Here is a 57,157-nt window from a genome sequence, read left to right as displayed (position 1 = left end):
TGGCCTCGGAATGACAGGCGCAGTGATTATCCTTTCATCGCCGCGCGGACGTCCCTGTCTTCGAGGGTTTGGTCGAGCGTCATGCGAGTTCGTTCGATGATGCCGTCGATGTCCGCATCCGTGCAGCAGAGCGGGGGCGCAAGACCCAGCACGCCCTGGGCAAAGGCGCGGATGACGAGACCGTTGTCCCATGCGCGGTCGAATATGCGGCGCGCGGCGTCAGCTTCCGCCGGCAGGGGCGTCTTGCGCTCCTTGTCCGTGACGAGCTCGATTGCGGCCAGCATGCCGCGACCACGGACATCGCCGACAAGTGGATGATCGGCAAGCGCGCGAAGGCCTTCCATCAGGCGGTGCCCCGCCTTTCGGCCGTTTGCCAACAAGCCATTTTCGTAAAGATCCAGGCACGCGAGCCCGACCGCTGCACTGACGGGATGCGCGGAATAGGTGTAGCCGTGGCCGACGGCCGTCTTGCCGGCTCCGTCCGCAATCGTGTTGTAGACGCGGTCGGACATGAAAACGGCTCCCATCGGCACATAGCCCGACGTCAGACCCTTTGCGGTGGTCATGAAATCCGGCACGACGTCGTCTTCTTCGCAGGCGAAAAATGGGCCGACACGACCAAAGCCAGTGATGACCTCATCGACTACGAACAAAATATCGTTCTCCTTGCAAACGGCGTGCATGGCTTTCAACCAAGATGGCGGTGGCACGAGGACACCCCCTGATCCCTGAATTGGCTCGACGTAAAAAGCCGCAATGCGATCTGCGCCAAGTTCGGCGATCTTGGCTCGCAAGGCCGCGACCGACGCAGCAATGATAGCCTGAGGATGGGAACCGACAGGATTACGATAGGTATAGTGCGACGGAATTTTGTGCTGCCAGCTATAAGGTACCCCAAAGCCCGCATGAAAGGCGGGGATCGCGGTCAAGCCGGACCCTGCCGTCGACGATCCGTGGTAGCCATGCTCGACGGAAATGAACTGATCCTTCTGCGGCGTACCCTTGGCATGATAATAGTACCGAATAAATCGGATTGTGCTGTCGACGGCATCGGAGCCACCTAGCGTGAAGTAAACATGGTTCAGATCGCCAGGCGCCAATTCGGCCAACCTGGCGGCCAGCCGGATGGCCGGATCGGAGCCCAACCCGAAATAGCCCGTCGCGTAAGGCAGCTCGCGCAACTGCTTCGTGGCAGCTTCAACGATGCTCTCTTGTCCGTACCCGACGTTGACACACCACAGACCAGCAAACCCGTCGAGCAATTGATGTCCCGATGCATCGGTCAGGGTCGCGCCCTTCGCTGATCTTAACACCCGCACACCCAAGGCCTCGTGACCGCGATAGGATGAGACCGGGTGAACCAGATGTGCGCGGTCCAGCTCGATCAGCGAATTGCTCAACATTTCGGCCTCCATATCAACCCGAAACGCAAAGTAGGATATCGACGACAGCAGTTCCTCCCAAGCTGCGCCTGAGCCAAAGGAGTTTTGACTTTCGTTTTTGATCGACGCCGCATCTTATACCGCGGCGGCGTCCGCCGCGTGGCGGTGCTGTTCAACTCGAAAGGTTGCTTGGCGCAACTCTCTGCCAAGGCTTCGAGCCGATACGACACAATCTGCTTCCGGCTCCAGCGAAAGCGGCGCTTTATCTTACGCGATGCTCATTATGATGCTTGTCGTACTGGCACGCGGTGCCGAGAGGATTGGAGGATACCACGACATGACCGAGTTCCGACCGAAATATATCACTTTCGATTGCTACGGCACGCTGACGAATTTCGACATGGCCGGTGCGGCAAGGCGAGTCTACGGCTCCCAGCTTTCTGCCACGACGATGGCAAGTTTCATCAAGGATTTCGCCGCCTATCGCCTGGACGAAGTTCTTGGCGCGTGGAAGCCATACTTCGAGGTCGTGCATAATTCGGTAGAGCGCGCGTGCAAGCGCAACGGTGTCGTATTTCGGCCGGAGGATGCCCAGCGCATCAATCAAGAGATCCACACTTGGGGTCCACACCCCGACGTCCCGGCGGGTCTGGCCAAAGTTGCCAGGGAGATTCCGCTGGTCATCCTGTCGAATTCCATGAAGAACCTCATCATGTCGAACGTCGAGAAGCTCGGCGCGCCCTTCCACACGGTCATCACGGCCGAGGAAACCGGCGCCTACAAGCCGCACATGAAAGGCTTTGAATACATGCTGGACAAGCTTGGCTGCGGTCCGGAAGATATCACCCACGTCTCATCCTCCTTCCGCTACGACCTGATGACAGCCTACGACCTGGGCATCAAGAGCAAGGTGTGGGTGAACCGCGGTCATGAGCCCGCGAATCCCTTCTATGAATACAGTGAGGTCGCTGACATCGGCGGGCTCGCCGCCGCAGTCGGCTTGGAGCCCCTTCGAAGAAGTGCGTGAAGGCATATCCTTTTCGGGCTCTTTCGCGGCACGTAGACCTTCGAAAATTTCAGTAGAGACTGTTGCGTGATGAATAAAGGGGGCGGTTCAACCGCTCCCTTTTTCTGTGTTCGAACTACTCATCCGACAGAATTGTGTTACTTCGCTGTCGAGGCATCATGGTGTTGTCGCGCGGATGCGGTCCGCCGCAAAATCGGAGAACCCTTCGATTCCTCTCCTGAAACCAGGAATCGCCCCCTTATTCCAATCCGCCGACATGAAGCGTTTTGATCTCAAGATATTCATCTATCCCGAGCTGGGATCCTTCGCGCCCCAGCCCGGACTGCTTTACACCGCCGAACGGCGCGACCTCGGTCGAGATCAGGCCGGTGTTCAGGCCCACCATGCCGAATTCCAGCGCCTCGGCAACGCGCCACGAGCGCTTGAGGTTTTCAGTGTAGAAGTAGGCGGCAAGGCCGAAGGGCGTGCCGTTCGCGATCGCGATCGCTTCGTCCTCCGTCTCGAAGCGGAAAAGCGGCGCGACTGGTCCGAACGTCTCTTCTGAGGCCAAGAGCATGTCAGTCGTTGCCTCACCGAGCACGACGGGGCGCGCATACTGCCGACCTTCCGGCATACGTTCGCTCTGCGAGATGATCTTCGCGCCTTTGTCCAGGGCGTCTGTGACGTGCCGCTTGATCTTTTCTATCGCCGCGCCATTGATCATTGGTCCGATTTCGACACCTTCTTCGGTGCCGGCACCGACCTTCATTTTTGCGACCCGGCTGGCGAGCCTTTTCGCAAAGGCATCGTAAACGCCGGATTGCACCAGAATGCGATTGGAGCAAACGCAGGTCTGTCCGCCATTACGAAACTTCGACGCAATCGCGCCCTCGACGGCCCGGTCAACATCGGCATCATCAAAGACGATGAACGGCGCGTTGCCGCCGAGCTCGAGGCTGAGCTTCTTGATGTTGGCGGCGGCGCCCTTCATCAGCAATGCGCCGACGCGAGTCGACCCGGTAAACGAGATCTTACGGACAGTTTCATTGGTCATCAGTTCTTGGCCGATTTCCGCGGGCATGCCCGTCACGATATTAATGACGCCCGCCGGGATCCCTGCCCGCTGCGCCAGAACGCCGATCGCGAGCGCCGAAAATGGCGTAAATTCAGATGGCTTAATGACCACGGTGCAGCCCGCAGCAAGCGCAGGTGCCACCTTGCGCGTGATCATGGCGTTAGGAAAGTTCCAGGGGGTGATGATCCCGCAGACGCCTACCGGCTCTTTCAGCACCAGAATGCGGCGATCGGCAGTGGGTGAAGGGATGGTCGATCCGTTGATCCGGCGTGTCTCTTCCGCAAACCATTTTACGAAGGATGCCCCATAGCGGATTTCTCCGAGCGATTCAGCAAGCGGCTTGCCCTGTTCCAGAGTCAGCAAGAGCGCCAGATCCTGCTCATGCTGCCGCATCAGCTCATACCAACGCTCCAAAAGTGCCGCGCGTTTTGCATGAGTAGTCTTCTTCCAAGCTTTGAACGCATCAGCCGCAGCGTTGATTGCAGCCGCAGTCTCGTTACGCCCCATATCGGGGATGGTACCAAGGACGTTCTGGCTGGCAGGATCAATGACATTGACAGTGGCTTTCGCGCTCGCATCTCGCCAATTGCCGCCGATCAGCCCTTGCTGGCGAAACAGATCCTTGTCCTTCAATGCAATCATCTACATGTTCCTTTGCCTTCGGGCCCTACTCCGCCATTCCTGCTTGCCAACCGAGCAGGTCTGCACGACGAGAACGCTCTTGGATTTGCGACAGGCGAGCAAAGCCGGCTCATTTGAGCAGTAAAGGCCGCACACCGCATTTTTTCATCGAGAATTGCCTGACGGCGCTGAAGCCGGTCAGGCGCGACTTTGAAAGTCGATTGTTCTGCCAAGCCAGATTTCGACCGCTCTGAGCATTGCGCTCAGTCATAAGCGCTGACGTAGATCTTTCGCACGGTCTCGATCGTGCGCCAGACGCCGACAAAGCCCGGTTTCATCACGAAGCTGTCGCCGCCGCGGTAAGTCCTGGTCTCACCACCCTTTTCCTCAATTTCGATGAGACCCGAGATGATGTGGCAGAACTCGTAAGTGGTGCCTTTGATGGAATGGGTCTCGCCGGGCGTTGCTTCCCAGACGCCGGTCAGCACCTTCTCGGCTTTGGAGGCGTCCTGCGCCCAGGTCTTGAAGGATGGATTGCCCGAAATGAGTCGTTCCGGAGCAGGCAAGGTGTTCTTTGGTGCGAAGTCCGGATTGGTATCGATAGTAATCAGAAGTGACATGGCATTATCCCTGGTTAATAGCCGAGTGTTCGATCAACAAGCCCGATCGGATTTTTTCCCGCGCGGTGGCGCCTGATGTTTTCTACGACGGATTGTGCCGCCGTATGCGGTTGCGTCACGGATGCGATGTGCGGCGTTATCATGACCTTCGGATGTGCCCAGAGCGCATGGCCTTCCGGCAGCGGCTCGGGGTCAGTGACATCGAGCATAGCTGCTGCAAGGCGGCCGCCGTCGAGCGCCTCGATGAGTGCGGCCTGATCGAGCTGCGGGCCGCGGCCGACATGCAGCAGTCGCGCTCCCATCGGCAAAAGCGAGAAGAGTTTTGCGTTCAGGAGGCCGCGGGTTTGCTCCGTCAGGGGCAGAAGACAGACGAGAATATCCGTTCCACTCAGGAAACTGCCCAGCTGATCGTCGCCATGAAAGCAGGTGACGCCCCCGACCACCTTTTTGCTGCGGCTCCATGCGGCAAGGGAAAATCCAAAGGGCTTGAGGCGATCGATTGCCGCTTGCGCCATCATCCCAACGCCCAGGAAACCCACGCGACGTTCGGTCGCCTGTGGAGTGACAATATCTTGCCACTCGCCCCTTCTCTGCTGCTCCCGATATGCGAGCATCTCGCGATGGAGCGCCAGCACGCCAAGCACGACGTATTCCTGCATCATGCGTATGATGCCATCCTCGACCATACGCACCAGCATCACATGATCGGGTATGATCTCGGGCACGAACTGGTCGACTCCGGCACCGATCGAAAAGAGCACCTCCAAATTGCGATAACGCGAGACGTCGTCCGGCACGTTCCAGGTCAGCAGATACCGCACCTTTTCCGGGTCGATGCTTTTCCTACCCTGGTAGAATTCCAGATCGGGGAACTCGCGCGCAAATATCTGGCGGAAAATTTCGCCCCGAGCGGCATCGGAATTGAAAAGAAACCCCATCGAGGGACCCTTCGTGTCACGCGGCGAGATGCTCGATGACTTGTTGGCGCGCAGCGAGCTCGCCGGACATCTACAGCCTAGCGGCAAGCAGAAGCTTTCTCTGCCGAATATCGGTGCGCTATATGCCGAACATTTCGAACACTTGCACCAAAACAGGTGAAACCTGCTGGCTTTCCGTGCAATGCTGCGGCAAACACGTCTGCTGTCGCAACTGGGCAGCAGGTTCATAAAGCACGACAAGCCATAGACGTTGGCATTCCGCGAAGGAATGAACTGAGATGGGACGATCCGTACGCCTGAAGTCCTTCGAATTGGTCGCGCGCGACATTCGAGACGTTGATGTGAAGCTGCTCCACGCGCTCTCGATTGCCGTCGGCTGGCCGCATCGGCCAAAGGACTGGGATTTCCTGCGCCGCGCCGGTCAGGGCATCGTCGCTGTTGACGGCATCGGGCGCGTTTTCGGAAGTGCGATGTGGTTCCCCCACGGACGCGAATTCGCCACCATCGGCCTGGTACTCACATCGCCGCGCACCCAAGCACAAGGTACCGGCCGATGGCTGATGGAACAGGTGTTCGAACGGTGCGAGGATCGGAATCTTGCCCTGAACTCGACCGATGCTGCCTATCATCTTTATCTGTCGCTGGGCTTCACCAAGGAAGCGGTCGTGTATCAGTGGCAGGGAGAGATCGTATCACCCCTTCCACCGACATCAGTTCTGGATGGCGAATTGAGGTCGGCGTCGGCCGAAACTCTCAATGAGATTGCGGCGCTGGATGAGCGCGCATTCGGCACGAGCCGCCGGGAGCTGCTTGCTCTGCTTTCGGAAGGTGCGTCAATCTGTGTACTGCGCCGCGACGGCAAGACCGTCGGCTACTCCATGAAGCGCGAATTCGGGCGTGGTCACGTGATCGGTCCCATTGTCGCCAGCAATGATTATGACGCGATCCATCTCACGGCCGTGCATCTTAAGGATCTCACCGGCCGTTTCGCCCGCGTCGATACCCGGGAGCAGACGGGCCTGTTTGCTGACTATCTTCAGCAGAGCCGCCTCGCGATCAGCGAGACGGTCACAACCATGTCCAAGGGGCGGCGATTCCTCAACCGAAAGGAAAACGAGCCGTGGGTCTACGGATTGGCCGCTCACGCGTTGAGCTGAGCTGTGAAGCGAATTGTTAGTGGCGCCTGTCCCACGAATATAAATGATAACGACCACTTATTCGGCAACTTCGATTCCGGAGTGTCGGAAAAATTTTCGCGGCGAATTTCGATATTCCGAGCAACAAAACTAAACCGCTGAATGTTGCGACTATTCCCTACGTGGCCGCTCCCTCCCCATTCAAGCTACGGCCCGAAACGGTTTCCGCCCATGCGTTGTTCCGCGATGCCGGCAGCCGCTCAAGTGGCAGAACTCTGGATGCTACCCATGCAGAGGTATTTGATTTCCAGATAGTCCTCGATGCCGTATTTCGAACCCTCACGGCCGTTGCCGCTCTCCTTGACGCCGCCGAACGGTGCAACCTCGGTCGAGATCAGGCCTTCGTTGATACCGACGATGCCGTACTCGAGCGCTTCGGCAACGCGCCAGACCCGTCCGATATCGCGGCCGTAGAAATAGGCCGCAAGTCCGAACTCGGTATCGTTCGCAAGGCGGATCGCTTCCTCTTCAGTCTTGAAGCGGAATACGGGCGCGACCGGGCCAAAAGTTTCCTCCCGGAAGATCAACATGTCCGGCGTGGCGTCCGCCAATACCGTCGGTTCAAAGAACGTGCGGCCAAGCGCATGGCGCTTCCCACCGATGGCGACGCGCGCTCCCTTGGAAACCGCATCGGAAACATGCTCTTCGACTTTCTCCACGGCGGCGATGTCGATCAGCGGACCAATCGCGACGCCGGGCTCGAACCCGTCACCGATCTTGAACGCACTAACCGCCTCAGCCAGACGCGAGACAAACAAATCGTAGATCTTGTCCTGCGCAAGGAAGCGATTGACGCAAACACAGGTCTGGCCGGCATTGCGGTATTTCGAAGCCATCGCGCCCTTGACCGCGGCATCGATGTCCGCATCGTCGAAGACGATGAACGGCGCGTTGCCGCCGAGCTCCATCGATGTCCGCTTCACCGTCGACGCGCTCTGCGCCATCAGCTTCTTGCCGATTTCGGTCGAACCCGTGAATGTCACCTTGCGTACGATCGGATTGGAGGTCATTTCGCCGCCGATCGCCGACGCCGAACCCGTGATGACGGACAGCACACCTTGAGGGACGCCTGCCCGCTCCGCCAGCAGCGCAAGCGCCAGCGCGGACAGTGGTGTCTGGCTTGCCGGCTTGACGACCATGGTGCAACCCGCCGCCAGGGCCGGGCCCGCCTTGCGCGTGATCATCGCGGCCGGAAAATTCCACGGGGTGATTGCGGCACAAACGCCGATCGGCTGCTTTAGCACGATGATGCGTCGGTCGGCCGTGAACCCCGGGATCGTATCGCCATAGACGCGTTTTGCTTCCTCGCCGAACCACTCGACGAAGCTTGCGGCATAGGCGATCTCGCCCTTGGCTTCAGCGAGCGGCTTGCCCTGCTCCGCCGTCATGATCGCACCGAGATCGTCCTGGTTCGCCATCATCAGATCGAACCAGCGTCGCAGGATCACGGCGCGCTCTTTCGCGGTACGGGCTCGCCACGCCGGTAGCGCAGCGTTGGCGAATTCGATCGCCCGCCGGGTCTCGGCCATCCCCATGTTGGGGACATGTCCGACCACGGCGCCGGTCGAGGGATTATCGACCGTGATGGTGGCGCCGTTATCGGCGGCTACCCACGCACCTGCCACCGGACAGGCATCGCGCAACAGGGTCGGATCTTTGAGCGTGAGTTTCGAAGCCATGATGAAGACAGCCAGGTTGGAATTAACACGTTATGATGCAGTTCGGCATGAAGCATTCAGCGCTAAGTGGAGTCGTGGCCGCTCAGAAACTGCGTCACGACCTCGATCTGTTCGTCAGCGATCAGGGCCGGCGCATGCCCGCAGTCCGCGACGGTGTGAACGCGGACATTGCGATTGCGCCGCATCATGTCCATGAGGACGCCTTCGGAAAGCAAATCCGATTGCTGCCCGCGTATGACCAGAATGGGGACATCGATCGCATCCCAGTATTTCCAGAGATCGACGCTGTAGTGCCAAGGGTTTCGAAAGGCCTGAGCGATGTTCGCATCGCACAGCGGCTTGAAGCAGCGCCCCTCCACGCTCCAGGCCACGCTATGCGTTGTCAGATGCCGCCAGTGCACATCCTCCAATCGCCCGAAAGGCGCCAGAACCCGCCGGTAGTAGCCTTCGGCCTGTTCGATCGTCTCAAACGATTTGGGCGCCTCGTTGAGATTGGCACCGAGACGAAGCAATCCGGTCCAGGGCAGATAGGGTCCGATGTCGTTGATGACGATGCGACGGATCGGACTGCCCGGAAGGGCGGCCAGCGCCATCCCGATCAAGCCGCCCAGCGACGTTCCAACCCAATCGATCTCCGTTGCACCAAGAGCTGCCATCAACACGGTCATGTCGCTGCAATATTGCGGCAAGGCATAGTCGCTGCTGTCGTGCAGCCGTTCGCTTTGTCCGCGGCCCGGCAAGTCCGGGCAGACCACCTGCCGCCCTGCCATTGCGAGAACTGCGGCGAGGTGATCGAAGTCCCGGCCGTTTCTGGTCAAGCCATGGACGCAGAGCACCGGCCGCACCGCGGGCGCGGGCCCCCAATCCGTGAATGCGATACGATGGAAGCCGCGCCGGGTCAGCCCGCGCACCGATCCGGTGCGGTCGGGCGCCCTCTGCCGTCCTTCAGGCCAGTCCGTGGGGCGCAACTCGGTGGATTTCAGCCCCATCGGTCTATTCGACAAACCGGTGGGCGTCGGCCGAGGTTTCGAAGACATGTGGCGCGACGTCGCGGCGGGCCAACGCGTCGCCGAGCTTCAGGCGCATGAATGCGCTGGTGGTGTAGCGCGAGGCATGATCGTAGCAGGTCCGCTCGACCTCGGCGGCCATTGAAAACCATTTCTCCGCCATATCGGGAGCGATGTAAGACGAATCGTAGTTGACGACTGCGGAAAACCGGCGTCCGACACGATGGAAGAGTTCGAGGATCGACGCCCGGATGACCTCGACGTCGGCATCTCTATGGACCCGATAGCCGTCAAGTCCGAGAAACAGCGTGTTGCGATCGGCATCGTACGACAGCCGCTCCGCCAGCGGCCGATTGAGCAGCCGGTCGTCGAGCTGCATCAGCGCTTCGCTGAACAGCGAAACGTCCATGGATTTCGGCGCGCGGACGATGGGCCGAAAGCCCATGAGCGCGAGAATGTCGCGCTGCATATCGATACCCGGCGCGATCTCGATCAGTTCGAGGCCTTCGGGAGTGAGGCGGAACACGCATCGCTCCGTCACATAGAGAACGGGCTGCCTGTTGGTTGCGGCAAGCTGGCCCGAAAACGTGATCTGATCCACCTTGTCGATGAATTTCGAGGACTTGCCTTCGCTGAGGATCTTGAGCTGACCATCCACGACCGACGTCTTGAGCCCACCGGTGGTGAAGGTGCCTGCGAAGATCAGCCGGCGCGCATTCTGGGATATGTTGATGAAGCCGCCGGCGCCGGCCAGACGGCCATTGAACAGGCTGACGTTGACGTCGCCGCGGCCATTGACCTGAGCCATGCCGAGACAGGCCAGATCGAGCCCGCCGCCGTCGTAGAAATCGAACATCTGGTTCTGGTCGATGATCGATTCTGCATTGATCGAAGCACCGAAATCGAGGCCGCCTTGCGGAATGCCGCCGATGATGCCGGGCTCGGCAGTCAGCGTCACAAAGTCGAACAGCTTTTCTTCGGCGGCAACCGAGGCGACTCCCTCCGGCATGCCGATGCCGAGATTGACCACGCCGCCCATCGGCAATTCCAGGGCGCAGCGGCGCGCAATGATCTTGCGGTTATCCAGCGCCATCGGAACATTGCGATCGGCCGGCGCGCGCAATTCGCCCGAAAATGCTCCGTTGTAACCAGTGGCATAGGTCTGGACATGGTTTTCGGGCTGCGCAACGACGACGCAGTCGATCAAGACGCTCGGAATTTTGACGTGACGCGGATTGAGCGAGCCGGAGGCGGCGATGCGCTCCACCTGCGCGATGACGAATCCCTTGCAGTTTTTGGCGGCCGTTGCCAGCGCCAGATTGTCGAGGGTCAACGCCTCTTTTTCCATCGAGATGTTGCCGTTGTGGTCGGCGGTGGTACCTCTGATGATCGCAACGTTGATGGGAAATGCCTTGTAGAACAGCCATTGTTCGCCGTCGATTTCGATCATCCGCACCAGCTCTTCGGTGGTGCGCGCATTCAGCTTTCCGCCACCATTGGCCGGATCGACGAAGGTGCCGAGCCCGACCTTGGAGAGAAGCCCGGCCTTGCGCCCCGCAATTTCGCGAAACAGATGCGATACGCATCCGAGCGGCAAGTTATAGGCCTCAACGTGATTGTCGACCGCCATCCGGGCGAGCTTCGGAACCAGGCCGAAATGTCCGCCGACCAGGCGTTTGATCAGGCCGGGATGCGCCAGGCGGTTGAGGCCGCGATCGGCGCCGTCTCCCGGCGCCGCCGCGAACACCAGCGAAAGGTCCCGCGGCTCTCCGGTCTGGACGAAGCGCCGCTCCAGCGCCTTGATGATTTCATCGGGCGTTCCCACGCCGACGAAGCCGGACGAGGCGACGGTGTCACCGGAACGGATGATGGCAACCGCCTCGGCGGCGTCGACGATCTTGTTGCGCATCAGGATTCACTTCCGGGATTGGCGTCGCGGGCGACCAGCCAGTCGGCGATGCTCTGGCTCAGCTTGCCCTGCGATTTGCTGGAGACGAACAGGCCGACATGGCCGCCGGGCAGCGGGATTTCGGTATAATCCGTGCTGCCTATCTTCGCTCCGAGCGCGCGCGAGCAGTCCGGCGGAATGATGTGGTCGTCCAGCGCAAAAACATTCAGCACGGGAGCCGTGATCGACTTCAGATCGACCCGGCGGCCGGACAGCTCAAAGCTGCCCTCCACCAGGCGGTTCTCCTGGTAGAGATCCTTCAGCCACTGCTTCGCCGCTCCGCCAGGATGATGCGGACGGTCCGCGAGCCACTTTTCCATGCGCAGGAAATTCATGAACTTGGCGTCGTCATCGACGATGTCGATGAGATCGACATTGTATTTCGTCAGTGAGCGCATCGGCGTCATCATCGAGAACACCGAGCTCATGAACTCGCCCGGCAGCACGCCGTAAGTATCGACCAGCTTGTCGATGTCATCAGGATCGAGGCTGCGGGTCCAAAGGTTGAGGAAGCCGTGGTGAGCGGCCTTGTCCTTGACATCGGCATGGAAGTCGATCGGAGTGATGGTGATGACGAGATTTTTCACCTTTTCCGGACGCAGAGCGGCGTAGCACGTCGTAAAGACGCCGCCTTCGCAGATGCCGAGCAGCGTGATCTTGTCATGGCCGGTTTCCTGCGCGATGCGGTCGACTGCGGCATCGATGTAGTCATCGACGTAATCATCAATTTTCAACCATCGCTCGGTTCGGCCCGGCTGGCCCCAGTCGATCAGCCAGAGATCGAGCCCTTTTGAGAGAAGGCTGCGCACCAGCGAGCGGTCAGGCTGTAAATCAGCCATGGTATACCGCCCGATCAGGCCGTAGGCCAAAAGGACGGGCGTCTTCGCCGTCGCTTCTGCCATCGGCTCATAATGGAACAGCTCGACCTTGTCGCGGCGCATCACGAGATGCTTCGGTGTCGTGCCGATGGCGACGTCTTCATCCCGCGTATTGGCGATCAACTGTGTCGCCTTGAACATCTTCTCGGCGTTGGCCGCCATGTCACGGGCGAAGCGCGAGGTTTGGTTCTCCTGATCGCTCATCGTGCGGCTTCGCTCTTCTGGTCGCGGATCTGGCGGGCGAGCGTACGGACTTCTCGGCGAAGTTCGGTCAATTGCTGCGTCACGTCGTCGAAATCCTTGCGGGTCGGCAGCCCCAACATGGCTGACGCGGCCTCAGCGACATCATCCTGCCGACTCCGCAATTTGAGTCCCGCCTGGAGTAGCTCTTTCTGAGCTTGCAAAAACCCGTCGGTGCGCTGATTGCGGATCAGTTCCTCGTTGGAGATTTCGCTCCATTTGGCGAACGCCTCGCGCCACTCCGGATGCGGGGAGCCATCGCTGCCGGTGGCGGACATCGTCTCGTAAAACCGCTTCGACGCTTCAGGCCATGGAGCGGCAGCAACCGCATTGTAGCTCGCAAGCCGCTGGCGCATCTCGATCCAGGCCCCAAAGGCCAACGCCATTTTCCGGTCGATGTCCCAGACGTCGGCCAGCCGCGGCCCCTGCGCCATCCGCTCGATCGCCGCCGACAGTTCGTTGCCGTCGCCAAAACCACCCGGCTTTTCCGACAGACGCGCCAGCATGAACGGTGCCATCGACCCCGACCACGCCTCGACCATGCGGTTCGAGGATTCGGCCATCGTCTGCCACAGCTTCGCCCATTCGAGGCCGGGATCGGAATCAGCGGAAGCCGATTTGTCCTTCTCGCTCATGCTGCTCACTCTTTGTGCCGCTCAGGCCGCCGCGCGGTTGCCGAACGCCTCGGTGTAGATCGCCAGCGCATCGTCGAAGCTGAGTTCGCGCGGGTTGTTGACGAGAAGCCGCGTCTGCTTCATCGCATCCTCGGCGAGCTTCTTCAGGTCGCCCCTCGCAATGCCGACATCGGCCAGCGAGGCCGGCACGTTGCAATCCCGGCAGATCGCTGCGATCGCATCGACGAACAGCCGTGCCCGCTGGCTGACACTCATTCCTTCCGACTTGGGATCGACGATCGGCGCCAGTTCGGCGTAGAGGCCTTCTGCCTCCGGCAAATTGAATCGCAGCACCTGGGTCAGCACCAAGGCATTCGACAGGCCATGCGGCACGTGGAACAGCGCGCCGATCGGATAGGCCAGCGCGTGCACGGCGGCGACCGGGGAATTGGCGAACGCCATGCCGGCCAGCATCGAACCCAGCAGCATTTGCGACCGCGCTTCGAGATTAGATCCGTCCGCACAGACCGTCCGGACATTCGCCGACAGCAGGGCGAGAGCCTGCCGTGCCAACTGGTCCGACATCGGATTCTTCCGGTGCTTGCTGGTATAGGCTTCGATCGCATGGACCATGGCGTCGATGCCGGTCGCCGCGGTGACATGCGCGGGCAGGCCGAGCGTCAGCTCCGGATCAAGGATCGCCCAATCCGGAAGCAGGCGGGGCGCAACGACTCCCTTTTTCTCAGTCGTCGGCGTGGTGACGATCGCGATCGGGGTCACCTCCGAGCCCGTTCCGGCCGTTGTCGGCACCAGCAGCAGCGGAAGGCGTTCGCCCTTGGCAAGGCCGACGCCGTAGATATCGTCGAGGCGATCAGGCGTCTTGGCCAGATAGGCCACCAACTTCGCGGTATCGAGCGCGCTGCCGCCGCCGATTGAGGCAACCAGCTCGATGTCCTTGTCACGGCAAAGTGCGACCGCCCGCTCGATGATATACGACGGTGGATCCGCCTCCACATCCTCGAATATTGTCAGTTCGCAGCCGCCGGCAACCAGGCCAGCCTCGGCGTTTCTGGTCAGGCCGGCATTGCGTACGCCCTTATCCGTAACCAGCAGAACACGTTTTGCCCCGTATCCAGCGACCAACTCCGCCAGCTTTTTCGATGCGCCTGCCTCGAACAGGATGTTGGGGGGTGCCTGGAAGGTAAACGCTTTCATCTGACGTCACTCCTGATCTGATCGGACGTTACTGCCGCAAGCGCCGCGGCGAGCTGTTCGGTCACGGCGTCAATCGGCTGCAAACCGTCGACGACGTTGAGCAGTCCCTGCGACCGGTAGTATTCCGTGACCGGCGCGGTTTGCTCGCGATAAACGCCGAGCCGGGTCTTGAAGACCTCGGGATTATCGTCGCGGCGCACCGGCTCGCCTCGGCTTGCCGCATCGTCGGCGCGCCCTTTGATGCGGTCGAGCAGCGCATCTTCGTCGACCTCGAGCTCAAGCACCGCATCGAGCTTGATGCCCCGGGTGGCGAGTTCCTGATCGAGCGCTTCGGCCTGCGCGACCGTGCGCGGGAAGCCGTCAAGGATAAAGCCGCTTACCGCATCGGAATGGTCGATACGATTAGCGATCACCGATACCACGACGTCGTCGGGCACAAGCTCACCCCGATCCATGATGTGCTTGACGCGCAATCCCGCAGCCGTGCCTTCCGCAACCGCCTGGCGCAGCATGTCGCCGGTCGACAATTGCGGGATCGCAAATCGAGTGACGATCCTCGTCGCCTGCGTGCCCTTACCTGCGCCTGGCGGCCCCAACAGAACCAGTCTCATATCATTGCCCATATCTCGGTTTCAGCTCTTTGCCCGCGCGATGGCCTCGACGATCAGCCGGCGCGCTTCGGCACTGTCGCCCCATCCGATCACCTTCACCCACTTCCCCGGCTCCAGATCCTTGTAGTGTTCAAAGAAGTGCTGGATCTGCTCGATCGCGATCTGCGGCATGTCGGCGATCCCGTTGACGTGTGCGTAGCGCATCGTCAGTTTCGGCATCGGCACGGCGATGATCTTCTCGTCGCCGCCGCCCTCGTCATCCATCTTGAGCACGCCGATCGGCCGCACATTGATTATGGCGCCAGGAGCGATCGGCCGCGAATTGGCCACGAGCACGTCGATCGGATCCCCATCGTCCGAAAGCGTGTGCGGAACGAAGCCGTAATTTCCGGGATAGCGCATCGGCGTATACAGGAAGCGGTCGACGAACAGCGCGCCCGCCGCCTTGTTCATTTCGTATTTGATCGGTTCACCGCCGATCGGAACCTCGATGATGACATTGACGTCCTCCGGGGGATTGTCGCCGATCGAAATCGCGTCGATATTCATTTCGGCGCCGCCTTTTGGCTATGGCGGTTTTTGATGAGATCATCGACCACCGCCGGATCGGCCAGGGTTGAGGTGTCCCCGAGCGCGCCGACTTCGTCCTCGGCGATTTTGCGCAGAATACGACGCATGATCTTTCCAGAGCGGGTCTTGGGCAGGCCCGGCGCAAACTGAATGACATCGGGTGCGGCGATCGGTCCGATCTCCTTGCGGACCCAGGCCACTAGTTCCTTGCGCAACTCTCCGGAGGGCTCCGCATCCGACATCAAGGTGACGTAGGCGTAGATGCCCTGCCCCTTGATGTCGTGCGGAAAACCGACAACAGCGGCTTCGGAAACCTTCTGATGTGCGACGAGCGCGCTTTCGACTTCGGCTGTCCCCATGCGATGACCGGATACGTTGATGACGTCGTCGACGCGGCCGGTGATCCAGTAGTAGCCGTCGGCGTCGCGCCGGCAGCCATCGCCGGTGAAATACTTGCCCGGATAGGTCGCGAAGTAGGTCTGCATGAAGCGCTCGTGGTCGCCGTAGACCGTGCGCATCTGGCCTGGCCAGGAATCGGCGATGACGAGATTGCCTTCGCATGCGCCGGTCAGCACGGCACCACTTGCGTCCACCACTTCCGGCATCACTCCGAAAAACGGCAGGGTTGCCGAACCGGGCTTCAAAGCCGTCGCGCCGGGAAGCGGCGAGATCAAGATGCCGCCTGTCTCGGTCTGCCACCAGGTATCGACGATCGGACAACGTCCATCGCCGACCACGCGGTGATACCAATCCCACGCTTCCGGATTGATCGGCTCGCCCACCGAGCCGAGCAAGCGCAGCGACGCACGGCTGGTCTGTTTGACCGGCTCTTCCCCCGCACCCATCAACGAACGGATCGCGGTCGGCGCGGTGTAGAAGATGTTGACCTTGTGTTTGTCGACGACCTGCCAAAAGCGCGATGTTGAGGGATAGTTCGGGATCCCCTCGAACATCAGCGTGGTCGCGCCGTTGGCCAGCGGCCCATAGACGATGTAGCTGTGGCCGGTGACCCAGCCGACATCGGCGGTGCACCAGTAGATGTCGCCGTCATGATAGTCGAACAGATACTGGTGCGTCATCGACGCAAAAACGAGATAGCCACCCGTGCTGTGAACGACGCCCTTTGGAGCACCGGTTGAACCCGACGTGTAAAGAAGGAATAGCGGATCCTCCGCGTTCATTTCGACCGGCGCGCAGTCGGCCGAGGCCTTTGCCACCTCGTCCGCGTACCAGACGTCGCGGCCGTCGACCCAGTCGATGCCACCGCCGGTGCGCTTGACCACGATCATCGTCTTCACGATGCCGGCCACCTTCTTCAGCGCATCGTCGGCATTGACCTTCAGCGGTACCTTGCGCCCGCCGCGCAGCCCCTCATCGGCGGTGACCAGGACTTTGGACTGGCAGCCCTCGATACGTCCGGCCAGGGCATCCGGCGAGAACCCGCCGAACACGATGGAATGGACCGCCCCGATTCGCGCGCAGGCGAGCATGGCATAGGCGGCTTCCGGAATCATGGGCAGGTAGATCGTGACGGTGTCGCCTTTCTTCACACCGTGACTTTTCAGGACATTCGCGAAACGACAGACCTGATCGTGCAACTCCGCGTAGGTGATGTGCCTGGATTCGGCGGGATCGTCGCCCTCCCAGATGATCGCGACCTGACCGGCACGCCGGGCAAGATGCCGGTCGATGCAGTTCATCGCCACATTCGTGGTGCCGTCCTCGAACCACTTGATCGAGACCTTGCCGGGCGCAAAGGAGGTATTCTTCACCTTCGTGAACGGCTTGATCCAGTCGATCCGCTTGCCATGCTCCGCCCAGAAAGCATCCGGCGTCGACACCGAAGAAGCATACATGCTGCTGTATTTCGCAGCGTCAGCATGAGCCCGCCGTGCCCAGCCGGCCGGCACGTCATGGATCAGCGTATCTGACTTTTCCGTGCCCACCTTGGAGCCTCCCCGACGCACTGCGATGCGATTGTCTTGATCGGATGATGCATCGTCCGCGCTCGGAACGCGTGCAGGCAACATCCTGTGATCAGCGATTTGATTTCGCTCTGAGGCGACCGGCGCTACTTATTCAGGTCAACAGTCGACGGCTGGTTCATTGCACTTGCAAGCTCGCGAAACTGCGCGTTCATTTTTTCCATCTGCTCCTTGAGATGGCTCTGATAAACTGCACCCATTTCCTGCGGGTCCTTGGCATGCAACAGCCGTTGCGCAAGCTCGAAGCCCGAAGCCACATTTTCCTCGGCGAACGCGACGGCTCTTTCGTTCATCTCCTTCGCCGCCGAATAGGTTGAGCGAACGCTGGAATCGGCCTTCTCTCTCAACTTCTGGGATTCGGTTATGTATTTCGACACAGCCTCTTTCGCCTTGTCCAGCGTGGTCTGCGCCATTTCCCGCATCTTCTCAGCCTGCTCGTTGATCTGCTCACTCATTGCACTCTCCATTGCCGGCGCTTGCGACCACGCCAATTTCAGCTCAGCTCATCAATCGGCCCTCGCCGACGGCTCACACGGTCGGCTCAATAACCTGCTTCAGCTTCTCGCGAAGTTCATCCACGAGCACGCGGGTATTTTCGCTGTAGTCGATCGGCACGACGACGAGGTGCACACCGCCACCTTTGAAAGCGTTTTCGAGCGTCGGAATCAACGAATCCGTGCTTTCGACCCGCGAGCCTTTCGCGCCGTAGCTCTCGGCGTATTTGACGAAATCCGGATTCCCGAACGTGAGGCCAAAGTCCGGGAAACTATCGACCGCCTGTTTCCAGCGGATCATGCCATAGGCCGAATCTTCCAGGATCAGCACGACGAGATTCAATTTAAGGCGAACCGCGGTTTCCATCTCCTGCGAATTCATCATGAAGCCGCCGTCGCCGCAGACCGCGAGCACGCGGCGTTCCGGATGCAGCATCGCCGCCATCATGGCGGATGGCAGCCCGGCGCCCATTGTCGCGAGGGCATTGTCCAGCAGCAGCGTGTTCGCCACATAGGTGCGGTAGTTGCGGGCGAACCAGATCTTGTACATCCCGTTATCCAGCGCGACGACGCCGTCTTCAGGGATGACCTTTCGCACATCGTGCACGATGCGTTGCGGCGTCGGGGGCCAACGGTCCTCGGTCGCGCGATCGCCGATCCGGGCCAGGATACTTTCGCGAAGGCTTAACAGCGCGCCGGCATGATGCAGCCGCCCCTCGAGACGATCGGCCAGCAACTCCAGGCTCGGTCCAACATCGCCGACCACTTCGCACTGCGGAAAGTAGACCCGCTCCACGTTGGCCGGCGTGTAGCTGACGTGGATGACTTGAGGACCTTTGGGGCCCATGATGAAGGGCGGCTTTTCGATGGTGTCGTGACCTATGGCAATAATCAGATCGGCTCGGTCGACCGCTTCATGAACGTAATCGCGCTCGCTGAGTGCAGCCGTCCCCATGTAGAGGTTGCTGCCGCCGGGTACCGTTCCCTTGCCCATTTGTGTGGTGAAGAACGGAATTTTCGTGCGGCGGACGAAGCCGCCGATGCCGGCCGTGCTGCGCGGCCGGGACGCGGCGGCGCCGAGCATGATCAAGGGCCGCTTGGCCTTGAGGATCATGTCGGCAGCGCGATCCAGCGAGGCACGATGGGCGACCGGGATCTCGATCGGATGCGGCGCCACCATCGCGACGTCTTCGGATTCCTCGCCCGCGATGTCCTCGGGCAGTTCCAGAAGAACCGGACCCGGACGCTCTTCCATGGCGATCCGGAAGGCATCGCGAACGATTGTCGGAATGCCGCTTGTGCTGACGATCTGGAGCGACAGCTTGGTCAACGGTTTGAAAGCGCTAACCACATCGACGATCTGGAATTTGGCCTGTCGGCTGCTCATGATGCCCTTCTGGCCCGTGAGCATGATCATGGGCATGGCGCCGAGCAGCGCGTAGGCGGCGCCAGTCGTCAGGTTCAATGCGCCAGGGCCAAGCGTGGTGATGCACACGCCGGGCTTGCCGGTCAGCCGTCCATAAGTCGCGGCCATGAAGGCCGCGCCCTGCTCGTGGCGTGTCAGGATCAGCTTGATCGACGAGTTGCGCAAGCTTTCCACGACATCGAGGTTCTCCTCGCCGGGAACGCCGAAAATTCGGTCGACGCCCTCGTTCTCGAGTGCGGCAACCAACAAATCTGATCCCTTGGCCATCAGCGCGTCTCTCCCATTCGAATTCAATGCTCTCCGGACGCCGTCGCAGGCATGACGGGGCCGTCGTGTTTCAGTTCAGATCCGGCCATCGCCGTCGAGATAGCCTCGCGTCCGCGTATCCGGCATCCAGAGCGACGCGACCAGGGCGACCAGCGCCATCGCCGCGACGTACCAGAAGAACAGGGTTTCGTATCCGGACGATTTCAGCGACAATGCAACATATTCCGCCGTTCCGCCGAACATCGCATTGGCAATCGCGTAGGGAAGTCCGACGCCTAGGGCGCGCACCTCGGGCGGAAACAGTTCGGCCTTCACGACGCCACTGATCGAGGTATAGAAGCACGCAATCACAAGACCGATCATGATCAGGCCAAAAACGGCGTAGACGTTGGTGGTGCTGGACAATGCCATCAATAGCGGCACCGCAGCGAGGGTAGCGCATGCGCTGAACAGGATCATGTTGTTGCGCCGGCCGATCCTGTCCGATAGCGCCCCGAACACCGGTTGCAGCAGCATGAAGGCGATCAGGGCAGCGGTCATGATCGAGCTGACCGTCTTGGCATCCAGCTTCACGCTGTTGACCAGGAATTTCTGCATGTAGGTCGTAAACGTATAGAAAAATAGCGATCCGCCGATCGTGAATGCGAGAACGATCAGCAGCGCGCGCTTATGATGCCAGAGGCCGGAGAGAGAACCTGCCTCCTTGCGGTGCATGGTCTCCGCCGAGGCCGTCTCCTGCAACGAGCGGCGGAGATACAACGCCACAACGGCCGCGACGGCGCCGAACAGGAAAGGCACCCGCCATCCCCATTCCTTCAGCTCGTCGAGCGACAAGGTTTGCTGCAGAACCACGACAACGAGGAGTGCGAGAAGTTGCCCGCCGATGAGCGTGACATACTGGAATGACGAATAGAACCCGCGGTTGCCCTTGCCGGCAATCTCGCTCATATAAGTTGCCGCCGTTCCATATTCCCCGCCGACCGACAGGCCTTGTGCCATGCGCGCAAACAGTAGGAGCGCCGGCGCCGCGGCGCCGATTGTTTGGTACGTGGGGAGCATTCCGATCATCAGCGATCCCGCGCACATCAGCAGCACCGACAGCACCATCGAATTCTTGCGGCCATGCGCATCGGCGATCCAGCCGAACAGCCAGCCACCGAGCGGCCGCATGAAGAACCCTACGGCGAAAATGCCGGCCGTCGCCAGCAACTGGCTGGTCTGGTCGCCAGACGGGAAGAACGCCGCCGCGAAATAGATCGAGGTAAATGCGTAAGCATAGAAGTCGTACCACTCGACCAGATTTCCGGACGACGCAGCCACAATCGCCTTGATACGCGAGAGCTTTTGCGCCGTGCTGTCAGCGGGGATTGTCGGGTGCGATGCAGCAATAGCAACCATTTGCTTAGCCTCCCAATCGACGGATGATGCTTTGCGTGAAGTCGCCAGTAGACGCCTTGCCGCCCAGATCGGGCGTGCGAACGCCGTCCTTGCGCAAGACCTGATCAATTGCCGCTCTAAGACGGTTTGCGAGATCAGGCTGATCAATGTGCTCCAGCATCAGCCCGACCGCCAGCAGTAAAGCGAGCGGATTGGCGATTCCCTTGCCGGCGATATCCGGCGCCGAGCCGTGCACGGCCTCGAAGATCGCCGCATCCGGACCGATGTTGGCACCGGGAGCCATGCCGAGACCGCCGACCAACCCGGCGAGCTGATCGGACAGGATGTCGCCGAACAAATTGGTGGTGACGATGACGTCGAACTGCCAGGGATTCATGACGAGCTGCATCGCCGTGGCATCGACGATGCGATCGTCCATCTTGACCCTGCCCTCGTACTTCTTTGCAACCTCGTGACCGACCTCGAGAAAGATGCCGGTCAGCGCCTTCAGCACGTTGGCCTTGTGCACGACGGTCACCTTCTTGCGACCGTTCTTGAGCGCGTAGTCGAATGCGAATTCGATGATCTTGCGCGATCCTTCACGCGTATTGACCCCGGTCGAAATGGCGACCGCGTGCGGATCCTCCCCAATTGGAATATAGTGTTCGAAAGCGACATAGAGCCCGCCGAGGTTCTCGCGCACCAGCACGATATCGATTTCGTCGAATCGTCCTCCGGGAACCATGCTTCGAACCGGCCGCAAATTGGCGTAAAGGCCGAATTCTTCGCGCAGACGAACATTGATCGAGCGGAATCCTCCCCCCACCGGCGTCGTTAGCGGGCCCTTCAGGGCGAGCCGCGTACGTCGGATGCTGTCCAGCGTCGCCTGCGGCAGCGGATCACGGCTTTCCTCGATCGCGGCCAGGCCACCCTGCTGGATGTCCCATTCGAATGGAGAGCCGAGCGCTTCGAGAATGTCGACGGCCGATTTCACGATCTCGGGGCCGATACCATCGCCTGGAATGAGCGTAGCGGGCCGCTTCGGTTTGGATTGAGCAGGCATTACTATGTCCTCGAAGATGAGAGCCGCGGGGTTTTGTGAATGTCAGACATGCTGCCTTGCACTCAATGTACGGGGCTTGCGGCGGAGGTGGCGGGTAGCGTTTCCTGCTTGCTGATCCAAAGCACCGCGATGATCCCGGCGATTTGAAGCAAAGCCAGCGGTATCAAGGCCATGGGGAAGCTACCCGTCGCCTCCTTAATGACGCCGAGCAGCCACACCGCGCCAGAAGTGCCGATGTGCGACAGGGTATTGATGCCGGCAATTCCGGCCGCAGCAGTTGCCGGAGAGAGTGTCCCAGTCGCCAGGGCCCAGAATGGTCCCTTGATCGAATAATTACCGATCAAGACCACGCTCAGAATAGCAAGCGTCACGGGTAATGAGCTCGTGAGCATGGTCGCAAGCAGCGCCGTTGCGCATAACGCAAGTGGTATTGCGGTGTTTTGGGCATGGGCGTTCGACCTGTCCGAATATCTTCCCCAAAAGATCATCGCAACGGAGGCGATGCCAAATGGGATGGCATTCAGGAAGCCGGTCTCCATGTTGGACATCCCGAACGATTTCACGATCTGAGGCTGCCACAGCGACAACGCGTTGCTCGTGGCCGAGCTTCCCGCATAGATCAAACCGAGGATGAGCACATATTTGTTGGTCAGAATTTGCCACAGCGACATGTGGCCGACCTGCTTCGCCATCGATCGTTCCGACTGCAGGCGCGCGTCGAGCCAATTGCGCGCCTCCGGCTCGAGCCATTTTGCATCAGCGGGTTTGTTCGGAAGCCCGAAGAACGAGACCAGGCCGAGCAGGACGGCCGGAATGGCTTCAACGATGAAAAGCCATTGCCAACCACGAAGGCCGAGCACGCCATCCATCGCCAGCAAAGCGCCGGATATTGGCGATCCCAAAAAGCTCGATAGCGGTATCGCCACCATGAAAACCGCAACGATCCGTGCGCGATAGGCCGCCGGAAACCAGAAGGTCAGATACAGGATCACACCAGGAAAGAACCCGGCCTCCGCTGCACCCAACAAGAAGCGGCTCAGATAAAAAGTAATCGGCCCTACCGCGAAAGCGGAGAGAATACCGACTATCCCCCATGTGATCATAATGCGCGCGATCCAGATCCGCGCGCCAACTTTCTGCATCGCCAGATTACTGGGGACCTCGAAAAGAATGTAGGCGATATAGAACAGCGCCCCGCCCGCCCCGAAGGCAGCCTGCGTCAGGCCCAGATCCTTGTTCATTTGCAGGGCCGCAAACCCGGCATTGACGCGGTCAACGTATGAAATGAAATAGCACACCATGAAAAACGGAAGCAGGCGCCATGTAATGCGGCGCATGGTTTCCGCTTCGATCCTCGGTAGCGGCGCGGAATTCGTTGGCATGGCGTCCTCGTTTCGGGTTGACGATCAGGCAGCGAGTTGGCGCAGGACGTATTGAAAAATTCCGCCGTTGCGGAAATATTCAAGCTCGTCGAGCGTATCGATGCGGCAGGTCAAGGGTATGATGGCCTTATTCGCGCCATCGGACTCGCGGATCTCGATCGCGAGCTTCTGGAGATGCTGGGAAGGCCATTCTTTTCCGCTGCGGCAAGCGAATAGTAGGCGTAGCTCTTTGCACCGACGACAAGTGTCTGGCGTGCGCCGAAGCTGTTGAGATACTGCTTCATTATCAAGTCCCCCTTCGCTGGAATCGTCCGCCTCGCGCAGATCTGAAGCGGTCTATTTCTCCGATGCTGCAAAGGGATCGAGACCCGCTTTTTTCAGGGCCGGAGCAGCAGCAGCGGAAGCGAGGAAGGCAATCAGAGCCCGTCCGGCTTCCGGCTGACTGGCACCGGAGGTTATGCCTGCAGAAAAGATCGTGATTTTCTGGACGTCTGGCGGGAGCGGCCCGACAAGGTCGGCTCCAGCGATCGGCAGAAGTTCACTGATCTGTTGAAAGCCGAGTTCGGCGTCACCGCGTGCAACAACACTCGCGACCGGCTCCGCCGGAATCATTTTGGCCTTGTCCTTCATCTCGGCGGCGATCCCGAGACGCTTGAACAGCTCGGTGCCCACATAGACGCCGCTGGCGCTGTCGGAGTATGCAACTGACTTCGCGTTCAACAGTGCCTGCTTCAATGCGTCAGGAGTACCGATATCAGGCTTTGGCGTTCCGGCGCGTACCGCGATCCCGATTGGCGAGCGTACCAGGTCGACGCGGCTGGTTCTGACCGCCCTGCCCTGCTCGATCATCTCGCCAAGCGCGTCGCCGACCATGATGAGCACGTCCGCCGCCTCGCCGCGTGCCAGTCGCACGGGGATGGCGTTCTCCGTCGTTCCCATCGAGGGGCCATAGGCCGTGACGACCGTATTTCCCGTCGCGCGTTCAAATTGCGGTACGAGCTCCTTATAAGGCGTCGCCAAGCCTCCCGAGATCATGACCCTGACTTCGGACGCCTTGGCGATTCCAGCCGCGGCCGCCAAGACAATCAGCAAGCTTAGCGCAACTAGCCTGCGCACGACGATCGTCACGCTCATCGGCAATTTCCTTCGATGCAATTATTCGAGGACTGTGCTTGCTCGATGACGGTCGACGTCATCGAGCACTTTGGTGGTCACGTCCCTATCACCGTCTCGACCGAATTGGCGCCGGATAGCGCGCGTCGTTGTTGCGGCCTGTAAACGAGGTACGTCCCGGCCAGACCACAGAGCGCTGCCGCGCTCATCCAATATCCCGGCGACGCATTGTCACCAGTGGCAGCGATCAGCCAGGTGCAGATCGCTGCCGTAAACCCGCCGAACGTCGTTGCCAGACTATATGCGAGGGAGAATCCCGACGTTCGTACACCCACCGGCATGACTTCGGTCAATGCGACGATCATCGCGCCGTTGTAGCTGGCGTAGATGAAAGACAACCAAAGTAGGACCGTCAGCATCTTCGGGAACGTCGGGCCTGCGGCCAACCAGGAAAGCGCGGGATATGCAGTCAGAAATGCCAAAGTCGAAAAGGCGATGAGGATCGGCCGACGACCAATCCGATCGGACAACGAGCCCATGATGGGAAGCCAGATGAAGTTCGATATTCCCACGCAAATCGTCACGATCAGGCCATCGGCCGCGGTCAGCTTGAGGACCGATTTGCCGAATGTCGGCGTGTAGACGGTAATGAGGTAGAACGACACCGTGGTCATGATCACCATCATCATCCCGGCAAGCACAATGCTCCAGTTTGCGAGGATGGAGCGATAGATCTCGCGGGGTGTCGGATGATGCTTCCGCGCCAGGAATTCATCGGTTTCCTGCAGCGAGCGTCGAATGAAGAATACGAAAGGAACGATCAGGCAGCCGATGAAGAACGGAATACGCCAGCCCCAATCGTCAAGCTGCGCCGGTGCAAGCCATGCATTGAGAGCGAAACCCAGCGAGGCCGAGACGATGATCGCGACCTGTTGACTTGCCGATTGCCAGCTGGCGTAAAAACCCTTCTTTCCCGGTGTGGCCATTTCCGAGAGATAGACGGAAACCCCACCAAGCTCGACGCCAGCCGAGAAGCCTTGCAGCAGGCGTCCGATCAAGACGAGGATCGGGGCCAATATGCCAATGGTTGCGTAACTTGGCACGAACGCGATGAGCACCGTGCCGGCAGCCATGATCGACAGTGTAACGATCAGGCCTTGGCGCCGGCCGATCCGATCCACGTAGGCGCCGAGGATGATGGCGCCGAGCGGGCGCATCAGAAAGCCTGCGCCAAACGCAACGAAGGTCAGCAGCAGTGACGCGTATTCATTTTCGAGTGGGAAGAATGCCTTGGCGATGTACGACGCGTAGACGCCCGACAGAAAGAAGTCGAACATCTCAAGAAAGTTGCCACTGGTGACGCGGAGCACCATGCCAAGCTTCGACTGTCCGGTGGTAACCGTCATGCCGTCCTCCCTTTTATCGTTTATGTTTTTTTGTCTTGTTCACCCGTCTTGCAGGTGTTGCAAACTTGATCGCGGCCGGATTGACCGATACGCGAGGAGCGATCGTTCAAGCTACGATTGCTGCCTCATCGTATATCAGCTGCCTGTCACCAACCTGTCGCTGCCGCACTCCGCAAGAAAATCGGTTTGAAGACGACGCGCTTGATGAGCCGGCAGATATGGGGGGCTTCTCTCGGATGTTATTCCGTCTGAAATCCAGATCCCTGGATTTCTATCGATCCTGCAACGCGCGGCGCCACTCTTTGAGGAAGCTCGCTCGTTTCGATTGATCGAGATAGGTGAGCAATTCTGCACCAATATGGATCGGCTTGACTGCGCCGCTGCGATCCGCAGGTATCACGCCTTCCGCGCCGAGACCGAGGCGCACAGGACCGACTGACCGGGCCAGGAGAAATTTCTGGCCGCGTTCTGAAAGCAGGTAATCAAGAAACAATTTCGCGGATTCCGGGTGGGGCGCGGTGACGGGTATAAAGGCTATTCGCGACATCAAGGTGATGTAGTCGGCAGGAAACACGATTCCGATAGAGGCATCTTCCTTGGCCCGTTCGATCGCGTAAGACCCTATCATATTGTAGGCGAGCAGATGTTCGCCGGATGAAATCCGATCAAGCACCGTTCCGGTGGTCGAATAGAGCTTGATACCGGCGCTGCCAAACGCACGGACCAAATCCCACGTTGTCCTGGTGATTCCGGCATCGCGCGTGATGAACAGGAAACCGGTCCCGCTCTGCTCCGGGTCATAGGTTGCGATCTTACCTCGATAGATGTCAGGCTTTCGGCTTAGAAGGCTCTTCAGGTCAGTGCGGGTTCGGGGTACATCGGACTCCGCAACGAGGTTCTTGTTATAAACAATGACAATCGGCTCCGCCGTGATGGCATAGGCTTCGTCTTTCCAGATGGCCCAATCCGGGATATGCGCAATTTCCTTCGAGACATAGGGTTGAGCATAGCCGTCATTGACGAGCTTGATCTGCAGATCCATCGCGGAGCTCCAGACAATGTCTCCGGGTGCTGCACTGGAGGTCGAGGGATCCACGACTTGATTGTAGATATCGTTCGAGTTGATCTTTGTATGGACGATCTCGATGTCCGGATGACTTGCCCGGAAATCGGCAAGCAAGTCGGCGACGTCCGCGTCCTGGGTCGTCGATACGATGTTGAGTTGCTCTCGAGCTCCGGCGATAGCGGATGCTTGCCCTTTGAGAGGGCCGAGCTGTGCCTGCTCCGACATGGCAGGCCACGTCAGCAAGATCCCGACGCACAAGGCCAAGGCTTTGGCAGCCGACATCGTGACGTTTCCTCGTCCATGAGCCGCTTTGCGGACTTCAGTTGTTCAGGACCGCAGCCATTCGTACGGCAGCGCACAATCCGGCCTCAACTTGAGCTTTCACCATCACGCTTGGCAAGAGGAAAGCTCACGGAAACCCGCAGACCCCGGCCTTCCGGGCCAGGTGCAAGCACGATTTGGGCCCCGAGACGGTCCGACAAGGCTTTCACGATGGCCAGTCCAAGACCACTGCCTGCAGGGCCGTTCGCCATCGGAATCCGATAAAAACGCTCGAAGACGCGGGCCCGATGGGCCTCCGGAATTCCCGGACCGGTATCCTCGACTTCAATTCGCGCGGTCGTGGCGTCAACAACCGCGCGAACCAGGACCATCCCCCCGGGGCGGTTGTAGCGGATCGCATTGTCGATCAGGTTTGCCAGCAATTCGCCAATCAGGACCGTATTGCCGGCGATGACCGCGGGACAGTCGGATCGATCGAACTGGACGTCGATGTCGTTCGCGAAAGCCTGTGGGGCACGCTCCGACAGGACATTGAAGGCGACCTCATTCAGGTCAACGTTCTCCGCGGCCGGTTGCGCAATGTTCTGCTCGTCGGCCCGTGCCAGTGTCACGAGCTGCCCGAGCAGCCGTTCAAGGCGGTTGATGGCGTTATCGACCTCGTCGAGGGCAGATTGGCCCGCCGGCGTTTCCGACCCCAGGCGTCGCACCAGATCGAGATGCGTCCGCAGTATCGCCAATGGGGTTCGCATCTGATGCGAGGCATCGGCTGTGAATCGGCGCACCAGTCCGATGGCCAGATCCAGCCGCTGTAGCAGGGAATTTACCGCGAGCGCCGGTGCTAAAGCTTCCTGCGGCACCCGGGAAAGGTCGAGCGGACTGAGATTTGGACCGCCCTGAATACCGCGCGCGTCGATTTCTTGCTTGAGCTCGCCAAGCGGCCTCAGGCCTCGATCGACGGCGTACCAGCCGAGGCAAGCGATCAGGCTAATCAACCCGGCCTCGAGCATCGCCAGTCCGATCAGCATTTCACTTTCGACGACGCGGCGCGCCTGCACCGTTTCGGCCACTGCGACGAGGACCAGCCCCGGCCTGCCGTAGACCTGCCGCGCCTGCGCGCCGATACGAACCGTTTTGCCGCGATACGCGCCATCGCGATGGCCGGTTTCGCCAGCCTTCAATCGATCGAAGCCGGACAGTGGAAGATCCTTGTAACCGGTGATCAATTCGCCGAGGTAAGTCACGCTGTAATAGATGCTGTCGTGCGACTGGCTTTCCAGCATGCCGAGCGCAACCTGCGGCAAGTCGACCGTCAGTTCGCCATCTTCCACGCCGACGCGTTCGGCGATGGCGAGAACCGACCCATCGAGCAACCGGTCATGAACTGTCTGCACAACGCGCTGGATCAGCAACATACCGCCGATTCCAAGCACCATCGCCAATACAATGGCGGGCGCCACCAGATTGGTGAGGAGCGTTCGCCTCAACGACGGCCGCCAGGTGGCGATCACTGTACCTCCAGCAGATAGCCTAGCCCGCGGACGGTTCGGATTCGCGGCCCGTCAGGACCGAGTTTCTGGCGAACGCGACCAACATAGAGTTCCGCCGCGTTCGGCGCTACCGCCTCGTCGAAGCCAAATACCTCCGCGATCAGGCGCTCCTTGGAGACGACTTTGCCGGCGCGGGTCATCAGCACTTCCAGCACGGCAAACTCGCGCCGTCGCAATTCAAGCGGCCGGCCGCTCAGTGTAATCGTGCCCGCGGCGCGGTCGAACGCGAGCGGGCCACAGATCAAGGTTGGATTTGGAAGCCCCTGTCCCCTTCTCACGAGCGCACGAACGCGGGCATCAAATTCGGCGATATCAAATGGCTTGGAGAGATAATCGTCGGCGCCGAGATCGAGCCCGCTGACCTTATCGCCGGTCGCGTAACGGGCAGTCAGAATCATGACCGGAACGGTCGACCCGGCTTGCCGTATCTTGTGTAGGACTCCGAAACCCGACACGTTCGGCAAGTTGATGTCCAGGATGATGAGGCTGTAGGGTTCCAGCAAGGCGGTCTGCGCTGCCGAAGCCCCTTCAGACTCGATATCGACGGCGAACCCGGACAGCTTGAGCCGCTCGGCAAGGCCGCGCGCCATGGCGGCATCGTCCTCGACAATCAGAATCCTCACTGAACAAACCCTTGCGTTCGCACCATCCGTGCGCGGGAGACGTCACCGTGAGGCTAGAAGGACAGTATCGAAAGATCAAATCGGAGCTTCCTCGCGGATGTACGGCTCGCATCCTTCGGACACTTCGCCAGGAGAGGGCCGCGTGCTTCCCGGCATCCCCTCCCTCGACGGTTCGACTTTGCCAGGCCAGTCCCCATATCGTGTGGCAACACGTAACGATACAGCGAGCAGCTTTGATGGCCAGGAGACGCGTGAGGGAAACGGAAGCCGACGATCTCCCCCGCTATTTCGTCTGGGTGCGCGGTCTTGAGGGCCCCGAACCGCAGAAATGGATGGCGATGGATTTCGGCGTCGGTGACTGGAAACGGCCGCTCGTGCTCGCCTATCTCGAGCTACCTGAGGGCGAGCGACACTTGCCGTTGTCGGCGCTGGCCCGGCGATATCCGCCGCCGCGGGCAGAGGCTTCGTAGAGGGGCCATCCTGGACGGACGCGAGGATCTCGCCACCCCGTCAACCCAGGGCGAGCAACGCCGCATCACTGGCAGTACTGTTTTCCGCCATAGGTATGACATTTGCCGCCCTCGCTGCTGGCCGGAGCAGACGGCGCGCGCGGGCTCGGTTCGTGGCGGGACACCGCCTTTGGTTTCTGGGGCGACGGATCGGGACGCCGCTGGCACACGCCCTGGGCGTCCAGCACGAATTTGTTGTCACAGACGATCTGGACGCAGCGGTCGCCAACCGCCTTTTGCCCCCTCGCACAAACCAGCGGGCAGATGCGATCGGGCCGGGCGCGCACCGCATCGAGCGCGTCGAGGCTTGCGACCTTCACGTCGAATTTCGTACCGGCATATCTGTTGAAGCTGTCGAGCGCCTTTTGCGACGGTGCAGTCCAGGCGCCATCGGCCGCACCGGGATCGCAACCGACACGCTTCAGGTGCGCCTGGAGCAAGCGGGCGATGTCCGCAGGATCCATCGCTGGCACGCTAGTCGGCGCCACGGCGAGAGCAGCAGCGGGCGCGGCGGGCGGGGTCAGAGCGGCAAGCGTAGCCTGGCGCTCCTTCTCGCGCCGGTCTGCCTCGCGCTTCGCCGCCTCGATCTGTTGCTGCGCCTCCAGCGCGGCCTGCTTCATCGCCTGCTCGACCTGAAGGGCCGCGTCCTCCGCCTGCCGGCGCGCCTCCGCAACCTGCCGCCGGGCATCGTCGAGCTCGCGCTTGGCCTGCTCGGCGATGCGTTGGCGCTCCTTCTCCAGATCGCGCCGGGCCTGCTCGGAGATCTGCTGCGTGGCCCGTTCCGTCTCACGCGCCGCCTGCTCCTCGATCTGTTTCCTGAAATCGTCGCTCTTCTGCCGGACCTGCTGCTCGGCCTGCCGCTGTACGGCATCGGCGTTTTCGCTGATTTTTTCTGCGGCCTCGAGCTTGTCGAGCGCCGCATGCGCAAAGTTGGCATAGATGCCGGTGGCATGAACGGCGAGAAAGGAAAGCCAGGCCTGCTTGGTGCCGGCCTGCGCTGCAAGCTCATAATCCCGCCGGGCTCCCGCGTTCGGATCGATCGGCGGTGCAATCAGCGGCACCAGCGCCACGGTGTCGCCGCCGAGCGATCCGTAGACGAAGGGCTCCTGCCGCCGCCCCGTGCTCTTGAGCACCTCGTCGCGAACCCGGCCAAGCGTCAGGCGAAGGTCGAGGCCCGGTGTCGCCAAATGATTGAGGAGCGCGGTCGCAAACGGGCTGTGCGCACCGTCGCCGTCGCCGGCGACCGCGCCGGCCTTGGCGGCGAACGCAATCAGCGTATCCGCCGTGGCGGGCTCGATCTTGGCGAGGCCGCGGCCCATCGAACGCGTGGCGAAACTGCGTGTCATCCGCTCTGCAAACGGATTGTCGCGGCAGGCATCGAGGATGACGAGCCGCAGCCGCTTCGCCGGATTTATCGCCTGGAGAATCCGGTCCAGCGGGACCGCCTCGTCCTCGACGTCGAAATCGCTCTGCAGCCTGGCATCTGCCGGAATCAGGAAGTTCGCGCCGTTCACCTCGATGCCGTGACCGGCGTAATAGACCACGGCCATGTCGGAATCCGCGGCAACCGCAGCAAAATCGCGCACCGCCCGCCGCATCTCGATGACGCCGAGATCGCGGCGAAGCTCCACGATATCGAACCCCATCCGCTTGAACACGTCGCTGATGGCGGCGGCGTCGTTGTCGGGATTGGCCAGCCGCGCGACGCTCTGGTAGTTGGACACACCAAGGACCAGCGCCACTCGCTTGTCGGCCTGCGCGGTCGTCGCCGCTGCCAGCATCCACAACATCGACAGCGCAAGCCGGCAGACCAACCGGCTTGAACGCAACATCGGGACTGAAGGGCTCAATCGGATCATGATGCAGGCTTCGCTCCACGCGTCAGCAATGTGGCTGCAATCGATATGAGTACTATTTCGATAGCGGTCCGCCCTCGGGTCTGTGCCATCGATCACACATCAGGCCCGGCCGTCAGGCGAGACGGTTGCCGCCGCGCAGTGTCCTGCCGGGCGCCTCCCTGTTCGAAATGATAGTGGAAGGGGCATGGCATTGGGAAGCTGTCCAGCAACCTTCCGCAGATACTTGCCTCCCCGGGGCGCTTGAGCTTCTATGTCGGCATAAATCGCTTTTGCTTCGTTGGCCGCCAAGGGGTTTTCAGAATGATCCGTCCTTTCATGACAGTTGTATTGTCGATTGTAACCAGCGCCTCGTTGCTTCTTTCCGGCACTGCGAGCGCCGACAAGATGCGCCCGGGCTACAAGAGCTACGGAAACGCCCACGGCTTGAATGCCAACGCAGCTTGCCGTCGCCCGCATTTCAACATCTGCCAGGGTTGTAATGTCGTCATCCCGATGCGGGTCGCGCAAGACCGCGGTTGCGGGTTCAATTTCCAATCCCTGGGTCCGTTCGTGGGCCAGGACGTCGTCGTCTCTCCGGCGAACGGATCTTACAGCCTGGTCAACTCGACGAAGGCTGTGTACCGGCCGAATTCCGGCTTTACCGGCAGCGACCATTTCGAGAGCAGACTCTACTTCGAGGACGGCGCCGGCAAGCGCACGTTCCTGAATCTGAAAGTCAACGTCAACGTCGTTCCCAGCCTGTGAGCTGCCGAGGCACCGTGCTCTCGGCACCGGTCTCAATCACCCTCACAGCTGCCTCCGCATGAATCGGCTCCGCCGGACGGACGTGCGCGACCGCGCGGGCTCGGCTCCTGGCGCGATACCGCCTTTGGCTTCTGCGGCGGCGGATCGGGACGCCGCCGGCACACGCTCTGGGCATCCAGCACGTCATTGCCGTCGCAGACGATCTGGACGCAACGATCGCCTTCTGCCTTTTGTCCCTTGGCGCACACCAGCGGACAGACACGATCGGGCCGGCCGCGCACCGCATCGAGCGCATCGAGGCTGGCAACTTTGACGTCGAATCTGGTGCCGGCGTTTCGGTTGAAATTGTCGAGCGCCTTTTGCGACGGCGCCGTCCAGGCACCGTCGGTGGTCCCGGGATCGCAGCCGACGCGCTTCAGATGGGCTTGGAGCAGGCGTGCAATATCCGCCGGATCCATTGCCGGCACGACAACCGACGCAGGGGCAGGCGCAGCCGGCGGAGTTACCGCGGCGAGTGTGGCCTGTCGCTCCCGCTCGCGCTGTTCCTGTTCGCGCCTTGCGGCCTCGATCTGCTGCTGCGCGTCCAGCGCGGCCTGCTTCTTTGCCTGCTCGACCTGAAGGGCCGCATCCTCCGCCTGCCGGCGCGCCTCCGCAACCTGCCGCCGGGCATCGTCGAGCTCGCGCTTGGCCTGGTCGGCGATGCGTTGGCGCTCCTTCTCCAGATCGCGCCGGGCCTGTTCTGAGACCTGGAGCTTCGCCTGCTCGGCCTGGCGCGCAGCCTGCTCCCCGATCTGCTTCTTGACATCCTCGTTCTTCTGCCTGGCTTGCTGTTCGGCTTGCCGCCTCAGCAGGTCTGCCTTTTCACGGGCCTTCTCCGCCGCATCCAGCTTGTCGAGGGCCGCATGAGCAGACACAGCGTAGGGGCCGCTACCGTGAACGCCGAGAAACGAGGTCCACGCCTCCCTTGTGCCGATCTGCGCCGCAAATTCGTAGTCCCGCTGGGACTCCGCGTCCGGATCGACCTTTGGGGCAATCAGCGGCACCAGCGCCACGGTGTCGCCGCCGAGCGATCCGTAGACGAAGGGCTCCTGCCGCCGCCCCGTGCTCTTGAGCACCTCGTCGCGAACCCGGCCAAGCGTCAGGCGAAGGTCGAGGCCCGGTGTCGCCAAATGATTGAGGAGCGCGGTCGCAAACGGGCTGTGCGCACCGTCGCCGTCGCCGGCGACCGCGCCGGCCTTGGCGGCGAACGCAATCAGCGTATCCGCCGTGGCGGGCTCGATCTTGGCGAGGCCGCGGCCCATCGAACGCGTGGCGACACTGCGTGTCATCCGCTCTGCAAACGGATTGTCGCGGCAGGCATCGAGGATGACGAGCCGCAGCCGCTTCGCCGGATTTATCGCCTGGAGAATCCGGTCCAGCGGAACCGCCTCGTCCTCGACGTCGAAATCGCTCTGCAGCCTGGCATCTGCCGGAATCAGGAAATTCGCGCCGTTCACCTCGATGCCGTGACCGGCGTAATAGACCACGGCCATGTCGGAATCCGCGGCAACCGCAGCAAAATCGCGCACCGCCCGCCGCATCTCGATGACGCCGAGATCGCGGCGAAGCTCCACGATATCGAACCCCATCCGCTTGAACACGTCGCTGATGGCGGCGGCGTCGTTGTCAGGATTGGCCAGCCGCGCGACGCTCTGGTAGTTGGACACACCAAGGACCAGCGCCACTCGCTTGTCGGCCTGCGCGGTCGTCGCCGCTGCCAGCATCAGAGCAATCGCCAGCGCAACACGGCCGGCCAGACGCTGCAGGCGTGACATCGGAGCCGGGAGGATCAATCCGACCATGGTGCAGGCTTCAATCCGTCAAGGGCCCTAGGCTGGCTCCGGGATGATTTCGAGGGTCTTCTCCCGTAAGTCAACCCGTCTGTGGCCTATCTCACTTCCCGGTGCCGCCGTGGGCGTCAGGCCAAACCTCCGGCGACATGACTGCGGCCGACGAAGCTCGACGTGATCAAGGAGCCGTATCAGCAGTTCTACAAGAACAATGCCGGTACCGCGCGCATCTGGTGCAGCGACTGCCGGGCCCGCCCATGCCGCCGGACGAGCCAGTGCGACGAAGCAGTAGGCATCGCGTCGGGAACGCCAGACCGATGCCTTGCGACACCATGATTATGGGTGTCGCGGCGCCCGCACCGCGGCTAAACTTGGCCCTGCGCCGCGGGGGACACGCGGTGCAGGACGACGATGATCATGACCGAACAGGGCGAGACGGGTGAAGCCATCACCATCCTCCTCGTCGAGGACGACGCGCCGACCTGCTGGCGGCTCCAGGACGCGCTGGTCAAGGCCGGCTACGAGGTGCGAAGCGCCGGTACGCTGGGAGAGGCTCGTTCGGCGCTGAGCGCGGCTGTGCCGCGCGTGCTGCTCACCGATCTGCGGCTGCCCGACGGCCACGGCGTCGAGCTGATCCGCGAGACAAGGCAACGCTTTCCCGACACCGAGATCATGGTGATCTCGGCGCTCGGCGACGAAGAAAGTGTGATCTCCGCGATCACGGTTGGCGCCACCGGCTATCTCCTGAAGGATGCGTTCCCCACTGATATCGCCACCACCGTGCGCGATCTTGTCGCCGGCCATTCGCCGATCTCGGCCTCGATCGCCCGCTTCATCGTGCGCAGGACGCAAGGTTCCGCGCAGAATGCGGCCGAGCCTCCGCCGGGCCCCGCGCTCAACACCGCAAGGCTCACCCCACGCGAGATCGATATCCTCTGGGGCATTGCCAAAGGTTTCAGCTACGCCGAGATCGCAAGCCATCTCGGCCTGTCCCGGCAGACCGTGCCCGGCCACATCAAGAACATCTATCGCAAGCTCGAAGTGCACACCCGCAGCGAAGCGGTGTTCGAAGCGGTGCAGCAGGGCCTGATCAAGCTGTGAGCGAGATCGTGGCCAAGGCACCGGTCAAACCCGGGCGGCGCCGGCTGCTGGTCTCGCGTCTCGTGCCCTATCTGCTGCTGCAGGCGCTGATAGTGGTCGCGACCGTCCTCGGGCTGCGGCTGCTCCAGCCCAGCGACCCCGACGACTTTGCGCTGAGCGAATTCTCGCTGCGCGAGGACGGCGTGGCACGTCCCGTGACGCTGCCGCATTTCACGTCGTCACGCTATTCCCTGGCCGACCCGCCGCTCTACACCGGCGCCTTCACGTTCCGCCGCGGCGATGTCGCGTCGGGATGGTCGGTATTCCTGCCGCGCTTCAGCAACGCGGTGGAAGTCTCAATCAACGGCGTCGTCATCCTGGATTCCCGACGCGATGCCAACGCCAACCGGCCCGACCGCAACACTCCGCAGATCGGGGCGATCCCGTCCTCGCTGCTGCGCGAGGGCGCGAACGAGATCGCGGTACGGCTGTTGGTTTGGGGACCGCTCAAGGGCTTTCTCGACACCGTCTATGTCGGGCCGGATGCGGCCTTGCGGCCGGCCTACGAGACACGCACGCTGATGTTCGTCACGTTGCCCGTGGTGTTCTCCGCTTGGCAGTCGATCCTCGCCGTCATCCTGGCGATCATGTGGCTGATGCGCCGCCGCGAGCCGGTTTACGGCGTGCTGGCCGTGGCGATGGTACTCGGCGTAGTGCAGGCCTTTGCGCCGCCACCGGTGCCCCCCCTCAACACGTCCCGGCTCGCCGCGGTATTGCTCGCGTCCGCACCGATCGAGAGCGCCCTGGTCGTCGTCTTCGGCGTGCTGTTCTTCGGCTGGCGCTGGCCGCGCTACGGCATGCTGCTGTTCGCGCCGGGGCTCGTCGTGTTCGGCGTCGGACTGATCGCCGGCCCGCCGCTGCCGCGCATTCTGTTTCTCCTGCTTGGCATTCCTACCGTCGGTCTCTGCCTGCTCCTGATGGCCTGCGTCACCGCTGCCGCGGTGGTGCGGCGGCAGGACGCGGCAAGCTTCACGCTCGGCTGCGCGGTGACCATTGTGCTGATCTGCTGGGTCCACGACATGCTGTCGGTGTTCGAGATCGTGACCGACGAGCGCATCTTCCTCTCGCGCCTGTCCTACTCGGCGATGCTGGTCGCGATCGGCGCCGGTTTGACCTGGCGGTTCGCGCGCGCGCTGAACCAGGTCGACAGCTTTGCCGACCAGCTCGTGACGCGCGTACGTGAGGCCGAGGAGCGGCTGAAGGCGAGCTTTGCCCGCGAGGAGGAGCGTGCAAGGGCAGCCGCGCTCGCCAATGAGCGCACGCGGCTGATGCGCGACCTGCATGACGGCCTCGGCGGCCAGCTCATCAGCATCGTGGCACTGTCCGAGCGCGGGCACGAGGGCGCGACCATCACCGACGCTGCCCGTGCGGCGCTGAAGGACCTCCGCCTCGTCATCGACTCCATGGACGACATCGGCGGCGACCTGATGCTCGCACTCGGCTCCTGGCGCGAGCGAGCGACCGCGCAATTGCGACCGCACGACATCGCGCTCGACTGGCACGTGGCCACGCCGCAGGGGCTGCCGCTGCATCCCGAGCTCAGGCCATGGCATGTCATCCAGATCGTGCGCATCCTCGACGAGGCCGTGACCAACGCGGTCAAGCACGCACAGGCCCGCCGCATCGCGGTCACCATCGAGACGGTCAACGAAGGTCAGGGGCCGTTCGGTGTGATCAAGGTCGCGGATGATGGCAAGGGCTTTGCGAACGGTTCTGCGCCGGTCGGCAGCGGCAGAGCCACCGACGCGGGCCAGACCGCGCGGGGGCTTCGCAACATGAGGAGCCGTGCCGCGCGCTGCGGGGCGATGCTCGATCTGAGCTCGGATTCCTCAGGCACGCGCGTGCGGCTGCAATTGCCGCAGATTTTCCCCGACAGCGGTGCCGCCGTCGGCTGAAAAGCCCCCTCTCCGAACGTGTGGGACGCGCGGAGAGAGGGACGGGCCGGATGATTTGCCTGCGGAAGACGGGGGTTCGTCCGCAATGCTCCTTCGCCCGAACTCTTTCGTCTTTCTCAGCGCACGCCGACGCGATTGACCGGACTACCGCGATTCATCGGCGTGCCCGCGCGCACGCCGACACCGGGCGCACCGACCCCGGGTGTCGCGACCGCGACTGCGGCGGCCGGCGCAGCGACCACTGCCGCTCTCGGCCGCACCACGCAGCCCTTGGGTATGCCGACCGTCTTGCAATAGACCACCGCCTGCGCCGGGCTCGTGCCCAGCGAGACCGTCGCCGCACCTGCCAGCGCCAAAATTGTCAGCCCGGCGCTCAGCGCTCCCGCTCTTTTCGACATCTTGCTCTCCTGCTTCCCGTTCGGCGGCCCGATGCAATCACCGGGTCTCGCGGCCGACGTGCAGCCTGAATGACAAAAGACGGCGCGCTGATACATGCCATGAAAATGGGGGTACGGCGGCGGGACGGGCTGGCCGATGCCATGAACATGGCATGGACCTGCGCCCGGCGCTCGCGAGATGGTCCGGCCCGCTTGATCCCAGGCGGGACCAACGACATTCCCAAGGAGGTGTTTTATGAAGATCTCGGTTCTTGCCGTGCTGCTGCTCGCCGCTACCGCCCAGACCGCCGCTGCGCAATCCGGTCCGACGCCGCAGGAGCAGATGACCTGCCGAAGCGACGCGAACAAATTCTGCGCCGAACATATCGGCAAGCCGCCACAGATGAATGCCTGCCTGCGCGAGAACAAGTCGAAGCTTTCGGACGGCTGCCGCAAGGTCGTGGAGTCACACGGCGGGTGAGTGCTCGCGTCCACAACACAAATCTCGGCGGCGTCAAAGCCGTCAGGCCATAGACGTCGATGCGCCGGTCATAGGTCGGGCGCGCGCACGACGGCGAGGATGGACGCTAATCGTCGTCGCCGAATAGCCTGATCTGCGGAAAGCCGCCGCGCGGCCTGCTCGGGACCTCGCGCGCATCGGCATCTTCGCGGATGTTGCGCGCGACGTCGTCCCAATCGGTGCGGTCGCGCATCCCACGCGGCTCGCGGAAATCGTAGTGGCGGCGCTCGGCCCAGCGCTCACGGCGCTCCGTCCGGCGCCGTTCAGACGTGGCGCGCTTGACGTCAGAATCCCTGGCCTTGGCATAGGCGTTGTCGGATGAGGATGACGGCTCTGTCGATGCTTGCCGCTCGGCAGGCTTTGCGACTTGCGGAGGCGACGCCGGTGGCGGTTTCGGGGGCTCCACCGCTGCCGCCTGCGAAGGCTGTTGCGCTGGCTGTTCAGCGTTGGCTTGAGTGGTCTGCGTGTCGGGCTTCACCGCTTCGGACTTTGCCTCAGGCTTGGACTCGGCCTTGGCGTCGGATTTGGCTTCGGCCTGCGCTGGCGCGGCGACCATGGCGCCGAAGGCTTGCGAGCCGGTGAGATATTGCAGGCGCTCGGATGGCGCTTCCGTCGTGGCGGGCTTGGCGTCAGCGCGCTGCGCGATCTTGCTGGTATCAGGCCCCTGCTTGGGCGAGACCGGATTCATGATATTGCCGGCGACAATGCCGCCGCCGAGACCAATGGCGATGGCTGCGACGATGGTTCCTGCACCGACGAAATAGGCTGTCGAGGCGCGCATTGGTCCACTCCCTCTTTGGAGCGGGCAACGCTTGTCAATTGCAGGATGTTCCCGATATAGCCGCAGTTCCGGAAGGAACTTGCGCGTCAGATCTGCTGCGCCACCTTCTCGAGCCCAATGATGCGGGCGAGCTTGCGCACTTCCTCTTTCTGGTCGTCACGCAGCTGGAACAGCAGCGGCATCGCGGCCGACTTCAACTGCTGGACCTCGTCGCAATTGGGATCGATCGGCACGCCCTGCACGTTCGGATTGGACAGCTTGTTTGCCGAGATCTTGCGGACAACGTTGCGCAGCGCGGTCTCGACCGACGGCCAGTAATATTCCTGCGACGACGACAACTTCAGACGGTCCCTGATGCCCGCAATCTGTACGTCGGACAACAGCGAATAGGATTTCTGCGGCTGCGGCTTGGCGACGACCTTCGGCTTGGCCGGGACTTCGACGGCAGGAATCTCTGCAGCGGCCGGAGCCTCGTTCACGCTCGCCTTGGGCATCGGGAAATCGGATGGCGTGGCGGCGGCAAACGCCTGACGCAGCGGCTCGGTCAGCACGGGCATTTGCGAGAGCTTGTCCGCCGGAACCTGAACCGGGTCGATGGCGGCCGAGGCTAGCGCCAGCGTCGGAACCAGACGGTCGGCCTTGGCGGCCCGATTGGTTGCAAGCAGCTTGGGCGCCGGCGCCTGCGTGATCATTTCGGCGCTGACGCTGGGCACGCTGTCGCGGCCGAGAATGGCGGTGGTGGCGGCGCCGAGGACGAGGAAGCAGGTCAGCACGACGATGGTGATGGCTTTCGACAAACGTCTCTCCGCAACCGGCTTCAAGTCCACGTGATCACTGCCCGCAAACTGGGCGAAAATTAAGGCTTAACCGTGCCATCGCGGCGGCAATCGCGCGGACTGCGGCGACATCATCTGGAAAGGTCAACAAAATCAAGCAGCTAGCGCCAGATCGTAAGCGTCCTGGATGTCGGCCACGATCTCCGAGGCCTCCCAGACTCCACGCGGCTCGACCGATTGCAGCGCCACCGTCCAATTGCCGCCCCGGCGGGTGCGGGGGACGCTGACGATGTCGAAGCGAACATTGCGGCACAGCGGGTGGCGGGCCAGCGCATGGGCCACGCGAACGCGAATTTCGTCCAGCGAAGCCGCCGTCTTGGCGTTGAGAAAGTCGAAGTCCATCGCCTGTCCCTCTCGGTCCTGATTGGCGCCTGAGGGGATTCTGGGCGATCGATGGTTAATCTGCCGTTAAGTGACCGCTTCTAAGGAGCGCTCGATTAACTGTGATGGAGGCGACGGGCCCTGTCGGTCTCCGGGTTTTTACGGGGAGAGGCGGCCACCCGCCTCTCGATACTCCGCGACCGTCCGCGCGACGAGATCGTTGGCCTCCATCACTTCGGTTACACCCGATATCGAATGCCCGCCGCTCCAGATATCGCGCCAGCGCTCGGGGCGGCTCTCGCGCGCGTTGACGTCGATGTCCTTGCCGACGTCGATTGCACCGCGCGCCGGCAGATCGTCGGGGTCGAGACCGGCTGCCAGGATCGACGGCTTGAGCATGCTGGTCTGCAGGCCCGTGAACGCGGTGGTCAGCAAGATGTCGTCCGCGCTGCCGTCGACCAGCATTTGCTTGTGACGCTCATCCGCCATGCTCTCCCGCGTCGCGATGAACTTCGTACCCATGTAGCCGAGATCGCAACCGAGCACTTCGGCCGCGCGCAATGCGTGGCCGTCGCTGATGCCCCCCGCGAGCACGATGATGCCATCGTAGAACGCACGCACCGCGCGGACGAAGGCGAACGGGTTGAGCCAGCCGGTTTGCCCGCCCGCGCCGGCGGTAAGCAGCACGAGCCCGTCGGCACCTGCTTCCGCCGCGCGTTCGGCGTGGCGGATCGAGGCAACATCCGCAAGCACCAATGCGCCGACGTCGTGCAGCGGCTTGAGCACCGTCGTGGGCGAGCCGACCGAGGTGATGACGATCTCCGGCCTGTGGTGCAGCAACACGGCGAGATCCTGCTCCAGCCGTGCATTGGAGCGGTGCACGATCAGGTTTGGGCAAAGCGGCGCGGCCTTTCGGCCGGTTTGATCTTCATGCCGCCGCAGCCGCGCTTCGATGTCGGTGAGCCATTCATCGAGTTGTTCGGTGCTACGGCAATTCGCGGTGGGGAAGCTGCCGATCACGCCGTTGCGGCAGGCCGCGACCATGAGCTCGACGCCCGAGACCAGAAACATCGGCGCGGCAATCAGCGGCAGGGCGAGACGACCGTGGAAATGTTGCAGCCGATCTGACGTCACGCGTGCCTCCCTCGCGCGGGCTTAGTCGTTCCATCCCGCATTCCCTGTGCTAGCGTCGCGGTAAACATTGGCACGCCGGAAGCCGATAACAAAGCAGCGAGGAAACATATGTCCGATCCGCTCCATGCATCGTCCCCGACTTGCGCGCAGGCGCTGCGGGCGCTGTCGCGCTATCCGGGCCGAACCGCGTTCGCGTGGCCCGGCGGATCGCTGAGCTATCAGGGCACCATCGACCTGATCGGGCGCATCCAGGGCGTGTTCATGCGGCTTGGATTGCAGCCCGGCGCGCGGGTCGCCTTCCTCACCGCGAACCGCGCCGACACCTGGTGCGCCGGCGTTGCCGCGCAATTGTCGCGGCTCTGCGTCACCTGGCTGCATCCTTTGGGATCGCCGGGAGACCAGATGTTCCAGCTCGAGGATTCCGAGGCCGAGGTGCTGGTGGTCGATGCGGCCGCCTTCCACGATCGCGGCGGCGAGCTCGCCGCGCAGGCGACCTGGCTCAAGGCGGTGTTCACCACGGGACCGGCCAACTATGGCGTCGATCTCTTGCAGGCGATCGAGATCGAAGGCCATGCCAGCGCGCATTGCCTCGCCCGACCCGACGACCTCTCCACGCTGAATTACACCGGTGGCACCACCGGCAAATCCAAGGGCGCGTTGCGCTACCACCGCGAAAATGCCGGAGCCGCGGCCGCGATCCTCGCCGACTTCGAGATTCCCGATGGCGCGCGCTACCTCGCGGTGGCACCGATCAGCCATGTCGCCGGCACGAAAGTGCTACCGACCTTGATGCGGGGCGGCACCGTGCACATGCTGAAGGGTTTCGATCCCGAGGCGGTGCTGGGGACTATCGCACGCGAGCGCATCAACTTCACGCTGTTCGTGCCGACCATGGTCTATGTGCTGCTCGATCATCCCGCATTGAGCAGGACCGACCTCTCCTCGCTCGAGCTGGTGCTCTACGGCGCCTCCGCGATGTCGCCGAGCCGGCTGGTCGAGGGCATCGAACGGATCGGGCCGGTGTTCTCGCAGCTCTACGGCCAGACCGAATGCTACCCAATCTCGGTGCTGCGCAAGGCGGATCACGATCCCAAAACGCCCGAACTGTTCCTGTCCTGTGGCTTCCCGATCGCGGCGTGCGAGGTCAAGATCCTCGACGACAACGACCAGGAGGTGAAGACGGGCGAGGCCGGCGAAATCTGCGTGCGCGCTCCGCATGCGATGGCGGAGTACTGGAAGCGGCCCGACACCACCGCCGAGACGCTCAAGAACGGCTGGGTGCACACCGGCGACATCGCTCGTAAGGACGATCGCGGCTACATGTTCATCCTCGACCGCAAGAAGGACATGATCGTCTCCGGCGGCTTCAACATCTTTCCGCGGGAAATCGAAGACGTGCTGTCACAGCACGCCGATGTGGCCATGGTTGCGGTCGTCGGCATCCCCGACGAGAAATGGGGCGAGGCCGTGACCGCTGTCGTCGTCCTGCGCGAAGGCGCAAAACCTGACGCCGATGAACTGATCAATCTGGTGAAGACGCGAAAAGGCTCGGCTCATGCACCGAAGCAGATCCAGTTCGTCAAGCAACTCCCGATGACCGGCGTCGGCAAGGTCGACAAGAAGATGCTGCGCGCGAGCTTTTGGAGCGGGCGGGGCCGGATGGTGGGATAGATAAGGTGCCTCACCGCTTCTCGATCACCAGGCTTTGCACGGCTCGGCCGAAATAGCCCTGCCGGTCGGCGAGCCGCGACATCGCAAGCCCGGCACCATCGGGGCCGATCCAGGAATCACCGTCGAGCAGGATCCATTCGCCGACCGGCTGGCGCGCAAAGCTCACGGTGAGGTCAGCGTTGATGTAGGTCCAGGCGCGGAAATCGAGCGACGAGGCGGTGCCGTTGGAAAAATCGGCCGCGACCACGGCGCGCATCGCCTGGGAGAGCGGTTCGCCCGCGATCAGGGGATGGTCGACGCGAAACCAGATCGCGCCGGCGCCGGCTTGCCCGAAGCGGCCGCGCGCAGCGCGCATCGAGACTGAACGTACGAACGGGCTGGTAGCGGCATGACCGTCCTCGAGCAGCGAGTCCTCCGGCGACGGCAGCGTAACCGGCAGCGCCTTGACGTGCTCGGGCAGCGTCAGTGCCTGGCGCTTGATCTTGAGCACGGTGGCGCCGACCACCTGGACGCCGTCGGCGAGCAGCTTGACTCCGCAGAGCTGGATCTTGCGGCCCTCGCGCAAGATCTCGGTCGCGATCGTGAGTGGTGCCACCGGCACCGGGCGCATCAGGTCGATGGTGACGCGCGCGATGTCCATTGCAACTGGCGTCGGAATGCGCTCAGCCGCCCACGTCACCAGCGCGGCCGGCGCCGAACCGTGCTGCATACGCCGGTCCCACGGGCCCGCGGCATCCGGGCTGGTGACGACGCTGTCGCCGTCGACGCGGTAGATGGGGGGCATCGTTTCTCCGTGATGCACATTCGGTGCTGAGCAAAAGCTGTCGTCCCGGCGAAGTTCACAACGGCGGATCGACCGCCTCGTCGTATTCCTTCTTGAAGCGCGCGATCATTTCGGCGGCTGGCACGATGCCGTCGATGCTGCCGACGCCCTGGCCTGAACCCCAGATTTCCTTCCAGGCTTTTGGCTTGGCGCGCTCGCCGGAGGCGTCGGTGCCGAAGTTCATCTTGGAAGGATCGGACGTCGGCAGGTTTTCCGGATCCATGCCGGCGGCGAGAATCGACGGCTTCAGATAGTTGCCGTGCACGCCGGTGAACAGGTTGGAATAGATAATGTCGTCGGCCGTCGCGCCGGCGATCATCTCCTTGTACTTCTCGACGGCATTGGCTTCCTTGGTGGCGATGAAGGCCGAGCCGATATAGGCAAAGTCGGCGCCGAGAATGCGCGCGGCGCGGATCGCCTTGCCGTTGCCGATCGCGCCGGACAGCGCGATCGGGCCGTCGAACCATTTTCGTGTCTCGGCAACGAACGCCAATGGCGAGATCGTGCCGGCATGGCCGCCGGCGCCCGCCGCGACCAGGATCAGGCCGTCGGCGCCCTTCTCGATCGCCTTGTGCGCAAACTTCTGGTTGATCACATCGTGGAAAACGATGCCGCCCCAGCCGTGCACGGCCTGATTGAGCTCCTCGCGCGCGCCGAGCGACGAGATAATCATCGGCACCTTGTACTTAGCGCAGAGCTGCATGTCGTGGTCGAGCCGGTTGTTTGACTTGTGCACGATCTGGTTGACCGCAAACGGCGCCGACGGCTTGTCGGGATGCGCGCGATCATAGGCCGCGAGCTCTTCGGTGATGCGCGCCAGCCACTCGTCAAGCAGCTCCGGCGGCCGCGCGTTCAGCGACGGAAACGAGCCGACCACGCCCGCCTTGCACTGCGCGATCACGAGATCGGGCACCGAGATGATGAAGAGCGGCGAACCGATCACGGGGATCGACAGGCGTCCCTTGAACAAGGCAGGCATGGACATTGCGAGACGATCCTCTGGTTGGCGGTCACATCGAAGTTGGGAGCCATACCAACAAGGCAATCTTTCCACTGTCAAGTATTGCGTTTTGGCGCCGTGGAGGGAGGCCGTTACCGCAATTCCAAGCCGCGGAATTCAGCGCGGACCGACGACATCACGCAAGCAAATCCGGATTGATCAGCCGCTCGAACGAGAACATCTCGTCCCATTTCTCCTGGGTCAGCAGCTTGCGCTCGACGACGACGATCTGATGCAGCGACTTGCCGCTCTTGTAGCCCTCGCGCGCGATCTCGGCGCATTCCTTGTAGCCGAGCAGCGGCTTCAGCACCGTGACGATACCGAGCGAATTCAGCACCATGTTGCGGGTGTGCTCCTCGTTGGCAGTGATGCCGACGACGCAATTCTCACGCAGGCTGTTGACCGCGCGCTCCATGGTGCGGATCGAGAAGAACAGCGCGAACGAGATCACCGGCTCCATCACATTGAGCTGGAGCTGACCCGCGGACGCCGCGAGCGTCACGGTGGTGTCGAGCCCGATCACGAGGAAGCTGGTCTGGTTGACGACCTCGGGGATGACAGGATTGACCTTGCCGGGCATGATCGAGGAGCCCGGCTGAAGCTGCGGCAGGTTGATCTCGTTGAAGCCGGCACGCGGGCCCGAGGCGAGCAGGCGGATGTCGTTGCAGATCTTGGTCAGCTTGCTCGCGGTGCGCTTGAGCACGCCGGAGAGCTGCACATAGGCGCCTGTATCCGACGTCGCTTCGACGAGGTCGCCCGCAAGGATGAAGTCGACGCCGGTGAGCGCGCTCAGATGCCGGACCGCAAGCTTGGGATAGCCGTGCGCCGCGGTGACGGAGGTGCCGATCGCGGTGGCGCCGAGATTGATCTCGCGCAGCAGCGCGCGGGCCTCGGAGATTCGATCGACCTCCTCGCCCATGGTGGTGCCCCAACCACGGAATTCGGCGCCGAGCGACATCGGCACCGCGTCCTGCAGATGGGTGCGGCCCATCTTCAGCACGCGCTCGAACTCCCGGCCCTTGGCGAAGAATGCCTCCTGGAGCTGGCGCAGCGCCGTCATGTAGCTCTCGAGCCGAAGGATCAGCGCCAGCCGAAAGGCGGTCGGATAGGTGTCGTTGGTCGACTGGCCGTAATTGACGTGATCGTTGGGGCTGACGTGCTGGTAGTCGCCCTTCGCGAAGCCGAGCGATTCCAGCGCGAGATTGGCGATCACCTCGTTGGCGTTCATGTTGGTGGAGGTGCCGGCCCCGCCCTGGATGAAGTCGGTGACGAACTGGTCCATCATGTCGCCGGCGATGACGCGATCGCAGCCCACGATGATGGCTTCCGCGACTTTGGTGTCCACCGCGCCGAGATCGCGGTTGGCCATGGCGGCGGCCTTCTTGACGTAACCGAGCGCCTTCACGAAGTAAGGCTCCTGGTTCATCGGAATGCCGGTGATGTGGAAGTTCTCCTTCCCGCGGATGGTCTGGACGCCGTAATAGATGTCGTCGGCGATCTCACGCTGTCCGAGGAAGTCCTGCTCCGTGCGGCTCATGGGCGCTCCTTGCTTGCTCGCGCGACGTCCTCAGTTCTGGCACAGCGCGCTGGTGACGAAGGTATCAGTGCGGCAGTCATCCGGTTTGCGTTGCCTGCCCGGGATCAGAACCTTGGCCGAGCACTTTTCCGCGGAGTCGGCATTCAGGCTCTTGCCTTCCGTGTAGCCCTTGCTCTGGCAGAGTTTGTCGGCGGCGAGCTTGCAGTCGGGCGCGCCGTTCGACGAGGCCGGACAGGCCACGCGTCCCGACACTATGGTCGACGGCTTCGCCAGGCGCGACAAATCGTTCATGGTCTCGCTCGGGCTTTTGATCGGCGGCAGGATCGAGGGCAGCTTTTCGAACAGCTTGCCCATTTCGTTGATCAGCCCGGGGTTTTCCTCATGCACCGGCGGCGACGAAGGAGCTGTCGAGGGCGCCGGTGCGGCCTGCGGTCCTTGCTCCTGCAAGCCGAGCGCCGGCGGCGCGGATTGCGGCCATCCGGTCCCGCCGGCACCCAGCAGGAGCGAAAGCACCGCAAATGTCAGCGTCCCAAGTCGCAGGACCGGAATGCCGGATCGAAGCGTCATGACGCCAACCGTAGCCGAACCTGGCGCGGGGGCAAAGCGCCTTCGGGTTAGATCAATTTGATTGCGACGACAAAGCCGAGCACGAGCACCGCGGCGCCGATTGCCACCACCAATCCGAGATGCTTCTCGATCTTGATCCGGATCCAGTCGCCGTAGCGGTTGAGCAGGATCGCCACGATAAAGAAGCGCCCGCCACGCGCCACGATCGAGCACAGGATGAACAGCCCGATATTGTAGCCGGCAAAGCCGGACGTGATGGTCACGAGCTTGTAGGGGATCGGCGTGAGTCCCTTGAGCAGGATGATCACGGCGCCCCATTCGGCATAGGAGGCGCGGAAGGCGTCGACCTTGCCGCCGAGGCCATAGACTTCGATCAGCCAATGGCCGACCGAGTCGAAGAGCAGCGCACCGATAGCGTAGCCCAGAAGGCCACCCAGCACCGACGTCGCAGTGCAGATCGCCGCATAGACCCAGGCGCGTTGCGGGCGCGCCAGTGACATCGGGATCAGCATCACGTCCGGCGGGACGGGAAAGAAGGAGCTTTCAGCGAAAGCCACGGCGCCCATGATCCAGAGCGCGTAAGGCTTGTGAGCGGCGTCGATGCACCAGTCGTAAATACGTTTCAGCATGGCGCCGCGATGAAGCACCATGGGACGGATTTGTCCATGCCGAGATGGGACCGATTTGTGCCAATACTAGTGGCGCTTGCGCGCGGTGCGGCCTTCGAGCGCGACGATTGGCCGCCTGGCGGCGACACGCGGTGACGCAACTTTGGGCAGTTTCATAGCCGACTTCGGCAGTTTCTCGGCGATGCCGAGCATGTCTTCACGCCGCGTCATCTCGCGCCAGACGTCCTCGGGGCGCACGCCGGCCGAGGCCCAGAGCACGGTCAGATTGTAGAGTAGATCGGCGCTTTCCCGGATCACGGCTTCGCTATCGCCGTTGACCGCGTCGATGACGACCTCGATGGCCTCTTCAGCCAGCTTCTTCGCCATTTTTGACGGGCCGCGCTGAAACAGCCGCGCTGTGCGCGATGTTGCCGGATCAAGGTCCCTGGCCGCGAGCACAGCCAGATATAGCCGCTCAAGCGAATCACTCATGTACGCGACGCTACTCTAAACCCATGGCCAGCGCGTTAACGCGCGATAGTAGAGCCCAAAAAGGGGCCGCCGCGGCAAGCACGACGGCCCGTTTGTGGTCAACCTTTTGTTGTGGCCAAAACTAGTAGCAGTTGGTGCGGTGGCCCTGGCCGCAGAGCTCCGACGGAGCCGTGCCGCCGTAACGCTGATACTGGTAGTTCGGGCCGGGTCCGTAATACGGGCCGTCGCCGTAATAGGCAGGGCCGCTGTAATAGGCGGGGCCGCCATAATAGGGGCCATCGTCATAGGCGTAGGCGTTGCGGGTCGCGGCGATCGCAAGACCGGTGCCGACGATGCCGGCAAACGCTGCAGCAGCCGCCGCGCCACCGCCGCCACCATGCCAATGACGGCCGCCCGCGTAGGAAGCGGTCGGGGTTATTGCGGTCAGCGCCAGCACCGCGGCGGTAGCGAGAACGGCCTTACGGCCGGCAAATCCTGAAAATCTGTCAAACATGTCCTGGACCCTCCTTGGGACCTCGAATGGTGCCTGATGACAGGCTCGTGTCTCTCAAACACCCGCATCCCATGTTGGGTTCCCCAACCCCAACACAAGCTGAACGGGGTTGCGTGATCGTGACGCAACCGCCGCTCATCCGCCGTTCATGTTGGCGCGAACAAGCTTGTCGCCAGCCGGCGCTCCGAGCGTCACCAAGCCATAACAACACCGGACCGGCGCGACTGATGTTCGAATTCACGACAATTGCTCTTCGCGGTCTGCTGGCCGCTGCAATCTCGCTTGCGGTGCTGACTGCGCGCGATGCTACCGCGGCCGAGACCGTCGTGCCCTCCATTGCGATCCACTTCACCTTCGACCGCCCGATCGATGCGAGCATGGCGCCGTTCTTTCTTGCCGCCAAGGACGGCAGCTTCGGCGCCGAACGTCTCAACGTCTCCTTCAGCAGCGCGGCCGGATCGCCGGAGGCGCTTGCGCGCGTCGCCAAGGGCAACAGCGAGCTCGCGCTCGTCGACATCACCGAGCTGATCCGCTTCCGCGACAAGGATGCGACCCCGGTCAAGGCGGTATTCGTGCTGTTCAACCGCGCGCCCTACGCGATCGTCGCCCGCAGGAGCCGCGGCATCCACCTCCTGCCCGACCTGGACGGCAAAACCGTCGGCGTTGCCGATAGCGATCTGTCGATGCGGCTGTGGCCGGCGCTGGCGCAGCAGAACGGCATCGACACGGCTCACGTGAAATTCCACAAGATCAGCGCCGCGGTGCGCGAGCCGATCCTCTCCGCGGGACAGGTCGATGCCGTCGCCGGCTTCAGCTATCTCTCGGCAGTGAACCTGCGCGACCGCGGCGTGCCAGGCGGCGATCTCGTCGCGCTTCGCTATGCCGATTATGGTTGCGAGGCCTATGGCTTTGCCGTCGTGGTCAACCCGGCTTTCGCCGCGGCCAAGCCGGACACCGTGAAGGGATTCGTCCGCGCATTGATCGCCGGCATCAACGCGACCGTCAAGGACCCGGCGCGTGCGGCGGACGAAGCCGCGAGCCGCATCGACGGCGGCGATCGCGATCTTGAGCTGGAGCGGCTGCGCACCGTCCTCGTCGACAACATCCTGACGGACGAGGTCCGTCGCAACGGCCTCGGCGACATCGACCCGGCGCGCATGGATCGCGCGATCGACCAGATCGGGCAGGATTTCAAATTCCGCAACCGGCCGGCGGCGGGCGACATCTTCGACAGCGGGTTCTTGCCGCCAGTTGCAGGGCGGTTGATCAACTGAGCAAAACCGACAGCTTCCGCTATATCTCACGGGCGATCCCTGATTAGAGTATGCGCTCACTCCGTTCCAGCCGCCCGAGCTCCTCGCCCATGCCCATTCTCCGCCTCTACACCCGCGTTCTCGAGCTGCTCGGTAAGGAGGCACGGCTGGGCTGGCTGCTTGCGGTCGTCAATCTCCTGCTTGCGGGCTCGCAATTCGCCGAACCGGTGCTGTTCGGCCGGATCGTCGATGTGCTCTCCGGCAAGACGGTCGCAGGCTCCAACTCGGCCTGGCCGTTCCTGGTTGCATGGGTCGCGTTCGGACTGTTCACCATCGTCTGCAGCGCGGTCGTAGCGTTGCAGGCCGACCGGCTCTCCCACCGCCAGCGGCAGGCGGTCCTGACGGACTATTTCGAGCACATCCTGCAGCTGCCTCTGACCTTCCATTCGGGCACCCATTCGGGCCGGTTGATGAAGGTGATGCTGAACGGCACAGATGCGCTGTGGCGGTTATGGGTCGGCTTCTTTCGAGAGCATTTTGCCGCGATCCTCTCGGTCGTGGTGCTGCTGCCGCTATCGCTCTACCTGAACTGGCGGCTTGCAATCCTGCTGTTCGTGCTCTGCATCGTCTTCACCGCGCTGACCACCTTCGTGGTGCGCAGAACCTTCGGCATGCAGATGGAGGTGGAGGAGCACTACAGCGAGCTCTCCGCGCGCGCGTCCGACGCCCTTGGCAACGTCGCGCTGGTGCAGAGTTTCGTCCGCGTCGAATCCGAGGTGAAGGGCCTGCGCTCCGTCGCCGACGAGTTGCTAGCGGCGCAAATGCCGGTGCTGTCGTGGTGGGCACTCGTCACCGTCATCACGCGCGCCTCCACCACGATCACCGTGCTCGCGATCTTCACTTTCGGCATCGCGCTGCACGACCAGGGGCTGACCTCTGTCGGCGAGATCGTCATGTTCGTGAGCTTCGCGACGCTTCTGATCCAGAAGCTGGAGCAGGTCGTGAGCTTCATCAACAACGTGTTCATGGAAGCCCCGCGCCTGCGCGAGTTCTTCAACGTGCTCGATGCGGTTCCTGCGGTGCACGACCGGCACGACGCGATCGATGCGGGTCGGCTCTCCGGCCTCGTCGAATTCAACGACGTCACCTTCTCCTATGACGGCAAGCGGCCGGCGGTCGAGGACCTCTCCTTCACCGCGCTTCCCAGCCAGACCATCGCACTGGTCGGCGCGACGGGCGCCGGCAAGTCGACGGCGATTGCGCTGCTGCATCGCGCCTTCGATCCGCAGTCCGGCTTCATCAGGATCGACGGCATGGACGTGCGCGGGGTGACGCTGACATCGCTGCGGCGGAACATCGGCGTGGTCTTTCAGGAGGCGCTGCTGTTCAACCGCTCGATCGCGGAGAATTTGCGCGTCGGCAAGCCGGACGCCACCGAGGCCGAGATGCGCAAGGCGGCGGAGCGCGCGCAGGCGCTCGAATTCATCGAGCGCAGCGGCGGCTTCGAGACCAATGCCGGCGAGCGGGGCCGGATGCTGTCGGGTGGTGAGCGCCAGCGGCTGTCGATCGCACGTGCACTGCTGAAGGATCCGCCGATCCTGATCCTGGACGAGGCGACGAGCGCACTCGACGCCGTCACCGAGGCCAAGGTGAATACCGCTCTCGACGAAGTGATGAAGGGCCGCACCACCTTCGTGATCGCCCACCGTCTCTCCACCATCCGCAATGCCACGCGTATCCTGGTGTTCGAGAACGGGCGCGTGATCGAAAGCGGAACTTTCGATGAACTCGTGGCCAAAGGCGGCCATTTCGCCGACCTCGCCAGGGCTCAATTCATGGTTCAGGAGAACGCACGGGCCAGCGTGACAGCGGCTGAGGCTGCCGCGACGGCCGCCAAGTCGCCTTAACAAGCCGCCTTGGCAAGTCCCCATCGTATCGTCGAAATTCGGCCCATTTCATTGCGGAATACCCGGCTGATGCCCCTATTCCCGACGCACCAGCCGGTATAGGTTTGCGGCGCCGCAAGCGGCGGCGCTGGATTTCAGAACCGAACATCAGATCACGAGAGCCGACCGGAACTGGCGGGTCTCCAAGGACCGGAATCGGATAGTGCACGCTCTTCGCCCGCTGCTTCGTCAATCCCTGTTCAACCTGTTCGCCGCGGCACTCGCGTGTGCCGCGTTGCTCGCGCCGCGCGCGGCGAGCGCCGAAGCGCTGCTCCTGATCGAGGCCGATAGCGGCAAGGTGCTGCAGGCGGAGAACGCGACCATTCCCTGGTATCCGGCTTCCGTCACCAAGATCATGACCGCCTATGTGACGCTGAAGGCGGTCAAGGACGGCAAGCTCACACTCGACACACTGCTCACGGTTTCGCCGACGGCAGCCTCGCAGTCGCCCTCGAAGATGGGCTTTCGCCCGGGAACGCAGCTTACCGTCGACAACGCGCTCAAGATGATGATGGTGAAATCGGCGAACGACATGGCCGTCGTGCTCGCCGAAGGCGTTGGCGGTTCGATCGATGGTTTCTCGGCGCTGATGAACGACACGGCGCAGAAGCTCGGCATGACGCAGACGAGCTACGTCAATCCGAACGGCCTGCCCGCCGACGGACAGATCACCTCCGCGCGGGATCTTGGCATTCTCGCGCGCTCGTTCCTGCGCGACCTGCCCGAGTACGAGTACTTCGTGCACATTCCGGCAATCCGCTTCGGCAAGCGCGTCACCGGCAATTTCAACAAGCTGATCGGCCGCTATCCCGGCGCCGACGGTTTCAAGACCGGCTTCATCTGCGCCTCCGGCTACAATCTCGTCGCGTCGGCCACCCGCAACGGCCGCCGGCTGATCGCCGTCGTGCTGGGCGCCAACTCCGGGACCGCGCGCGCGGTGAAGGCGGCGCAGCTGCTGGAGCGCGGCTTCTCGCAAGATAATCTCACCTGGCTCCGCCCCTCGCTCGGCACCGTTGACAAGCTGGTCCCGGTCGACGCCTCGCCGCCGAACCTGCGTGACGACATGTGCGGCGGCCATCGCAAGCGGCCGGCCAGCGACGATGACGACGCGCTGATCGCGGCCAATGGCGGCACGTCCGGGTCCGCCTCGGCCACCGGCGGCGAAGCCCAAGTCACCTTCTTCACGGCCGGGCTTCAGCCGCCTCTGATGAAGGCCTCCGAGCTGATGGCCTCGGCCCCGGCGGCGGCCGAGCCCGTGCTGGTGTATACCGGTCCGACCCGCACCGGGACCGCCCTGATCGCGGCGGTCGCGGCCGATGCCGACCAGCAGGCCACGCCAAAGCCGCGTGGCAAGAAGTCGCGCGTCGCCAAAAAGCCCGACGCGGCAGACAAGCCGAAGGATGCCAAGACGGCGGCGGCGAAGCCCGATGCCAAGACGGCGGCGGCCGCAAAGCCGGCCGACGGCAAGTCCGCAGCTAAGCCGGCCGGTACCAAGCATGCCGCAGCCAAGCCCGATGCGGTGGCAAAGCCTGCGGTGAGCGGCGAGGCGGCCAAGCCCGCCAAGCCCAAGGCCGCGACCAAGCCCGCCAAGCCCGCCAACAACAGTTAACAGCCGACGCGAGGCGAGACCGCGCCGCACTTCGCAGTTGCGGCAGCGCCATTTGCAAGGATTCCGGTAGCCACTCCCTGACGTTTGTCCTAAGCCTCGACCGCTTGCCACCCGTTCCGGCAGGCTCGATACTGACGGCAACGAGGCAAGCCCGAGACACAACGGGCTCTGGTCAATGAGGGGAGTTTCCATGGAGCGCATCTGGCTTAAGCAATATCCGCCCGGCGTCCCCGCCGATATCGAGCCGACGCAATATTCATCGCTGGTCGACCTCCTGGAGGAGAGCTTCGCCAAGTTCGCCGACCGCAAGGCGTTCATCTGCATGGACAAGTCGATCAGCTATCGCGACCTCGACCAGATGTCGCTGGCGATGGCGTCCTATCTGCAAGGGCGCGGCCTGCAACGCGGCGCCCGCGTCGCGATCATGATGCCGAACGTGCTGCAATATCCGGTCGCGACCGCAGCCGTGCTGCGCGCCGGTTTCGCGGTGGTCAATGTCAATCCGCTCTACACGCCGCGCGAGCTCGAGCACCAGCTCAAGGATTCCGGCGCCGAAGCCATCATCGTGCTCGAGAACTTCGCCCACACCGTCGAGCAGGTGATCGCCAAGACGCAAGTCAAGCACGTCATCGTCGGCAGCATGGGCGACCTGCTCGGCTTCAAGGGAGTGATCGTCAATCTGGTCGTCCGCCGCGTCAAGAAGATGGTGCCGGCATGGTCGCTGCCGGGCGCGGTGTCCTTCAACGACGCGATCTCCGCCGGCCGCTCTCTGGCCTTCAACAAGCCGAAGCTGTCACCCGGCGACGTCGCCTTCCTGCAATATACCGGCGGCACCACCGGCGTGTCCAAGGGCGCCACCCTGCTTCATCGCAACATCGTCGCCAACGTCCTGCAGAACGACGCCTGGCTGCAGCCGGCGATGGCCGCGCCGCCGCATGTCGATCAACTCATGGTCGTTTGCGCGCTGCCGCTCTATCACATCTTCGCGCTGACAGCCTGCTACCTTCTCGCGGTGCGCGCCGGCGGCTGCAATCTCCTGATCCCCAATCCGCGCGACATCCCGGGCTTCATCAAGGAATTGGCGAAGTACCAGGTCAACAACTTCCCTGCCGTGAACACGCTCTACAACGGCCTGATGCATCATCCCGACTTCAAAAAGCTCGACTTCTCCAAGCTGAAGATCTCGAACGGTGGCGGCATGGCGGTGCAGCGCCCCGTCGCCGAGCAGTGGAAGGCCATCACGGGCTGCTCCATCGCCGAAGGCTACGGCCTGTCGGAGACATCTCCGACGCTGACCTGCAACACCACGACCAATCCGGAGTTCAACGGCACTATCGGCATCCCCGTGCCCTCGACCTGGATCTCGATCCGCGACGACGACGGCAACGAGATGCCGCTCGGCCAGCCCGGCGAGATCTGCGCCAAGGGCCCGCAGGTGATGTCGGGCTACTGGAACAGGCCGGAGGAGACGGCCAAGGTGATGACCGCGGACGGCTATTTCCGCACCGGCGACATCGGCATCATGGACGAGAAGGGCTACACCAAGATCGTGGACCGCAAGAAGGACATGATCCTGGTCTCCGGCTTCAACGTCTATCCGAACGAGATCGAGGAAGTGATCGCGAGCAACCCCGGGGTGCTCGAATGCGCCGTCATCGGCATTCCCGATTCCAAGTCGGGGGAGGCGGTGAAGGCGTTCGTGGTCAAGAAGGACCCGAACCTCACGGCGGAGGCCCTGGTCAAGTTCTGCCAGGAGCAGCTGACGGGCTACAAGGTGCCCAAGCACATCGAATTCCGCACCGACCTGCCGAAGACCAATGTCGGCAAGATCCTGCGGCGGCAGCTGCGCGACGAGAAGAAGGCGGAGGCGGCGTAAGCGCCTCTTTCGTTCATGACCGACGACGGCAACATCAGTCCGGCCGGCATCCTCGCCTTCTGGCGCGAGGCCGGCCGCGATGCCTGGTACGAGCGCAACGACGCATTCGACGCGGAGATCAGGCGCCGCTTTCTCGCGCTGTGGCAGAAGGCGGTCGCCGGCGAACTCTCGTCATGGGAGGCGACCGATGAGGGCGCACTCGCGCTCGTCATCGTGCTCGACCAGTTTCCGCGCAACATGTTTCGCGGCACGTCGCAGGCCTTTGCCAGCGATGCGCTGGCGCGCGACGTCGCCCGCCGCGCCATTGCGCGGGGCGCAGATCAAAGGATCGATCCGGTCCTGCTCGAATTCCTCTATTTGCCCTTCATGCATTCCGAGCACCTGCCCGACCAATTGCACTGCGTCGCGCTGTTTCAAAACACCGACAATGCCGAAAATCTGAAATACGCGCGTGAGCACGCCGACATCATCCGGCGGTTTGGCCGCTTCCCCCACCGCAACCGTCTGCTCGGCCGCGACACCACCCCGGACGAGCAGGCCTTCCTCGACGGCGGCGGGTTCGCCGGCTGATGACATAACGGTGAAGGGTCCCGCCCTCACCGCCTGCCCTACCGGCAATATTGTGCAGCGCCGCCGCACGGTCTAAAAAGCGGGACCGATTTTCAGGGAGACTGACGATGGCGATCCAGACTGGCGACAAGCTGCCCGAGGCGAAATTCCGCGTGATGACGGCCGAAGGCCCGCAAGTGAAGACCACCGACGACATCTTCAAGGGCAAAAAAGTGGCGCTGTTCGCGGTGCCCGGCGCCTATACGGGCACCTGCCACAAGATGCATCTGCCGAGCATTTTCCTCAACGCCTACGCCCTGAAGGACAAGGGCGTCGACACCATCGCCATCGTCTCCGTCAACGACGCCTTCGTCATGAACGCCTGGAAGCGCGATACCGACCAGCGCGACGAGGCCATCTTCCTCGCCGACGGCAATGCCGACTTCACCAAGGCGATCGGCATGGAGCTCGACGCCTCCGGCAACGGTCTCGGCATCCGCTCCAAGCGCTATTCGATGCTGGTTGAGGACGGCGTGGTCAAGAAGCTGAACCTCGAGGCGATGCCCGGCAAGGTCGAGGTGTCCGGCGGCGATACGCTGCTCGGGCAGCTGTAAGCTTTAGACGCCGCTTTCAGCCACAACCGACACTGTCATGCCCCGCGAAAGCGGGGCATTCAGTATTCCAGAGACAGTTGTTGTTGAATCGAGAGGCCGCTGCGTACTGGATCGCCCGGTCAAGCCGGGCGATGACGGCGGAGCATGAGCAAGAGCGCCGATCCGCGCTACTCCGCCACCCGCGCCTGTAACCGCGCCTTCACGATCCCGTCGCGCGCGAGCTGGTCGGCGCGTTCGTTCTCGGGATGGCCTGCGTGACCTTTGACCCAGTGCCAGCGCACGTCATGGGCCTTCAGCGCGGCATCCAGGCGCTGCCATAGCTCGACATTCTTCACCGGCTTCTTGTCGGCGGTGCGCCAGCCGTTGCGCTTCCAGCCGTGGATCCAGCCGGTGATGCCCTGACGGACATATTGGCTGTCGGTATAGAGATCGACCGTGCACGGCTTCTTCAGCGCTTCCAACGCGGAGATCGCCGCCATCAATTCCATCTGATTGTTGGTGGTGTGGCGCTCACCACCGTTCAGTTCTTTTTCCTTGTCGCCG

Annotated in this window: 53 protein-coding genes (1 of these 53 cut by a window edge); 15 read left to right on the top strand and 38 right to left on the bottom strand. The window is 62.4% G+C overall.

Annotation, left to right across the window (positions count from 1 at the left end; translation table 11 throughout):
* Positions 1-26: 26 nt before the first annotated feature.
* Positions 27-1,403 (bottom strand): aspartate aminotransferase family protein, encoded by a 1,377-nt coding sequence (locus BcanWU425_RS05365; RefSeq protein WP_026232478.1) that lies wholly within the window; start codon positions 1,401-1,403, stop codon positions 27-29.
* Between the two features lie 316 nt (positions 1,404-1,719).
* Between BcanWU425_RS05365 and BcanWU425_RS05360 the strand changes: the two genes are divergently transcribed.
* Positions 1,720-2,409, top strand: coding sequence for a haloacid dehalogenase type II (locus BcanWU425_RS05360; protein WP_204512493.1), 690 nt, complete (start codon positions 1,720-1,722; stop codon positions 2,407-2,409).
* A 238-nt stretch (positions 2,410-2,647) separates the two neighbouring features.
* Here the strand turns inward: BcanWU425_RS05360 and BcanWU425_RS05355 are convergent, their stop codons facing one another.
* The 3 genes from BcanWU425_RS05355 to BcanWU425_RS05345 all read right to left on the bottom strand — a co-directional run bounded on the left by BcanWU425_RS05355 (position 2,648) and on the right by BcanWU425_RS05345 (position 5,642).
* A complete protein-coding gene (locus BcanWU425_RS05355; protein ID WP_085350777.1) occupies positions 2,648-4,105 on the bottom strand; it encodes an NAD-dependent succinate-semialdehyde dehydrogenase in 1,458 nt (485 codons plus the stop codon).
* 242 nt (positions 4,106-4,347) lie between these two features.
* Positions 4,348-4,704 carry a cupin domain-containing protein gene (locus BcanWU425_RS05350; RefSeq protein WP_018453184.1) on the bottom strand — a complete coding sequence of 119 codons (357 nt, stop codon included), beginning with the start codon at positions 4,702-4,704 and terminating at the stop codon, positions 4,348-4,350.
* 14 nt (positions 4,705-4,718) lie between these two features.
* On the bottom strand, positions 4,719-5,642 hold the full coding sequence (locus BcanWU425_RS05345; protein ID WP_085350778.1) for a 2-hydroxyacid dehydrogenase: 924 nt from the start codon (positions 5,640-5,642) through the stop codon (positions 4,719-4,721).
* A gap of 278 nt (positions 5,643-5,920) precedes the next feature.
* On the opposite strand from BcanWU425_RS05345, the gene BcanWU425_RS05340 reads away from it, so the two are divergent.
* Positions 5,921-6,799, top strand: a complete 879-nt coding sequence (locus tag BcanWU425_RS05340; protein WP_085361110.1) for a GNAT family N-acetyltransferase — start codon at positions 5,921-5,923, stop codon at positions 6,797-6,799.
* A gap of 239 nt (positions 6,800-7,038) precedes the next feature.
* Here the strand turns inward: BcanWU425_RS05340 and gabD are convergent, their stop codons facing one another.
* The 14 genes from gabD to BcanWU425_RS05270 form a co-directional block, all read right to left on the bottom strand.
* Complete coding sequence (gene gabD, locus BcanWU425_RS05335; protein WP_204512494.1) at positions 7,039-8,517, bottom strand: NADP-dependent succinate-semialdehyde dehydrogenase; 1,479 nt, start codon at positions 8,515-8,517, stop codon at positions 7,039-7,041.
* Positions 8,518-8,579: 62 nt separating this feature from the next.
* Positions 8,580-9,362 carry an alpha/beta fold hydrolase gene (locus tag BcanWU425_RS05330; protein ID WP_231190210.1) on the bottom strand — a complete coding sequence of 261 codons (783 nt, stop codon included), beginning with the start codon at positions 9,360-9,362 and terminating at the stop codon, positions 8,580-8,582.
* A 148-nt stretch (positions 9,363-9,510) separates the two neighbouring features.
* Entirely contained in the window at positions 9,511-11,433 is a 1,923-nt protein-coding gene (locus BcanWU425_RS05325; protein WP_283842363.1) for an acyl CoA:acetate/3-ketoacid CoA transferase, read from the bottom strand.
* A complete protein-coding gene (gene phaC, locus BcanWU425_RS05320) occupies positions 11,433-12,554 on the bottom strand; it encodes a class III poly(R)-hydroxyalkanoic acid synthase subunit PhaC (RefSeq protein ID WP_204512496.1) in 1,122 nt (373 codons plus the stop codon). Before phaC ends, BcanWU425_RS05325 begins: the two co-directional genes overlap by 1 nt.
* A complete protein-coding gene (locus BcanWU425_RS05315) occupies positions 12,551-13,225 on the bottom strand; it encodes a poly(R)-hydroxyalkanoic acid synthase subunit PhaE (protein WP_204512497.1) in 675 nt (224 codons plus the stop codon). Before BcanWU425_RS05315 ends, phaC begins: the two co-directional genes overlap by 4 nt.
* A 21-nt stretch (positions 13,226-13,246) precedes the next feature.
* On the bottom strand, positions 13,247-14,419 hold the full coding sequence (locus tag BcanWU425_RS05310; protein ID WP_204512498.1) for an iron-containing alcohol dehydrogenase: 1,173 nt from the start codon (positions 14,417-14,419) through the stop codon (positions 13,247-13,249).
* Entirely contained in the window at positions 14,416-15,030 is a 615-nt protein-coding gene (locus BcanWU425_RS05305) for an adenylate kinase (protein ID WP_026232477.1), read from the bottom strand. The genes BcanWU425_RS05310 and BcanWU425_RS05305 overlap by 4 nt, the downstream gene beginning before the upstream one ends.
* 21 nt (positions 15,031-15,051) lie before the next feature.
* Positions 15,052-15,579, bottom strand: coding sequence for an inorganic diphosphatase (ppa, locus tag BcanWU425_RS05300; protein ID WP_018453173.1), 528 nt, complete (start codon positions 15,577-15,579; stop codon positions 15,052-15,054).
* Complete coding sequence (acs, locus tag BcanWU425_RS05295; RefSeq protein WP_231190207.1) at positions 15,576-17,630, bottom strand: acetate--CoA ligase; 2,055 nt, start codon at positions 17,628-17,630, stop codon at positions 15,576-15,578. The genes ppa and acs overlap by 4 nt, the downstream gene beginning before the upstream one ends.
* Before the next feature lie 41 nt (positions 17,631-17,671).
* On the bottom strand, positions 17,672-18,040 hold the full coding sequence (locus BcanWU425_RS05290; protein WP_143273907.1) for a phasin family protein: 369 nt from the start codon (positions 18,038-18,040) through the stop codon (positions 17,672-17,674).
* 73 nt (positions 18,041-18,113) lie between these two features.
* Positions 18,114-19,772, bottom strand: a complete 1,659-nt coding sequence (locus BcanWU425_RS05285) for an acetolactate synthase large subunit (protein ID WP_018453170.1) — start codon at positions 19,770-19,772, stop codon at positions 18,114-18,116.
* 75 nt (positions 19,773-19,847) lie between these two features.
* Positions 19,848-21,170, bottom strand: a complete 1,323-nt coding sequence (locus BcanWU425_RS05280) for an MFS family transporter (protein WP_210350919.1) — start codon at positions 21,168-21,170, stop codon at positions 19,848-19,850.
* Between the two features lie 4 nt (positions 21,171-21,174).
* Positions 21,175-22,212: an isocitrate/isopropylmalate dehydrogenase family protein gene (locus tag BcanWU425_RS05275; RefSeq protein ID WP_204512500.1), complete on the bottom strand. Its 1,038-nt coding sequence runs from the start codon at positions 22,210-22,212 to the stop codon at positions 21,175-21,177.
* Positions 22,213-22,274: 62 nt separating this feature from the next.
* Positions 22,275-23,594, bottom strand: coding sequence for an MFS transporter (locus BcanWU425_RS05270; protein WP_026232474.1), 1,320 nt, complete (start codon positions 23,592-23,594; stop codon positions 22,275-22,277).
* 36 nt (positions 23,595-23,630) lie between these two features.
* Between BcanWU425_RS05270 and BcanWU425_RS05265 the strand changes: the two genes are divergently transcribed.
* Positions 23,631-23,810, top strand: coding sequence for a hypothetical protein (locus BcanWU425_RS05265; RefSeq protein WP_204512501.1), 180 nt, complete (start codon positions 23,631-23,633; stop codon positions 23,808-23,810).
* Between the two features lie 120 nt (positions 23,811-23,930).
* On the opposite strand, the gene BcanWU425_RS05260 is transcribed toward BcanWU425_RS05265, so the two are convergent.
* The 5 genes from BcanWU425_RS05260 to BcanWU425_RS05240 all read right to left on the bottom strand — a co-directional run bounded on the left by BcanWU425_RS05260 (position 23,931) and on the right by BcanWU425_RS05240 (position 29,631).
* The gene (locus BcanWU425_RS05260) at positions 23,931-24,728 is read right to left on the bottom strand and encodes a substrate-binding domain-containing protein (RefSeq protein ID WP_085350788.1); all 798 of its coding nucleotides are present in this window, start codon (positions 24,726-24,728) and stop codon (positions 23,931-23,933) included.
* 77 nt (positions 24,729-24,805) lie between these two features.
* Positions 24,806-26,113, bottom strand: a complete 1,308-nt coding sequence (locus tag BcanWU425_RS05255) for an MFS transporter (RefSeq protein WP_018453164.1) — start codon at positions 26,111-26,113, stop codon at positions 24,806-24,808.
* A 271-nt stretch (positions 26,114-26,384) separates the two neighbouring features.
* A complete protein-coding gene (locus tag BcanWU425_RS05250; RefSeq protein ID WP_204512502.1) occupies positions 26,385-27,461 on the bottom strand; it encodes an ABC transporter substrate-binding protein in 1,077 nt (358 codons plus the stop codon).
* Positions 27,462-27,547: 86 nt separating this feature from the next.
* On the bottom strand, positions 27,548-28,969 hold the full coding sequence (locus tag BcanWU425_RS05245) for a sensor histidine kinase (protein WP_204512503.1): 1,422 nt from the start codon (positions 28,967-28,969) through the stop codon (positions 27,548-27,550).
* Positions 28,966-29,631 (bottom strand): response regulator transcription factor, encoded by a 666-nt coding sequence (locus tag BcanWU425_RS05240; protein ID WP_204512504.1) that lies wholly within the window; start codon positions 29,629-29,631, stop codon positions 28,966-28,968. Before BcanWU425_RS05240 ends, BcanWU425_RS05245 begins: the two co-directional genes overlap by 4 nt.
* 236 nt (positions 29,632-29,867) lie before the next feature.
* Here BcanWU425_RS05240 and BcanWU425_RS05235 point away from each other — a divergent pair, with 236 nt between their 5' ends.
* Positions 29,868-30,101, top strand: a complete 234-nt coding sequence (locus BcanWU425_RS05235) for a hypothetical protein (protein ID WP_204512505.1) — start codon at positions 29,868-29,870, stop codon at positions 30,099-30,101.
* A gap of 65 nt (positions 30,102-30,166) precedes the next feature.
* On the opposite strand, the gene BcanWU425_RS05230 is transcribed toward BcanWU425_RS05235, so the two are convergent.
* The gene (locus BcanWU425_RS05230; protein ID WP_231190204.1) at positions 30,167-31,972 is read right to left on the bottom strand and encodes a caspase family protein; all 1,806 of its coding nucleotides are present in this window, start codon (positions 31,970-31,972) and stop codon (positions 30,167-30,169) included.
* Between the two features lie 327 nt (positions 31,973-32,299).
* Here BcanWU425_RS05230 and BcanWU425_RS05225 point away from each other — a divergent pair, with 327 nt between their 5' ends.
* The gene (locus BcanWU425_RS05225; protein WP_204512507.1) at positions 32,300-32,743 is read left to right on the top strand and encodes a hypothetical protein; all 444 of its coding nucleotides are present in this window, start codon (positions 32,300-32,302) and stop codon (positions 32,741-32,743) included.
* A gap of 32 nt (positions 32,744-32,775) precedes the next feature.
* On the opposite strand, the gene BcanWU425_RS05220 is transcribed toward BcanWU425_RS05225, so the two are convergent.
* Positions 32,776-34,584 carry a caspase family protein gene (locus BcanWU425_RS05220; RefSeq protein ID WP_204512508.1) on the bottom strand — a complete coding sequence of 603 codons (1,809 nt, stop codon included), beginning with the start codon at positions 34,582-34,584 and terminating at the stop codon, positions 32,776-32,778.
* Between the two features lie 405 nt (positions 34,585-34,989).
* Here BcanWU425_RS05220 and BcanWU425_RS05215 point away from each other — a divergent pair, with 405 nt between their 5' ends.
* Both BcanWU425_RS05215 and BcanWU425_RS05210 read left to right on the top strand, forming a co-directional pair.
* Positions 34,990-35,673 (top strand): response regulator, encoded by a 684-nt coding sequence (locus tag BcanWU425_RS05215; protein ID WP_018453158.1) that lies wholly within the window; start codon positions 34,990-34,992, stop codon positions 35,671-35,673.
* On the top strand, positions 35,670-37,607 hold the full coding sequence (locus tag BcanWU425_RS05210; protein ID WP_204512509.1) for a sensor histidine kinase: 1,938 nt from the start codon (positions 35,670-35,672) through the stop codon (positions 37,605-37,607). Before BcanWU425_RS05215 ends, BcanWU425_RS05210 begins: the two co-directional genes overlap by 4 nt.
* Positions 37,608-37,723: 116 nt before the next feature.
* Here BcanWU425_RS05210 and BcanWU425_RS05205 read toward each other — a convergent pair whose 3' ends face one another.
* Entirely contained in the window at positions 37,724-38,005 is a 282-nt protein-coding gene (locus BcanWU425_RS05205; RefSeq protein WP_204512510.1) for a hypothetical protein, read from the bottom strand.
* A gap of 235 nt (positions 38,006-38,240) precedes the next feature.
* On the opposite strand from BcanWU425_RS05205, the gene BcanWU425_RS05200 reads away from it, so the two are divergent.
* A complete protein-coding gene (locus tag BcanWU425_RS05200; protein ID WP_018453155.1) occupies positions 38,241-38,465 on the top strand; it encodes a cysteine rich repeat-containing protein in 225 nt (74 codons plus the stop codon).
* Between the two features lie 106 nt (positions 38,466-38,571).
* Here BcanWU425_RS05200 and BcanWU425_RS05195 read toward each other — a convergent pair whose 3' ends face one another.
* The 4 genes from BcanWU425_RS05195 to BcanWU425_RS05180 all read right to left on the bottom strand — a co-directional run bounded on the left by BcanWU425_RS05195 (position 38,572) and on the right by BcanWU425_RS05180 (position 41,576).
* Positions 38,572-39,285 carry a hypothetical protein gene (locus BcanWU425_RS05195; RefSeq protein ID WP_085350794.1) on the bottom strand — a complete coding sequence of 238 codons (714 nt, stop codon included), beginning with the start codon at positions 39,283-39,285 and terminating at the stop codon, positions 38,572-38,574.
* Positions 39,286-39,371: 86 nt separating this feature from the next.
* Positions 39,372-40,082, bottom strand: coding sequence for a hypothetical protein (locus BcanWU425_RS05190; RefSeq protein WP_018453153.1), 711 nt, complete (start codon positions 40,080-40,082; stop codon positions 39,372-39,374).
* Between the two features lie 132 nt (positions 40,083-40,214).
* Positions 40,215-40,463, bottom strand: coding sequence for a hypothetical protein (locus BcanWU425_RS05185; protein ID WP_018453152.1), 249 nt, complete (start codon positions 40,461-40,463; stop codon positions 40,215-40,217).
* A gap of 138 nt (positions 40,464-40,601) precedes the next feature.
* The gene (locus BcanWU425_RS05180) at positions 40,602-41,576 is read right to left on the bottom strand and encodes an NAD(P)H-dependent flavin oxidoreductase (protein WP_204512511.1); all 975 of its coding nucleotides are present in this window, start codon (positions 41,574-41,576) and stop codon (positions 40,602-40,604) included.
* 108 nt (positions 41,577-41,684) lie between these two features.
* Between BcanWU425_RS05180 and BcanWU425_RS05175 the strand changes: the two genes are divergently transcribed.
* Positions 41,685-43,247 carry an AMP-binding protein gene (locus BcanWU425_RS05175; RefSeq protein WP_018453150.1) on the top strand — a complete coding sequence of 521 codons (1,563 nt, stop codon included), beginning with the start codon at positions 41,685-41,687 and terminating at the stop codon, positions 43,245-43,247.
* Between the two features lie 10 nt (positions 43,248-43,257).
* Here the strand turns inward: BcanWU425_RS05175 and BcanWU425_RS05170 are convergent, their stop codons facing one another.
* From BcanWU425_RS05170 to BcanWU425_RS05140, 7 genes are all read right to left on the bottom strand, one after another.
* Positions 43,258-44,031: a thioesterase family protein gene (locus BcanWU425_RS05170; protein WP_085350797.1), complete on the bottom strand. Its 774-nt coding sequence runs from the start codon at positions 44,029-44,031 to the stop codon at positions 43,258-43,260.
* 55 nt (positions 44,032-44,086) lie between these two features.
* Positions 44,087-45,055: an NAD(P)H-dependent flavin oxidoreductase gene (locus BcanWU425_RS05165; RefSeq protein WP_204512512.1), complete on the bottom strand. Its 969-nt coding sequence runs from the start codon at positions 45,053-45,055 to the stop codon at positions 44,087-44,089.
* Positions 45,056-45,206: 151 nt separating this feature from the next.
* Entirely contained in the window at positions 45,207-46,607 is a 1,401-nt protein-coding gene (locus tag BcanWU425_RS05160; protein WP_018453148.1) for an aspartate ammonia-lyase, read from the bottom strand.
* Between the two features lie 30 nt (positions 46,608-46,637).
* A complete protein-coding gene (locus tag BcanWU425_RS05155; RefSeq protein ID WP_204512513.1) occupies positions 46,638-47,174 on the bottom strand; it encodes a hypothetical protein in 537 nt (178 codons plus the stop codon).
* A gap of 47 nt (positions 47,175-47,221) precedes the next feature.
* Entirely contained in the window at positions 47,222-47,824 is a 603-nt protein-coding gene (locus BcanWU425_RS05150) for a YqaA family protein (protein WP_007615385.1), read from the bottom strand.
* 45 nt (positions 47,825-47,869) lie between these two features.
* The gene (gene hisE / locus BcanWU425_RS05145; protein WP_007597487.1) at positions 47,870-48,274 is read right to left on the bottom strand and encodes a phosphoribosyl-ATP diphosphatase; all 405 of its coding nucleotides are present in this window, start codon (positions 48,272-48,274) and stop codon (positions 47,870-47,872) included.
* A gap of 121 nt (positions 48,275-48,395) precedes the next feature.
* A complete protein-coding gene (locus tag BcanWU425_RS05140; protein ID WP_018453145.1) occupies positions 48,396-48,767 on the bottom strand; it encodes a hypothetical protein in 372 nt (123 codons plus the stop codon).
* A 227-nt stretch (positions 48,768-48,994) separates the two neighbouring features.
* Between BcanWU425_RS05140 and BcanWU425_RS05135 the strand changes: the two genes are divergently transcribed.
* The 6 genes from BcanWU425_RS05135 (at position 48,995) to BcanWU425_RS05110 (ending at position 56,614) form a co-directional block, all read left to right on the top strand.
* Entirely contained in the window at positions 48,995-50,041 is a 1,047-nt protein-coding gene (locus BcanWU425_RS05135) for an ABC transporter substrate-binding protein (protein ID WP_231190194.1), read from the top strand.
* 89 nt (positions 50,042-50,130) lie between these two features.
* Positions 50,131-51,927, top strand: coding sequence for a glucan ABC transporter ATP-binding protein/ permease (locus BcanWU425_RS05130; protein WP_018453143.1), 1,797 nt, complete (start codon positions 50,131-50,133; stop codon positions 51,925-51,927).
* Positions 51,928-52,129: 202 nt separating this feature from the next.
* A complete protein-coding gene (locus BcanWU425_RS05125) occupies positions 52,130-53,575 on the top strand; it encodes a D-alanyl-D-alanine carboxypeptidase family protein (protein ID WP_085361117.1) in 1,446 nt (481 codons plus the stop codon).
* Between the two features lie 190 nt (positions 53,576-53,765).
* On the top strand, positions 53,766-55,451 hold the full coding sequence (locus tag BcanWU425_RS05120) for a long-chain fatty acid--CoA ligase (protein WP_018453141.1): 1,686 nt from the start codon (positions 53,766-53,768) through the stop codon (positions 55,449-55,451).
* 15 nt (positions 55,452-55,466) lie between these two features.
* Positions 55,467-56,021 carry a DUF924 family protein gene (locus tag BcanWU425_RS05115; RefSeq protein ID WP_204512515.1) on the top strand — a complete coding sequence of 185 codons (555 nt, stop codon included), beginning with the start codon at positions 55,467-55,469 and terminating at the stop codon, positions 56,019-56,021.
* A 107-nt stretch (positions 56,022-56,128) separates the two neighbouring features.
* On the top strand, positions 56,129-56,614 hold the full coding sequence (locus tag BcanWU425_RS05110) for a peroxiredoxin (protein WP_018453139.1): 486 nt from the start codon (positions 56,129-56,131) through the stop codon (positions 56,612-56,614).
* A gap of 167 nt (positions 56,615-56,781) precedes the next feature.
* Here BcanWU425_RS05110 and rnhA read toward each other — a convergent pair whose 3' ends face one another.
* Positions 56,782-57,157, bottom strand: the 3' portion of a protein-coding gene (gene rnhA, locus BcanWU425_RS05105; RefSeq protein ID WP_007597503.1) for a ribonuclease HI. 89 nt of this gene lie beyond the right edge of the window; the window shows 376 of its 465 coding nt (coding positions 90-465); the start codon falls outside the window, past its right edge — the gene reads right to left on this strand; the stop codon is at positions 56,782-56,784.

The organism is Bradyrhizobium sp. WU425, assembly GCF_021052305.1.
Taxonomy (GTDB): domain Bacteria; phylum Pseudomonadota; class Alphaproteobacteria; order Rhizobiales; family Xanthobacteraceae; genus Bradyrhizobium; species Bradyrhizobium canariense_D.
Note: the sequence above shows the minus strand (reverse complement) of the source record. Positions and strands in the feature narration are given on the sequence as shown.

Coding starts and splice junctions, on each gene's coding strand:
- BcanWU425_RS05365 (WP_026232478.1), bottom strand. CDS start 1,403: ATGTTGAGCAATTCGCTGATCGAGCTGGACCGCGCACATCTGGTTCAC.
- BcanWU425_RS05360 (WP_204512493.1), top strand. CDS start 1,720: ATGACCGAGTTCCGACCGAAATATATCACTTTCGATTGCTACGGCACG.
- BcanWU425_RS05355 (WP_085350777.1), bottom strand. CDS start 4,105: ATGATTGCATTGAAGGACAAGGATCTGTTTCGCCAGCAAGGGCTGATC.
- BcanWU425_RS05350 (WP_018453184.1), bottom strand. CDS start 4,704: ATGTCACTTCTGATTACTATCGATACCAATCCGGACTTCGCACCAAAG.
- BcanWU425_RS05345 (WP_085350778.1), bottom strand. CDS start 5,642: ATGGGGTTTCTTTTCAATTCCGATGCCGCTCGGGGCGAAATTTTCCGC.
- BcanWU425_RS05340 (WP_085361110.1), top strand. CDS start 5,921: ATGGGACGATCCGTACGCCTGAAGTCCTTCGAATTGGTCGCGCGCGAC.
- gabD (WP_204512494.1), bottom strand. CDS start 8,517: ATGGCTTCGAAACTCACGCTCAAAGATCCGACCCTGTTGCGCGATGCC.
- BcanWU425_RS05325 (WP_283842363.1), bottom strand. CDS start 11,433: ATGCGCAACAAGATCGTCGACGCCGCCGAGGCGGTTGCCATCATCCGT.
- phaC (WP_204512496.1), bottom strand. CDS start 12,554: ATGAGCGATCAGGAGAACCAAACCTCGCGCTTCGCCCGTGACATGGCG.
- BcanWU425_RS05315 (WP_204512497.1), bottom strand. CDS start 13,225: ATGAGCGAGAAGGACAAATCGGCTTCCGCTGATTCCGATCCCGGCCTC.
- BcanWU425_RS05310 (WP_204512498.1), bottom strand. CDS start 14,419: ATGAAAGCGTTTACCTTCCAGGCACCCCCCAACATCCTGTTCGAGGCA.
- BcanWU425_RS05305 (WP_026232477.1), bottom strand. CDS start 15,030: ATGAGACTGGTTCTGTTGGGGCCGCCAGGCGCAGGTAAGGGCACGCAG.
- ppa (WP_018453173.1), bottom strand. CDS start 15,579: ATGAATATCGACGCGATTTCGATCGGCGACAATCCCCCGGAGGACGTC.
- acs (WP_231190207.1), bottom strand. CDS start 17,630: ATGTTGCCTGCACGCGTTCCGAGCGCGGACGATGCATCATCCGATCAA.
- BcanWU425_RS05290 (WP_143273907.1), bottom strand. CDS start 18,040: ATGAGTGAGCAGATCAACGAGCAGGCTGAGAAGATGCGGGAAATGGCG.
- BcanWU425_RS05285 (WP_018453170.1), bottom strand. CDS start 19,772: ATGGCCAAGGGATCAGATTTGTTGGTTGCCGCACTCGAGAACGAGGGC.
- BcanWU425_RS05280 (WP_210350919.1), bottom strand. CDS start 21,170: ATGGTTGCTATTGCTGCATCGCACCCGACAATCCCCGCTGACAGCACG.
- BcanWU425_RS05275 (WP_204512500.1), bottom strand. CDS start 22,212: ATGCCTGCTCAATCCAAACCGAAGCGGCCCGCTACGCTCATTCCAGGC.
- BcanWU425_RS05270 (WP_026232474.1), bottom strand. CDS start 23,594: ATGCCAACGAATTCCGCGCCGCTACCGAGGATCGAAGCGGAAACCATG.
- BcanWU425_RS05260 (WP_085350788.1), bottom strand. CDS start 24,728: ATGAGCGTGACGATCGTCGTGCGCAGGCTAGTTGCGCTAAGCTTGCTG.
- BcanWU425_RS05255 (WP_018453164.1), bottom strand. CDS start 26,113: ATGACGGTTACCACCGGACAGTCGAAGCTTGGCATGGTGCTCCGCGTC.
- BcanWU425_RS05250 (WP_204512502.1), bottom strand. CDS start 27,461: ATGTCGGCTGCCAAAGCCTTGGCCTTGTGCGTCGGGATCTTGCTGACG.
- BcanWU425_RS05235 (WP_204512505.1), top strand. CDS start 29,868: ATGGCCAGGAGACGCGTGAGGGAAACGGAAGCCGACGATCTCCCCCGC.
- BcanWU425_RS05230 (WP_231190204.1), bottom strand. CDS start 31,972: ATGTTGCGTTCAAGCCGGTTGGTCTGCCGGCTTGCGCTGTCGATGTTG.
- BcanWU425_RS05225 (WP_204512507.1), top strand. CDS start 32,300: ATGATCCGTCCTTTCATGACAGTTGTATTGTCGATTGTAACCAGCGCC.
- BcanWU425_RS05220 (WP_204512508.1), bottom strand. CDS start 34,584: ATGGTCGGATTGATCCTCCCGGCTCCGATGTCACGCCTGCAGCGTCTG.
- BcanWU425_RS05215 (WP_018453158.1), top strand. CDS start 34,990: ATGACCGAACAGGGCGAGACGGGTGAAGCCATCACCATCCTCCTCGTC.
- BcanWU425_RS05205 (WP_204512510.1), bottom strand. CDS start 38,005: ATGTCGAAAAGAGCGGGAGCGCTGAGCGCCGGGCTGACAATTTTGGCG.
- BcanWU425_RS05200 (WP_018453155.1), top strand. CDS start 38,241: ATGAAGATCTCGGTTCTTGCCGTGCTGCTGCTCGCCGCTACCGCCCAG.
- BcanWU425_RS05195 (WP_085350794.1), bottom strand. CDS start 39,285: ATGCGCGCCTCGACAGCCTATTTCGTCGGTGCAGGAACCATCGTCGCA.
- BcanWU425_RS05185 (WP_018453152.1), bottom strand. CDS start 40,463: ATGGACTTCGACTTTCTCAACGCCAAGACGGCGGCTTCGCTGGACGAA.
- BcanWU425_RS05175 (WP_018453150.1), top strand. CDS start 41,685: ATGTCCGATCCGCTCCATGCATCGTCCCCGACTTGCGCGCAGGCGCTG.
- BcanWU425_RS05170 (WP_085350797.1), bottom strand. CDS start 44,031: ATGCCCCCCATCTACCGCGTCGACGGCGACAGCGTCGTCACCAGCCCG.
- BcanWU425_RS05165 (WP_204512512.1), bottom strand. CDS start 45,055: ATGTCCATGCCTGCCTTGTTCAAGGGACGCCTGTCGATCCCCGTGATC.
- BcanWU425_RS05160 (WP_018453148.1), bottom strand. CDS start 46,607: ATGAGCCGCACGGAGCAGGACTTCCTCGGACAGCGTGAGATCGCCGAC.
- BcanWU425_RS05155 (WP_204512513.1), bottom strand. CDS start 47,174: ATGACGCTTCGATCCGGCATTCCGGTCCTGCGACTTGGGACGCTGACA.
- BcanWU425_RS05150 (WP_007615385.1), bottom strand. CDS start 47,824: ATGGTGCTTCATCGCGGCGCCATGCTGAAACGTATTTACGACTGGTGC.
- hisE (WP_007597487.1), bottom strand. CDS start 48,274: ATGAGTGATTCGCTTGAGCGGCTATATCTGGCTGTGCTCGCGGCCAGG.
- BcanWU425_RS05140 (WP_018453145.1), bottom strand. CDS start 48,767: ATGTTTGACAGATTTTCAGGATTTGCCGGCCGTAAGGCCGTTCTCGCT.
- BcanWU425_RS05135 (WP_231190194.1), top strand. CDS start 48,995: ATGTTCGAATTCACGACAATTGCTCTTCGCGGTCTGCTGGCCGCTGCA.
- BcanWU425_RS05130 (WP_018453143.1), top strand. CDS start 50,131: ATGCCCATTCTCCGCCTCTACACCCGCGTTCTCGAGCTGCTCGGTAAG.
- BcanWU425_RS05120 (WP_018453141.1), top strand. CDS start 53,766: ATGGAGCGCATCTGGCTTAAGCAATATCCGCCCGGCGTCCCCGCCGAT.
- BcanWU425_RS05115 (WP_204512515.1), top strand. CDS start 55,467: ATGACCGACGACGGCAACATCAGTCCGGCCGGCATCCTCGCCTTCTGG.
- BcanWU425_RS05110 (WP_018453139.1), top strand. CDS start 56,129: ATGGCGATCCAGACTGGCGACAAGCTGCCCGAGGCGAAATTCCGCGTG.